Raw genomic sequence first — 57,671 nt, forward strand, 5'->3', positions numbered from 1 at the left:
TCAAAGGAGTAGGTTCTGGAGCAGTAGAAACTATTGTAGAAAATAGAAAAGACGGAAGATATAAATCGATTTTTGATTTGGCGAAGCGAATTGATTTGCGCGCAGCGAATAAAAAAGCGATTGAAAATTTAGCACTTGCCGGAGGATTCGATTCTTTTGAAGGAACGACCAGAGCGCAGTACTTTCATGACGATGGTGACGGAATTACGTTCTATGAAAAAGCCATGCGTTATGGGTCGAAGTTTCAGGAAAATGAAAACTCTTCTCAGGTAAGTTTGTTTGGAGAAACCAGCGAAGTCCAGATTGCCGAACCAGTTGTGCCTCCATGTGAAGACTGGAGCACGATGGAAAAGCTGGCAAAAGAAAAAGAAGTGGTCGGGATTTACATTTCCGGACATCCGCTGGATGATTTTAGATTTGAAATGAAATACTTCTGCAACGCCCGATTAGAAGCGTTGAAAAGTATGAATGAATATGTGGGTAAAAATTTAAACTTTGCAGGAATCATTAATAACGTGCAGCATCGTGTAGCGAAAAACGGAAAAGGATGGGCAGTCTTTAATTTAGAAGGATATGACGAAAGTTATGAGTTTAAGATTTTTGGGGAAGAATATTTAAAATTCCGCCATTTCCTGATTCAGAATAATTTTGCTTTCCTGAAAATTTTAATAAAAGATGGCTGGGTCAATCACGATACAGGAAAAAAATCCGATCCGAGAATGCAGTTTGTCGAGATTCGACAGCTTCAGGATATTTTGGAAGCATTTGCCAAAAAGTTAATTGTTTTATTGAATATTAAAGATCTTCAGGCTGAATTTATTCATAAATTAAGTCATTTGTTTAACGAAAATAAAGGGGATAATACCGTGACTTTTGAAATCATGGAATTAGAAAAAATAAAGCGTTTGGTTGAGGTAGAAACACCAACCGATTTTGAAGCTGATGACGCTGTTTTTGAAGATGAAAGCGACAATGAAGACGAGGGAGTTGAGAACACAAAAATTCAGGAAGTAAATGAGGTTGAAGAGATAAAGGTTGTAACCAAACTGACTATGCCAAGCCGTCGTTTAAAAATTAAGATTTCAGCTGAATTGCTGCAGGAATTAGAAAAAATGCAAATTAACTTTAAATTGAACTAAAAAATTAACAGTTAAAATTTAAACAGATCTTGGATTTTTTAGTTAAAAATATGCATGCATAATAGTTTTTTAGTAATATTGCGCGAAATTATAACGATTTCGTGACACGTCTAACCATGCGGACTAGAACGATGTAGTTAAATGTTCTAAGTTTGTATAAATTAATTAAAACAGAATTATGAAAAAGAACCTATTTTTATTAGGATTATTAGTTTGCTCTATGGCCACAATGGCGCAAACAACAGACAAACCAGAAAGCTGGTATTTTAAATTAGGTGGGTCTTATTTCCTTCAGACTGCAGCTACCGAATTTCCAATTGTAAATGGTCAATTACCTAATACGGATGTTTACGGATCTAATGGTACTACTTTAATTTCGAGAAAAACAAATCATGGTTCTTTTGGAGAAGGTTTCCGTTCTGGATTAACTGTTGGTTACCGTTTTTCTACACGTTTAGGAGTTGAGATGGGGGTTAACTACTATTCTAGTGCAGATAAATTGATGGTTGAAACTCAAAATCGTCTAGTTGCTACTTCTCCAACAAATATTTTTGTAACTGGAGATGCTGTAGGAAAAATTAGAGCTTGGGATTTATCACCTTCATTAGTATTGTTCTTGGGAGAAGCTAAAGGTTTTGAACCATATACAAAAGTAGGGGTTATTGTTCCTATACATGGTGATTTAACAATTGAAACAAATCGCGAATATTCTACAGCAGCAGGAGTAATGGCAAAAACATACTCTGAAGACGTTGTAAAACCTAATCCAACAATTGGTTTTATGGCAGCAATTGGAAGTTCTTATAAATTAGGTAAACATATTGCTCTATTTGCTGAAGTTGAATATAGAAACTTTACAGTACATGGAAAAACTAAAGAAACTACCGTGTTTACTGAAAATGGAGTAGATAAATTACACACACCATCTACTTTTAGACAAGATGCTTCTTATTCTGCAATTCATACGAATTATGTAAGCCAATTAACTACTGGTTCAAACAGTAAAGTAACTAATGCAGCAGGTTTTGATGATACTAAAGCTACTGATGATATCAGTTCTTTTGTTGGTATTTCTGGTATTGGTTTAACTATTGGTTTAAAATACAGCCTATAATTTTATAGAAGTTTTTAGTTTTAAAAAAAAGAGGATATTCGTTAAGAATATCCTCTTTTTTTACGATGAATTGCCTCCTGCTTTAGCTGGAGGTTAAAAATGAATCAGAATAAAAGGCTTTAGCCAAACCTAAATTTCGCTAAAGCCCTATCAATTAATGAATTTATAAACCTCCAGCTAAAGCAGGAGGCAATTCAATTCTAAATAATATTATTTAGAAGAATTCCTAAACTCTTTCAAAACTTCATCAATTACCCAAGTTGTTCTTGCTCCAGAAATTCCTTTTGACGGCGAAGCACCTTCTTGTCCTAAAAGCTCAGCCATAACTGTTTCAATAAAAGGCTGCTGAATATGAAGTGGATTTTCTATTGTAATGCTCTCTTTTTCTCCGTCTGCATATTGAATATGTAAAGGATCGTTCCCAAAAGTAGAGAATGAAATTTTGCCTTTATCACCTACAATTTCAGTATTATCATAACGTTCAAAACTAGCAAAATTCCATATTCCAGAACCGTGAATTCCATTTTCAAATAAAAATGACATCGAAACACTATCTTCGGCTGGATAAGCCAATAATTGCGAAGTCGCGTGCCCTTTAACAGACTTTATCGGACCTAAAACAAAATCCAGGAAATCGAGCGTGTGACAAGCTAAATCGACAAAAATGCCGCCTCCAGAAATATGCGGTAAAACCGTCCACGGAAGATTGATTTCGTCGTCATAACGTTCCTCAAACGGATGATATAAAACACAGTTTACGTGTCTGATATTCCCCAGTTTTCCTTGGTCGATTATTTCTTTTATTTTTAAAAAACGGGGTAAAGCTCTTCTGTAATAGGCAACAAACAAAGGAACATTATTTTCTTTGCAAACGCTGATCATTTCATTGCATTCTTCAAAAGTCAGAGCCATTGGTTTTTCAACATAGACTGGTTTTCCGGCTTTGGCACATAAAATAGTATATTCTTTATGAGAGGATGGAGGAGTAGCAATATAAACCGCATCAACATCTGGATCATTTATTAAGTCGGCTGCATTTGAGTACCATTTTGGAACATTATGGCGTTTGGCATAGTCTTCAGCAAGCGCGGCATCTCTTCGCATCACAGCAACCAAAGCGGAGTTTGGGGCTTTCTGAAAAGCTGGTCCGCTTTTAACTTCGGTTACGTTTCCACAGCCAATTATTCCCCATTTTATAATTTTCATTTTTATGGTTTTTTAGTTTCTCAAATTTAAAAAAGGTTTGCAACCAATTGCATTAATTTTTACGAATAATTTTTTCACGCAGATTGAAATAGATTTAAGCAGAAGTATACAGATTTTATTTTACCGCAAAGCACGTAAAGTTTTTGTATCAGTCTGGTTTGTAAAAAAAACAAAGTTCGCAAAGCTGGTTCAATACAAAGCTTTGCGAAGTTTGCATCTTCTAAAGATACTTTTGTATAAAAAACTTTGCGTGCTTTGCGGTAAAATCAATTAGTCCTTGTCGAAAAAATGTGGCAAAAAATTAGCCGCGAACTCACAAAATAATTCGTGAATTCGTGGCTGAAAAAATTTAAGTTTTAAAGTCTTACTTTGAAGGCAAAGTTTTAAAGCCCATATTGTAAAGCGTAAATGCCTGAATGTCTACATTCTCTTGTATAGAAGCTGCAACAGATTTTCCTGCACCGTGACCTGCTTTAACATCAATTCGGATTAAAACTGGATTTTCTCCTGCTTGTTTTTCCTGTAATTCAGAAGCAAATTTAAAACTGTGTGCTGGAACTACACGATCATCGTGATCTCCTGTAGTCACCATTGTTGCAGGATAATTGGTTCCTTTTTTTACATTATGAACTGGAGAATAACCTTTTAAATATTCAAACATTTCTTTGTTGTCTTGCGCTGTTCCGTAATCAAAAGCCCATCCTGCACCTGCTGTAAAAGCGTTGTAGCGAAGCATATCCATAACACCAACCGCTGGTAAAGCAACTTTCATTAAATCAGGACGTTGCGTCATTGTTGCACCTACTAATAAACCTCCGTTAGATCCTCCGCGAATAGCCAGATAATCAGATGAGGTATATTTTTGCGCAATTAAATATTCTGCAGCAGCGATAAAATCGTCAAATACATTTTGTTTGTTAAGTTTTGTTCCTGCATTATGCCATTTTTTTCCGTATTCGCCGCCGCCTCTTAAGTTGGCAACTGCATATACGCCTCCATTTTCCATCCAAACGGCATTTGCAATACTAAAACTTGGAGTTAAACTAATATTGAAACCACCGTATCCATAAAGAATAGTTGGATTTTTACCGTCAAGTTTAGTTCCCTTTTTATAAGTAATAATCATCGGAACTTTTGTACCGTCTTTTGAAGTGTAAAAAACTTGTTTAGATTCGTAATCTTCACTCTTAAAATCAACTTTTGGTTTTTGATACACTTCAGATTTTCCAGATTTCGGATCAAAAGAGAAAATACTTCCTGGTGTGGTATAATTGGTAAAACTGTAATAAAGTGTTTTTTCTTCTTTTTTACCACCAAATCCAGAAGCTGTTCCAACCGCAGGAAGTTTGATTTCGCGAACTAATTTTCCGCTGTAATCGTATTGTAAGACTAACGAAACAGCATCTTTTGTGTAGTTAGCAAAGAAATAACCCCCGCCGGTAGATGGATTCAAGACATTCTCTGTTTCCTTAATAAAATCCTTCCAGTTTTCTGGTTTTGGATTATTAGCATCAACAGTTACAACACGTTTGTTGGGTGCGTTCAAATCGGTTTCAATAAACAATTTACTTCCTTCATTTTCGATAATAACACTGTCGCTGTTAAAGTTGTCAACAATAGTTACAATCGGACTGTTTGGTTTAGTTAAATCTTTAATATACAATTCGTTTCCATAAGTTGAATTAGCGGCTGTAATAATCAAATATTTGTCGTCTTCAGTAAGATAACCGCCGACATATCTTCTTTTTTGGTCTGCTCCAAAAATGACTTTATCCTCTTTTTGAGAAGTTCCTAATTTGTGAAAATACAATTTATGCTGATCTGTTTTGGCAGACAATTCACTTCCTTTAGGTTTATCATAACTTGAGTAGTAGAAACCTTCGTTTCCGCGCCATGAAACACCACTGAATTTTACATCGACCAAAGTATCTTCTAAAACTTTCTTAGAGACGGCATCAATAATGATAACTTTTCTCCAGTCGCTTCCTCCCTCAGAAATTGAATAAGCTGCTTTGCTCCCATCTTTAGAAAAATTTAATCCTCCAAGCGATGTAGTTCCGTCTTTAGAGAAAGTATTAGGATCTAAGAAAACTTCATCTTTTCCGTCTTTGCCTTTTCTGTATATAACAGATTGATTTTGCAAACCATTATTTTTAGAATAATACGTAAATTTTCCTTCAGTAAAAGGAGCTCCTATTTTTTCGAAGTTCCACAATTTTTCCATTCGTTTTTTAAGTTCCTCACGAAACGGAATCTGGTCTAAATAAGCATAGGTAACTTTGTTTTCGGCTTTTACCCAAGCTTCGGTTTCGGTAGATTTATCATCTTCTAACCAACGATAAGGATCGCTTACTTTACTGTCAAAATAAACATCAACAGTTTCTCCTTTTTTAGTTTGGGGATATTGAATTTTATGCTGTCCAAACGACGTGCCCGCGGTCATGATTGCCATTATAAAAATTGATTTTTTCATTAGTATAGTTTATATCGGTTTTAACAAAAATAGCACTTTTTGTGAGACTGGTAATGTTTAACCGTAAAGTACGCAAGGAAAAAAGCGCAAAGGACGCAAAGTTATTTGCTTTTGCGAACTTTGCGCTCATGTTAGCGTCTTAGCGGTTAAATAAAATCTTATAAGTTGAAATTAACTCCCAGAACGATATTTCTTCCAATGTTCGGAATTCCGTCTGTTTTTAATCGCGAAAGATGTGCAATATATTTTTTATCGAATAAATTGTTTCCGTTTAAGTTAATGTCAAAAGCCGTTTTTCCAAGTTTCACAGTACCTCCAAAACCTAAATTTACTAAAGTATAGCCTTTAGAAGCCGTTTCAAAGCCGCTAACATTATCTTGGTTAAAAGTCGAAGAAACATTCAAAGAAGCAAAACCTTCGCTCAACCAGTTTTTGATGTTAAACTCTGTTCTAAGTGTATTGTTCCAATTGTTTGCAGGAATCAGAGGCAGGTAATCATTGTTGTCTTTTTTGCCCGTTACGGTTTCAAAACTCGTTTCAAAGTGTAACCAATCTAATGGATGCGGGTGAAAGTGAAGCCCAACTTCACCGCCGTATAATTTTGCATTATCCTGAACATAAGCAAAAACATCATTATCTTCTAGAACGTCTCCGGTTGGCGAAGTGTAGATGTAGTTGTTTACATGATTGTAGAATCCGTTAACAAAGAATTCGAAATGTGAATTTTTATATTCTAAGTTAATATCAGTCTGAACGTTTTGTTCTGTTTTCAAATTTGCATTCCCAATTTCGTAGCGGTTTGTACCTTCGTGAACACCGTTTGAAGTTAATTCTGCTAAATTTGGCGCTCTAAATCCTGTTGCAACATTCGCACGAAGTGTAAGCGATGCTGCTAAATTTGTTTTGTATCCCAATGAAGCATTAAAACTGTCAAAAGATTTGTCTAAAGCCTGAAAATAACCCTCTTCACCTTCAGTCCCATGAGCAATTGAAGTAACATTTCGGTTGTCAAAACGAAGTCCTGCCTGAATTACGTTGGAATTCCATTCGTAATTAGCCGTTCCAAAAACACCAAAATCATTTGTTGTTGCGTCTGGAATTAAATATTCTTCACCAGAATTTTTATTGGTCTGATGCATTCCTTGAACACCAAAAATCGTTTCAAAATTCCCTAATTTAGGTAAATGGTATTTTGCATTATAATTAAAAGTATTCAATTTCATGTGCAGTGAAGCTTCATTGCTGTCTTCAAACTCACTTCGGTCATTAGAAATATAGCCTAAATCAACATCCAGTTTAGAATTTTCAAAGAAAATAACATTGTTTAAACTCAACAAATGATTGAAAATCCCTTGTCTCGGAAACTGCGTGTCTTTGCTCGAAGATTGTTCTGCGATTCCATCTTCTGGAATTCCGATATCCAATTTATTGTAATTGTAACGAAGAACGCTTGAAAAGCTGGAGTTGCTGTAACCAATCCCGGTTTTAAAATCGGTTTCGTTATAGCGGGAATTTGTTACACGGTCACCGTCTGAAATTTTGTAATCAGAATGTGTGTTATAGCTTCCGCGAGCCAGAAATTTCCAATTGTCTGTAGATGTTTTCAGTCCGATTGAAGAATTACTTCCCTGCGTATTCGTAAAATATTTTTGACTGAAGTTGGCTTTAAAATCACCAGCATCAGCAAATTTCTCAGGATTAAAATACAAAACACCTCCCAGAGCATCAGAGCCATATAATAAAGAAGCCGGGCCTTTTATCACTTCAACACTTTCGATTCCGGCATCGTTTAAGCCTAAGCCATGCTCGTCGCCAAACTGCTGATTTTCGATACGAACGCCTTGAGAATAAACCAAAACACGATTGCCGCTAAGACCTCGAATTACAGGTTTTCCGATTGAAGTTCCTGTCGAAATTTGAGAAACTCCTGGAATTGTTGCCAAACCTTCAATCAATGTCGAAGTCCCTTTTTGTTGTAATGTTTTGATGCTTTCATGTTCTACCTTCATTACGTTCTGCGATTGCAGCTTGTTAAAAGGAGTTGAGACAATTACTTCATCCATTTCTAGAATAGATTCTTCTAAGGTAATGTCTAAAACGTTTTGCTTTAATAATTTGGCAATAGTTTTATTTTGAGTGCTGTAGCCGACAAAGGCAAAAGAAAGACGCAGAGCTCCATTAGGAAGATTGTTAAATTCATATTTTCCATTAGCGTCTGTTGTGGTTCCTTTGTGAAGTTCTGGCGCATAAACAGAAACGCCTGGCATGGGCTGGTTTTGAGAATCGGTTACGGTTCCAGAAACAGAATTTTGAGCAGAAAGTATGCTCGAAAACCCTAAAATAAGGGCTATGATAAGTTTTTTCATTTGAAAATGATGCTATAGTTTTAATGATTGATTTTTTAAACTAAAAGCCAGACAAGCACACAATTTTGAATTATGCAAAATTGAAGCAAACGTAAGTTTAGAATAAAAAAAGATTGTTCGAATACATCGAAAATTTAAGAAACTACAGTGCTCGGAGGACCGCGTAAAAAGTAATAATCTCCAGAAAACGAAAGTATTTTTTCTGTGAAAGTAAAAAAATAGGGAGTTTCTTTTTGAAAAGAAAGAACCTGAAACGAAAAACTATCGGGAAGAATATAACTGCCAAAAGCAAAATTACAGACAAAACACAAGTCGTAATCATGGTGCTGATGCGTTATTTCGCCATTAGGATCATTATAGTCATGATGGCATTGTTTCTCTGAAAGCTGTTTTACAATATGCTCATAACTGTGTATCGACTGAAACAATATTGAAAACAATATCATTACAGCAGATGAGAAACTTATTATGAGCTGCTTTCTTTTCATGCCTTGCAAAGGTATAAAAGATAAAAATAAAAACGAATCAATTTTTTATTACGAAAACTGTATTTGTTGAAAAAAGTACAATAAAATGGTTTTATTCTTTATTAAAAAAGAATAATCAGCTCAGAATCGAATCCAAAGGCATCATTATATTATATTTGTATATGAAATAAATTGGGTTTGAAAACCGTTTGTTTTGAAAACCTCTAAAAATAAATCTTCAATATGCGAATTATATACAGCTGTTTCATTTTACTTTCTAGTTTTTACTCTCTTGCACAAGAAGTTAAACCCGAAGTAAAACCGTTGGTCAAAATTGACTCGCTGTATCGAGAAGATCAGTTTTATTTTTCGATTACCTATAATATGTTTACCGACATTCCGCAGCAGTTTAAGCAAAATAAATTTTCTCTCGGACTTTCGGGCGGTTTTCTTCGCGACATGCCTCTTAACAAAAACAGGAACATAGCTATTGCGACAGGTTTAGGATTAAGTTATCAAAACTATTTTCAAAATCTGACTATTTCTAAAGATGCTTCTGGAACAATTGCTTATGGCGTAAGCGACTACGGACAATTTGTGTCTAACCGCTACAGACAGTATACTGTAGAACTTCCGATAGAATTTAGATGGCGCAACTCTACTTTTGAGAGTTATAAATTCTGGCGTATTTATGGGGGGATGAAATTGAGTTATATTTTTTCTAATACTTCCATTTTAGATGACGGCATACAGACTTTCAGAATCAATAATAATAAAGACATCAATAAATTTCAGTACGGACCTTATATTTCTGCGGGTTATAATACTTGGAATCTTTATATTTATTATGGTTTAAGTCCGTTGTTTAAATCGGCTGCGACTGTAAACGGCGATAAGCTTAGTTTGAAAACCCTAAATGCAGGTTTGATTTTTTATATCCTATAACCACAAGTATAAAAAAAGCAGCTGCGGCATAATCCCGACAAACAATCCGATTAATATTTCTCTAGAAGTATGTGCGTTCATTTCTAAGCGTGACGAAGCCACAATTCCAGAAAGCAAAATAAGTAATGCAGTCCAATACGGATTGTGCATTTGAAGGTGAATATTGAGCCCGATAACAAAAATTGTAAAACCTCCTATCGCGGTCATGTGCAAACTTGCTTTTATTTTGAAAAGCGCACAAATCAAAGCCGTAATTGTACTGAATAAAGCGCCAAGAAAAAAGAAATGAAGCTCTGGATAACGAATAATTACAATACTTCTCTTAACCAATAAAATATACAAAAAACATTGTAAAACCAGCGGAATTGTACGTTCTGAGGTCTGGCTCAGCATAATAGATTTTACATGCCCGGTTGATTTTAGCAATAAATAAAACAAAACAGGAACAATTACATTGATCACCAATATTTGAAATAAAACAAAATATTTTTCCTGAGTACTAAACAGATCTCCTTTGTAAAACAAATAGAATAAAGTGGCGTAAAGCGATATAAAAATCGGATGCAGTATATAAGAGAAGATTGGGAGAAACTTTTTCAAAATACAAAAATTAGTGGTGTAAAAACAAATATACTTTTTTGCGAGATATTAGAGAATTATAAAAGATTGTTTTTTTTATTTTTTTACCGCGAATTCACAAATTTTAAAGCTATTCAAAAAGACAAAATCTGCGAAAATCATTTTAATCTGCCACAAAAAAAGCTGCGCAGCAAAAAAGAAAATTTAGTGCTAATTCGTGAATTCGTGGCAAATTAATTCTGAATACCGTAATTTTGAATAAAAGAAATTTCTAAATGAGCCTAAACTTAAAAAGCCTGATTTCAGTTCTTAATGCTGATTGGGCCGGTACCGATAAAGATGTTTTTATTGATCATATTTCAATTGACAGCCGTTCACTTCAAAACGGATCTCAAACTTTGTTTTTTGCTTTGGCAGGCGTTAATAACGATGCTCATTCATTTATTCCGGATCTGATAAAAAACGGAGTCCAGAATTTTGTTGTGCAGTATATTCCTGAAAATTATGCTGATAAAGCCAATTTTTTGGTGGTAGAAAATACATTACAGGCACTGCAGGAATTTGCGGCATATTATAGAAATCTTTTTCATTTTCCTATTATCGGATTAACGGGAAGCAACGGAAAAACCATTGTAAAAGAATGGCTTAATTTTTTACTGAGCCCAGATTTTAATATTATCAGAAGTCCTAAAAGCTATAATTCTCAAGTTGGAGTACCGCTTTCGGTAATTGCCATAAATGAAAAACATAATTTAGGAATTTTTGAAGCTGGAATTTCCACTGTAAACGAAATGGGTAAGCTTGAGAAAATCATCAGACCTACAATTGGTGTTCTTACCAATATTGGTTCTGCACATGATGAGGGTTTTAAAAATTTGGTGCAGAAGATTGATGAGAAATTACTTTTGTTTAAAGAATGTCCGGTAATTATTTATCAAAAAAACGAAATCGTTGATTCTTGTTTATCGCAGTTTGCTGCCGAATATATGATGCATCCTCGAAAACTTTTTTCATGGAGTTTTACAGATCAGAGTGCAGCAGTTTTTATTTCGAAAAAAGAAACCAAAAATGAAGACACAGTAATTCAATATCGCTATAAAAACGAAAATTTTACTTTAGAAATTCCGTTTAGTGATTCGGCTTCAGTAGAAAACGCCATTTCATGTCTTTTGGTTCTGCTTTATTTTAATTATGACCAGAACGCCATTCAAAGTCGAATTAAAATGCTTTATCCGGTGCGCATGCGTTTGGAAGTAAAAAACGGAATTAATAATTGCAGTATCATTGATGATAGTTATAGTTCTGATTTTCAGTCGCTGAAAATTGCGTTGGATTTTCTGGAAAGCCAGAAGAAAAAAGGCGCTTCTAAAACCGTTATTCTGTCGGATATTTTTCAAAGCGGTTTCACAAATGAAGAATTGTATTCTAAAGTTGCCCAGCTTATTTCAGACAATAAAATAAACCGTGTAATTGGTATCGGGCCAACAATTTCGTCTTTTAAAAATCAGTTTGAAAACAGTACCATGTTTCCAAACACAGCTGATTTTATAGCAGCAATTGAGCATCTAAATTTCAATAACGAAACCATTTTAGTTAAAGGAGCAAGATCATTTCAGTTTGAAGAAATTGTATCACTTCTCGAAGAAAAGACTCATGAAACAGTTCTGGAGATTAATCTCGACGCTATCAGCCAAAATTATAATTATTTTAAAGCTAAACTCGCTACTAATGTCAAAATGATGGCAATGGTAAAAGCATTTGGTTACGGGAACGGAGGTTTGGAAATTGCAAAATTATTAGAGCATCATAAAGTAGATTATTTGGGAGTGGCTTTTGCCGATGAAGGAATTTTGCTGAAAAACGGCGGCATAAAATTACCGATTATGGTTTTAAATCCAGAATCAACTAGTTTTCCTTCCATTATTCAATATCAATTAGAACCAGAAATTTACAGTATAAAAGGATTAAATGCGTTCTTGAAAATAGCGCGCGAAAAGAATTTAAAAGATTTTCCGATTCATATAAAAATCGATACCGGAATGCATCGTTTAGGATTTGAAGAGAATACGCTGGAAGACCTGATTCAAACCTTAAAAGGGAATTCGACGGTTCGTGTTCAAAGTGTGTTATCGCATTTGGCAACAAGTGACGATCCTAAACATTATGATTTTGTGAATAAACAAATTGCGTTGTTCGAGAAACTGTCTTCACGATTAATCAGCGAATTAAATATTAATCCGATTCGTCATATTTTAAATACCTCTGGAATCAGTAATTTTCCTAATGCACAGTACAATATGGTGCGTTTAGGAATTGGCTTATACGGAGTTTCAAACGATCCGGCTGAACAAAAGTATCTGGAAAATGTTGGAACCTTAAAATCCATTATTTCGCAGGTTCGTACCATTCCCGCAGGCGACAGCGTAGGTTACGGAAGAAGATTTATGGCCGAAAAAGAAACCAAAATTGCTACAATACCGATTGGTTACGCTGACGGAATTGCAAGATTGTGGGGTAACGAAGTTGGTTTTGTGGTCATAAAAAATCAAAAAGCCAAGATAGTCGGCAGTGTTTGTATGGATATGTTAATGGTAAACGTAACCGAAATTGACTGCAAAGAAGGCGATTCTGTAGTGATTTTCGGCGAAAGCCCAACTGTTATAGAAATGGCTGAGGCGCTAAAAACGATTCCGTACGAAATTATGACGAGTATTTCGCAGCGAGTAAAAAGGGTATTTTTCAGATAATTTTTAGAACTATCCAGAAAAATTGCGTATTTTCGATATTCATTATATTTAAAAACTAAACAAATCAGATATGGGATTTTTTTCTGAATTTAAGGCATTTGCAATGAAAGGCAATGTAGTTGACCTTGCTGTTGCAGTAATTATTGGAGCTGCTTTTGGTAAAATTGTAAGTTCATTTATTGAAGACGTAATTACACCATTAGTATTAAAACCGGCTCTGGATGCGGCTAATTTGTCTAAAATAGAGGATTTGGTAGCTTTTGGCGGGGTTAAGTACGGTATGTTTCTTTCGGCTGTAATTAACTTTATTATTGTGGCATTTGTTTTATTCCTGATTATTAAAGCAATAAACAGCCTTAAAAAGAAAGAAGAACCAGCACCAAATCAACCTGCAGCACCAACTCAGGAAGAATTGCTTACACAGATTAGAGATTTATTAAAAAATAAACAATAAGATATAATACCGCTACACTAAGTCTAACTTAACCGCTTCTTGATTGGAGCGGTTTTTTTTATATTTTGTTTGAATTATAACATTTTGTTATTTTTTGTGAAGCACATTGTTTTGTTTTTTATTATAGCTACTTTTGTAACTCAAATTAGATTAATTGATATTATAAAAATATAAAAATGAGAATAGCGGTTGTAGGCGCTACCGGAATGGTGGGCGAAGTAATGCTTAAAGTTTTAGCGGAAAGAAATTTTCCTGTTACAGAATTAATTCCTGTTGCATCTGAAAGATCAGTTGGAAAAGAAATCGAATATAAAGGTACAAAATATAAAGTGGTAGGTTTACAAACAGCAGTTGACATGAAAGCAGATATCGCTGTTTTCTCTGCTGGAGGAGATACATCTTTAGAATGGGCGCCAAAATTTGCTGCTGCAGGAACAACCGTTATCGATAACTCATCTGCTTGGAGAATGGATCCTACTAAAAAATTGGTAGTTCCAGAAATCAATGCTTCTGTTTTGACTAAAGAAGATAAAATCATTGCAAACCCAAACTGTTCTACAATTCAGATGGTTTTGGCTTTGGCTCCATTGCATCAAAAATACAACATCAGAAGAATCATTGTTTCTACTTACCAATCGATCACTGGAACGGGTGTAAAAGCGGTAAAACAATTAGAAAATGAGTATGCTGGAGTGCAGGGAGATATGGCATACAAATATCCAATTCACAGAAATGCGATTCCACACTGCGATAGTTTTGAAGAAAACGGATACACTAAAGAAGAAATGAAATTGGTTCGTGAGACTCAAAAAATCCTTGGTGACAATACTATCAGAGTTACGGCTACTGCAGTTCGTGTTCCGGTTGTAGGCGGACACAGTGAGGCGGTAAATGTGGAGTTTACTAATGATTTTGATGTAAATGAAGTTCGCGAAATCCTGCACCATACAGATGGGGTAACAGTTCAGGATAATTTAGATACCTTTACTTATCCGATGCCATTGTATGCAGAAGGTAAAAATGATGTTTTTGTTGGAAGAATCCGTCGTGACGAAAGCCAGGAAAATACTTTAAACATGTGGATTGTAGCTGATAATCTAAGAAAAGGCGCGGCGACAAACACGATTCAAATCGCTGAATATTTAATTCAAGCTGGTTTGGTATAAGCTGAGAGATTAAAGAAAATTGTTATATATTTGAGAAAACCGTGATTGCATTTGTGATTACGGTTTTTTTTTTGATTTAAAGAGATGATAACTTGTTTTGTCGGAATTACGGCTAAAGAATGGAGAGACAACAATATTGCTAAAAAAAATAAACTATGGCAACAGAAAGCAGTCATTTTTGGCTTGGGACTTTTAAAACTGAAAAAGAGTTTTTTGATTTTTTTGGAGAAGATCAAAATTATTATTCTGATAAAGAAGACGATAATGATGAAAAATACATTTCCGAATTTGCTAAATCTCAAGGAGAATACTCAGTCGATCATGACTTTATGGAATGCGGATTTGAAAATGACCAGATTTCTTTTGAAGAAAAATTTAGTAAATATTCTTATTCTAGTCAGTGGCTGGCAGAAGCTCAAAAAAGACTGCAGAATTTAGGCCTAAATCTGGAAGATATTAATGCGGCAGCCTTTATTACAAGCAATGAGATTAAGAAGCCGATATCAATAAAAAACACTAATTTCAACATAATCTATATTGGCGAAATTGAATATGAGATATAAGCCTGTCAGGTTTTAAAATGGATCAGAATATTTTTAAGAGCTAAGAAATTAAATGAATAATTAAAAACTAAATATGCCATTTCCAATTGATGAAAAATATATAATCGAGTCTGAGGAAGAATTAGGGCTTGAATTTCCGCTTTTATTTAAAGAAAAAATGATAGTAGAAAATGGAGGTGAAGTTGTAACAGAAGATGACAATTGGAATCTTTATCCATTTTTTGATAAAAGCGATCAAAAGAGGATAAGCCGAACTTGTAATCACCTTATTTTAGAAACCAAACAAGCAAAAGAATGGTCAAATTTTCCTCCTCATGCGGTGGCTGTTGCAGGAAATGGCTGTGGAGATTACTTATTGCTTCTTGCTGTAGAAAATACCAAGCAACTAGGTGAAAAAATTTATCTGTGGAGACATGAAACCGGCGATTTTGAACTAGTGGCCGAAAATCTAAAAGAGTTGACAGCAAGCTAACAAAAAAGCGAGAATTATAATTCTCGCTTTTTTTATATTTTAGTATTCAGGAGCCAATTCTAACTCTAAACCCTCTAATTCTGTAGTAATTGGAATCTGACAACCTAAACGGCTGTTAGATTTAACGTAAAAAGCTTCAGAAAGCATTGCTTCTTCTTCGTCTCCCATTTCTGGTAATGCAACATCGTTAAGAACATAGCATTGGCATGAGGCACACATGGCCATTCCGCCGCAAGTTCCTTCAACAGGAAGTTCGTACGCTTTGCATAACTCCATAATATTCATTGCCATATCAGTAGGAGCCTGTAATTCGTGAATAACTCCTTCTCGATCTTTAATCTTTATTAATACATCCATTTTAACTATTGGAATTTTATTGTAGGATTTGAAAACGTGTACAAATCCGTATAATTAATTTTAGCGTTTCGATTTCTGTTTTTGGCTTATTCTAATGCAATATCAAAGAAAAAATAGGATGCATTACTTTTTAGACACCTTAAATTATGTAAAAACATAAAGTCGAAAACAATCAAACTTGCTACATAATATTTACCACTGTTTCAATTTGTGGAGCATATTTTTTTATTGTTGTTTCAACACCCGCTTTTAGCGTCATTTGATTTACGCTACAGCTAATACAAGCTCCTTCCAAACGAACTTTTACATGTTTGTCGTCTTCGATAGAAATTAATGAAATATCTCCACCATCAGATTTTAAAAATGGTCTTATCTCGTCAAGAGCTAGTAATACATTGTTTGTTAATTCTTCTGTTGTCATACTTTTTTTTAATTAGAAAATTTGTCAATTAGATAATTAGATAATATCATTCATTGTCTAATAATCTCCTTTTCTTATTATTTTATTTTGGTTAGAAAATTTGTCAATTAAATAATTATCTGATTATCTAATTGTCACATTATCTCAATTAATTCTTTTTCACAGCAGAGCATCCCGCCATTGTTGTAATCTTGATAGCTTCAGTTGCTGGTAAGCTTTCGTTTCTGTTTACTGTTTCCTGTACAACATTTCTAGTAATTTCTTCGAATACTTTCTCAATTGGAGAACCTGTCTGCAATGCAGCCGGACGACCGTAATCTCCTGCTTCACGAATAGATTGTACAATTGGAACTTCTCCTAAAAATGGAACTTCTAAATCGGCAGCCAGGTTTTTTGCTCCTTCTTGTCCGAAAATATAATATTTGTTTTCAGGTAATTCTTGCGGCGTAAAATAAGCCATATTTTCAATAATTCCTAAAACAGGAACATTGATATTATCCTGCATAAACATTGCTACTCCTTTTTTAGCATCAGCAAGTGCTACAGCTTGCGGTGTACTTACCACAACAGCTCCAGTAATAGGAAGCGATTGCATGATAGATAAGTGAATATCTCCAGTTCCAGGAGGTAAATCAAGAAGCATAAAGTCTAATTCTCCCCAATCTGCATCAAAAATCATTTGGTTTAATGCTTTTGCAGCCATTGGGCCTCTCCAGATTACAGCTTGACTTGGAGCAGTAAAAAATCCGATAGAAAGCATTTTGATTTCGTAGCTTTCAATTGGTTTCATTTTAGATTTTCCATCAACAGTGATCGAAACCGGTTTTTCGTTTTCAACGTCAAACATAATCGGCATCGAAGGTCCGTAAATATCCGCATCCAAAACACCAACTTTAAAGCCCATTTTTGCAAGCGTTACCGCTAAATTTGCTGTTACAGTAGATTTTCCTACTCCTCCTTTTCCAGAAGCAACGGCAATTATATTTTTTATTCCAGGAATTGCACGGCCTTTAATTTCAGGTTTTTCCGGCGATTCTACTTTAATATTTACTTTAACTTTTGCATCAGGCGATATTAAGTCGTGTATTGTTTTTTTAATATCATCTTCGGCTCTTTTTTTAATATGCATTGCAGGTGTGTGCAATACTAAATCTACAACAGCTTCGTCTCCAAAAGTAATAACATTGGTTACAGCACCGCTTTCAACCATATTTTTTCCCTCTCCAGCTATAGTAATTGTTTCTAAGGCTTTAAGAATTTCTTTTCTATCTAATTTCATTGTAATGGGCTATTTGTATTGTACAAAATCAGAATATAAGATTATCTTTATTTAAACTGATTTCAGGGTGCAAAGATAACAGATTAAGTTCGGAATTAAACGTTTTTTGAATTGTAATTATTGATATTGAGATTATTCAAAATTATTCTTATTTAAGAGGCAGCATGCGAATGATTAAAAACAAAAGTTTCACCCTTCCTGTTAAACTCTATTTATAAGTTGTAACAATTGTTGTTTTTGTCTAAATTTTCTTCTTTTTTTAAATGGCGTTCTCGTAAAACTTCTTTATATTTGAGTACCCTAAATCGCTGATTCTAAAACAAAAAAAGTAGACAAAAACTTAATTTTATAAATCTTCTATTGAGTTTTAGATATTTTTTTAAAAGTTATAATTTCAACTTAAACTTTAAAAATATGCGAAATTTTATTTTTTCAGCGATGCTGATTACAATCAGCTTTTTTGCATTTTCATTCAAGTCGTTTCCAGATAAATTAGAAAATAGAACAAATGAGGTTCTATCAAGTTATGCTGTCATTACGATTGATGCCGCTTCTATGAATGCATTTTTTAAAAAATATCCAAAACTAAAAAAGTATCAGAAAGACGTTGAGGCTATTTATAAAGCCAAGCAATACCAATCCATTTGGTATGATGATAAAAACATTTCTGAATTTGGGGCATTATTATATCAGAAAGTAAATGTCCTTAAAGATCAAGGAATAAATAGTAAAATGCCCTATAAAGAAGTAATTGATCAAGCATTTAACGAAAGTGACAATATTGTGCCTCCGCAATTGGATACCGAATTACTGCTTACCAATATGTACGTTTTTTATGCCAGTAATGTGTATTCTGGTGTAGATCCGGCGACTTTAAAGAAAATTGGCTGGTATCTGCCTGCCAAAACCATTTCGTATGCCAAAATTTTAGATTCACTTATCGTAGATACCAATCGATTGAATGAAGATGATTATCTGCTGTTCAATCAATATTACAAACTTCAGGATGCTTTAAAGAAGTATCGAAAAATAGAAAAAGACAATCTTTGGCAGAAAATTACCATTGACAGCGCCAATTACAAAGATTTAAGACCCGATGATACTGCAATTGCAATCAAGCAGATTAGACAGCGCTTATTTGTAGTGGGAGATCTCAAGCAAGACAATAAAAGTGATGTTTATGATGAAGAATTAATGGCAGGCGTTTTAAATTATAAAAGAAGGTACAATCTAAAATTAAATTACGCGATAACGAGAGATCACATTACACAGCTGAACGAACCGATCAGCAAAAGAATCAAAACTATTATGCTGAATATGGAGCGCTGCCGCTGGATTCCGACCCAGTTAACAAGAGCAAATGAATATATTATGGTCAATATTCCGTCTTTTAGAATGTTTTATATCAAAGATGGAAAATATGCGCTGGTCTCTGATATTTTTGTTGGAAATCGCTTAAGCGAAACCGTGATCTTTAGCGGTACCATGGATCGCATTGTTTTTAGTCCCTATTGGTATGTTCCCAACAGCATTATCCAAAACGAATTAAAATTGCAGATAGCCCGAGATAAAAACTATCTGGCAGATCACGATATGGAGTGGAACGGAGGTAAAGTAAGACAGAAACCGGGGCCTAAAAATTCTCTTGGTCTGGTGAAATTTATGTTTCCAAATCCCAATGATATCTACATGCACGATACGCCGGCAAAAAGTTTGTTTGAATTTGAAAAACGAACTTTCAGTCATGGCTGTATTAATGTCAAAGAAGCAAAAGAACTGGCATTAACAATTTTAAAAGATGATCCCGACTGGCCCGCAGCTAAAATCGATAAGGCAATGAATGGGGAAAAAGAAACAACCTGCATGCTTAAAAATAAAATCCCTGTTTATATTGGTTATTTTACTGCTTGGGTGCAGGACAACGGCGAAATCAATTTTTTTCCAGATGTCTACGGAAGAGACGACAGCTTAGACAAACTGCTGTATTCTGATGATGTGACAATGAAGTAAAATAAAAGCCCTACGGATTTAACTGAAATCTGTCGGGCTTCTTAAAAAAATGGTCTACAAGTTTATTCGTATTTAAGATACTTCAATACATCTATTTTGGTTACCTGATACGCTTTTGTCAACACTATAAAAAGCGTTAGAAACACAAGAGAAATCAATGCAATACCAAAGGGAACGGGAGAAACTCCAATTCTGAAAGCGAAATCTTCGAGCCATTTTTGTAATAAAATATAAGCAGGAACAATTCCGATTCCAAATCCCATTAGACAGAAAAGAATATATTGTTTTGATAATTCTTTTAATAAAATATTGGTTTCTGCTCCCAACGTTTTTCTAATGGCGATTTCTTTCAGTCTTCTCTCCATCGAAAATGATGCCAAAGCGAACAATCCGAACACAGCAATTATAATAACAACCATATTTAAGATAAAAAACAGGTTTTTCTGCTTCACTTGTTCTTCATAAGTTTTGGCAAAACCTTTATTAACAAATTCATAATCAAAAGGATAGTCTGGGTTTACGTTTTTGTCCCAATATAATTTCAATTTTTCTAACGTTTCTGTTAAATTATTTGGAGAAACCTTTACAAACACATTATTAAAGTTATTCCATTTTAAAGTTTTAAGATTAATAAATACCATTGGCGGCACTTTGTTTTGCAGACCAGTAATGTTAAAATCTTTTACAACCCCAACGATTTTAAATTTCAAATTACCTTTTTCATCTCCCCATCCAGAGGTTACAACAGTATTGATTGGGTTTTTAAGGTTTAATGCTTTTACCAGCGTTTCATTCATCAGCATACTATTAATAGTGTCTGAGGCGAACTTTGGAGACAAATCACGTCCTTGAACAATTTTGATTTTCATCATATCCAGAAAACCAAAATCCATTTCGACATTTCTAGGCTGTACAAAAATACCATTGTGTTTAAAACCAGAACTAGAGTTGGTGCTTCCTCCAAAAGAACCCGCAAACGTAGAAACATCTACAACTCCAGGGATTTTTGCTATTTCTTGTTTGTCAACCAAATATTGTTCTGTTCTCTTTGATCGATCTGGTTTGTTGTACGGAATCGAAATTACTTGATCACCGCTGAAACCGAGATCTTTATTCATCATAAAATTTACCTGAGAATTGACAATCAAAGCGCCAATGATAAAAAACGCAGCGATCCCGAACTGAAAAATAAGCATCGAATTTCGAATCCAAATACCGCTTTTACTTCTCGAAAAATTACCTTTTAAGACTTTTAAAGTTTCAAAATTAGAGATGTACACAGCAGGAAATATACCGCCTAGAATAATAACTAATCCAAATATCACAATAAGCTGCAGGTAAAATTCGCTGCCGTTTATAGTCAGATTCTTTCCTAAAAAGTTGTTGTAAAAAGGTAATGAAAGCTCTACAATAGCAAGTGCAAAAACAATCGCAAGAAGCACCATTATAGCAGTTTCAAAAATAAACTGAGTAATAATCTGCTTTTTGGTTGCGCCTACAATTTTACGAACACCAACTTCTTTGGCACGTTTTATTGCCGATGCCGTTGCAAGATTAATATAGTTTACGAGTGATAAAACCAGAATTAAAAGAGATAACCCAGCCATGATGTAAAGCAGTTTTAAATTGCCGACACCTTCAGGAAAATTAGAGCCGGAAGCTTTGGTTCCATGCAGACGAGAAGTCTTTAACTGATCTAGAATAATTTTAATTTCGCCATTCTCTTTTACATATTGTTCTACCGTCTGGCCGCTTTCTTTGGCATCTTTTACAGTTCGGTTTACAAAGTTTACATTATGCATTTTCTTTAAAACCAAAGCAGGATCAATACCTTTTTTAATTTTAATCAAGAAACCGTAATTAAAATTCCCCCATCTATTTTCGTCTCCATCTCGTTTTACACCGCTAAAAACATAATTGGGCTCTATAGACGAAGGTCTGGTAATGCGATAAACCGATTTTACGGTATAATTTGAAGATCCGTAAAAAATAGACTTACCAATTGGATTCTCATCTTTAAAAAGTAATTTGGCTTGTTCCTCAGAAACGGCAACAGCGTTTTTTTCTTTAAGAATATTTGTTTTGGCTCCTTTTAAAATTTCGAAAGGGAAAAAATCAAAGAAATTATTATCACTGACCATTATTTTTTTAGTCAATAATTTTTGATCCCGATATTTGATGATATCCTGATCGTACCAAGTATTAAAAAAACAGATTCTTTCGATTTCAGGAATAGAAGCTTTGCAGGTTTCTCCAAACGGAATCGAGCTGGTAGCCCAAGTATCGCCCGTCGTTCCGATTTTGTTCAGTACCATGTACGTATCTTCTTTTCCGGGATTCCATTGATCGTACGAATGTTCATTATTCCAATACAAAATCGCGAAAATCACACCCGCAATCCCGATGCTTAATCCTAAAACATTTAAAAGCGAAAACAGTTTGCTTTGTTTTAAATGGTAGATAAATATTTTAAACCAGTTGAAAATCATTTTTCTTATAATTTTATAGTTGTTTTTGGCTGTTTTGTTCTAAATAAGAGTCAGTATTCTGCAGACAAATTCTATCAGAATCACGAATGCGGCAACAATAAATTTGATCATTTTTTAATTATTTAGCGTCCATAAAAACATCAACATTACGTTGATTTAATTTTTCAGAAAATATAACTCCGTCTTTCATATGAATGGTTCTTTGCGAAAAAGAAGCATCATAATCAGAGTGGGTAACCATCAGGATTGTAGCGCCTTTAGCGTGTAAATCGGTTAAAAGTTCCATTACTTCATTACCGTTTTTACTGTCTAAGTTTCCGGTAGGCTCATCGGCAAGGATAATTTTAGGGTCGTTTACCAAAGCTCTCGCTACCGCAACTCTTTGCTGTTGTCCTCCAGAAAGCTGCTGCGGAAAATGTTTTAATCGGTGCGAAATATTTAATTTTTCTGCAATGGCTTCAATTTTTTGTTTTCTTTCTGAAGCCTTTACATTGTTGTAAAGCAAAGGCAGTTCGATATTATCGTAAACAGAAAGCTCATCGATCAGGTTAAAGTTTTGGAAAATAAAACCAATGTTTTCTTTTCGCACTTTAGCTCGTCCTTTTTCTTTAAGACCAATCATTTCGTGGTCTAATAATTTGTAACTGCCGTCGTTTGCGCTGTCTAGAAGTCCGATAATATTTAGTAAAGTCGATTTACCGCATCCAGACGGTCCCATAATAGTTAAAAAATCCCCTTTTTTAATTTCTAAATTGATACCGCTCAAAGCAGCCGTTTCTATTTCTTCTGTTCTAAAAACTTTGGTTAAATTCTGAATCGTGATCATAATTTTTTAAGGTTTTGAAATGTTATTAAATACGTTTTTTGATTGATGATTGAAATGATTGTTTTTTTTGTTTTTTGTTGTTTCAAGTTTCATGTTTATGCGGCTCGTTACCTGAAACTTGAAACCTGAAACCTGAAACCTGAAACCTGAAACTTGAAACCTGAAACAAAAGAACCTATTCTAATGCGAGTTCTTCGATATCTTTATAATCTGAATAAGAAGACGTAATTACAGATTCTCCTTCTTTTACGCCTTCGAGAACTTCATAATACGACGGGTTTTCGCGTCCTAATTTGATGGTTCTTCTTTCGGCTTTGGTTCCTTTTACTACAAAAATCCATTTGCCGGCTGTTTCCTGATTAAAGCTTCCTTTCGGGATTACCAGAGTTTTATTTTTCTCCGATAAAATTAGTTTTACACCAAAACTAAGTCCGTCCTGCAAAGTGATGTTTTCTTTTGATGTGAAAGCCAATTCGACTGTAAAACGCCCGCCTTTAACTTCTGGAATTACTTTGGTTACCAAGACTTCCAGATTAGAACCTTTAAATTCTACTTGGCCCTTTAAACCTTCTCTGATTTTTTCCAGATAAAATTCATCTACTTCAGCCACAAGTTTATATCCTTTATTAGAATCAATTTTTCCGATGCTTGCGCCGGCTTGAAACGTCTTTCCTAAAACAGGTTCAAAAGAAGTTAATCTTCCTGTTTCGGGTGCTGTGATCAGGAAGTTTTTTTTGTTATTTCTAAGAATGTCCAAACTTTTTTCCATAGTCTGAATTGAACGATTGATCTGCGAAATCTGAACCTGATTGCTCTGTTTTTCTTTTTGAATGCTCTGCTGAATCGTTCTTTTGCGTTCTTCCTGAAAACGAAGACTTTCTTTAAAAGTATTCCAGTCATTTTTAGAAATTACATCCTTGTCATAAAGCTTAGAATTCATGTCGTACAATCTTTTCGCATCGTTATAATCATGTTCAATTAAAACAAAATCTTTAGTCAGGTTTAATTCTTGATTTCTAATATTTAATTTCCCTGTATTCAGATTGTTGATTTGCTCAATAATAGCCGTTTCCTGAGTCAGATAATTCAATTCTGTATTTGGATTGTACAAACGTGCCAGCGATTGTCCTTTGGTTACCATAGCTCCATTTTCTACAAAAATTTCTTTTACAGAACCGCCTTCGGTCACATTTACCAGCATTACATTCAAGGGTTCTACTTTTGCCTGAAAAACAACAAAATCTTCAAAAAATGCCATTTCTGCTTTTTGAATGGTCAATTCTTCGGTTTTTACATTTAAACTTCTTTTGGTATTAAACGAAAAAAACACGATGGCAGCCAAAGCGAAAAAAACAGCAATTGCTATTGTGACATATCTAAATTTTTTATTTTTACGAGGAATTATCTTGTCCATTTCTTTAATAATTTGCTGATAGTCAATAGGTAAATACTGTGCCATAAAAATTATTATTTGTAAAGCATTGATTTTAAAGAGCCTTTTAAAATGGATTGAAAAAAGCAGTGTTCGATAATGAACAGTTGACCGTTCGAAAGCGAACACAAAACAGAAATCATGCGAAAAAAACAGGCCCAAATATTAATCGTTGACGATCAGGAAGAAATTCTTTTTTCGGCAAAAATGATTCTTAAAAAACATTTTGAGACCATTTTTACAGCAAACAGCCCCAAAAAAATCATTTCCGTTTTAAATGAAAATGAAATAAATGTGGTTTTGCTGGATATGAATTACCGCATTGGTTTTGAAGACGGGCGCGAAGGAATTCATTGGCTCAAAGAAATTAAAACACTTTCTCCCAATACAATCGTAATCTTAATGACTGCCTTCGGTAAAATTGAAACTGCGGTTGAGGGCATTAAAATCGGCGCTTTTGATTATGTTTTAAAACCTTGGAACAACGAAAAACTGCTCGAAATAATTGATAAAGCAGTAACAGAAAGCAGAAAAAACAGTAAAAAAACGACCGCTGAAAAATCAGAACAGACCGAAAAAAGATATTTTGTCGGCAATTCTGCAAAAATAAAACAAGCCTATTCTATAGCAGAAAAAGTGGCCAGAACCGATGCTAACGTCCTTATTTTGGGTGAAAACGGAACTGGAAAATATGTTTTTGCTGCATTCATTCATCAAAATTCAGAAAGAAAAAACCAATCCTTTGTACATGTTGATTTGGGTTCTTTGAGTGATAATTTGTTTGAAAGTGAACTTTTTGGTTATGCCAAAGGTGCTTTTACAGATGCCAAAGCAGATACAGCAGGAAGATTTGAAACGGCTCAAAACGGAACTATATTTCTGGATGAAATCGGGAATATTCCGCTTCATCTTCAGGCTAAATTATTACACGTTCTGCAGACTAAAACCGTTACGCGTTTGGGCGAAAGCAAACCAAGACCGCTGAATGTTCGTGTCATTGCGGCAACCAACAGCGATATTAAAACCGACGTCAAGAATAAAACCTTCCGTGAAGATTTATTGTACAGAATCAATACGATGGAAATTAATCTGCCTGCTTTACGCGAAAGGAAAGAAGATATTGTACCAATGGCACATTTTATCTTAGATCAAATTGCCGAAAAATACAACCATGGTCCCGAAGTTTCGGGATGGCAGTTCGACGAAAATGCCGCGCCTTATCTCGAAAAATATCCGTGGAAAGGAAATGTCCGTGAAATGGAAAATAAGATAGAACGCGCTCTTATTTTGGCAGAAAACAATACCATTTCGGTTTTGGATTTGGATATTCTGGACTTTGAAGAAATTCAAGAAAACGATGAAAATCCGCTTTCTGAAATGGAAAAAGGGGCAATCGAAAAAGCTTTATTCAAACACAACGGAAACATTAGCAAAACCGCAGAAGAATTAGGTTTGTCACGCGCCGCTTTATACAGAAGAATCGAAAAATACGATTTGAAGAATTGAAGAAAATAAATAGCGTCCAGCTTTAGCTGGAAAAAATAAGTAAAGATTCGAGGCTTTAGCCAAATGAGTATGTTTGGCTAAAGCCCTGTTTCTGTAAATAATATTATACCTCCAGCTAAAGCTTGGAGGCAATTCAAACAAAAAAATGAAGAATTGGAAATTTTATAACGCTTTGTTTGTGAGAGTTTTGTTTTTAATGATACTCTTTCTCTGCAGCGCTTTTTTGTTTTACAAAGGATTCCGGTTCAATGCTATTTTAGTCGGGGTTTTTGGCGGGATATTTTTGTTTGAAATGTATTTCTTCATTAAAAATCAATCGCTGTTTTATGAGAAAACCATCAATTCTATTCTGCACAACGACTTTTCGACCAATTTTCCAGAGGAACATAAAAAGGCTAATTTTAATAGTCTGTATCAGTTGTACGATACTTTAAAAGTGCAAAAGCAAGAGCAAAGTTCAAAAGAGTTAATTTATCGTTCGATTTTAAACAGTATTGATACAGCAGCTTTAATCTTAGAAAAAGAAAACGACACCTGGTCTATTTTTATAATGAACGATTGTTTTTCCAGATTGTTCAAAGTGCCAAAAGTAAGTCATTGGAAATACCTTAAAAATTATCTTCCCGGACTGTGCAGTGAAATTGAAAATGTGGGTTTCAGCGAACTTAAAACGGCAATTTCTATTAAAATTGAAGATCAGGATCTGCAGACATTTATGCTTCAGACATCGCTTACACAGACCTACAACAAAGAATATTTTATTGTTTTATTGGATAGTATTCAACGTGTTATTGAGAAAAAAGAAAAAGAGGCTTGGATCAATTTGATGAAAATTATTTCACACGAATTAATGAATTCGCTGACGCCGATTCGAGCGCTTTCGCAAAACCTGCTTCATATTGTAGATCAGGAAGAATTGGAAGAAGATGATTTTGAAGACATTAAAAACAGTATTGCTACCATAATTAACAGAAGCGATCATTTGCAGGTTTTTGTCGAAAACTATAGAAAACTGGCGATGCTGCCAACGCCAAACAAACAAATGGTACAAATTAATGCTTTGTTTGGAGACTGCCTGCGAATTATGAATCCGATATTAAAAGCTGAGAATATCGAATTGATCAATGAAATCAATAGTTCGCGTTCTATCCTAATTGATAAAAACCAAATGGAACAGGTGCTTATTAATTTGATTACCAACAGCATTCACGCATTAAAAGAAAAGTCGGAAAAGAAATTAATTCTTTCCAGTTATACCGAAAACAACCGTTTTTTTATTGTCATTTCGGACAATGGGCGAGGAGTAGATCAAGAAATTCGGGACAAAGTTTTCCTGCCTTTTTTCACCACCAGAAAAGACGGCGCCGGAATCGGATTGACGCTTTCTAAAAATATTATAGAAGCACACGGCGGTTATTTAAGTTACCAAACCGATAAAGATAAAACCGACTTTGTGATTTGTTTGATTTAGTTTTTTTGTACCATAATTTTACCGCAAAGACGCAAAGTAATAAGCGCAAAGGTTCGCAAAGCTTGAATAAACTTTGCTAACCTTTGCGGTAAAATCTCGCTTATATTTCAATATCGGGTTTCCAAAAGTGTTTCTCAAAATCCACAATCTGATTATTGACTACTTTAATGCCTTCGTTTTCTAAAAGCTGCTGCATTAAATTAGTTCCGTCAAAGTGATGTTTTCCTGTCAAAAGTCCTTTTTGGTTTACAACCCGGTGTGCCGGAACATCGTCCATATTATGGCAGGCATTCATCGCCCAGCCCACCATTCTGGCAGAACGCGCGGTTCCTAAAGCTTTTGCAATGGCGCCATAAGAAGTTACTTTGCCAAACGGGATCTGTCGTGCAATTGCATATACTCTTTCAAAAAAGTTTTCCTCAGCCATAATTTATTTTACCACAGATTAAAAGATTATAGAGATTAAAAATAAAAAAAAACAATTAGCTAAATCTGCAGAATCTTCGAGAAAAATAAACCATCAGAAAAGAAGACTTTTTTAATCCTTTACTCTGGCGGCACAAAATATATTAACCGAAATAGTAATTCAGGATATTAAAAAGAGTAAGTAAAGCTACTAGTCCCGTAATGCTGCCAATTATCTTATTCATATTACGCATCAGATAATCGGTTTTCTTTTCGATTCTTCCAAAAAAAGCGATGTAACTGTAAAGTGCTGCAAAAGATCCTAAAACAGAACCAAAAACAAAAGTAAAGATCACATTGTTTTCAAAAGCAAAAAGGTGATACGAAGCCAAGGCAACGCTCACCACAACGTAATACGGAATTGGAAAAAAGTTTAATCCAGAAAGCAGCATTCCTAAAAAGAAACGACTTTTTTTACTGCTCTTCTTAATTTTAGATTTCTTCTTAGATTTTGGTTCTTTTGCTATAAAAAGAAAGTAAACTGTTAGAATTGAAAAAATCACAAATCCAACTTCGCGCAACAGGGTTACTACATCCGGTCGATTATCGATAACACGGGCAAATAAAACCGCGACCAAAACCTGAAAAAAGATAACCAAAACAGCGCCTATTGTAAACCATAAAGCATTCTTTTTCCCTTCTTTCAGGTTGATTTTTGCAGCTGTCATGTTGATTAAACCAGGAGGAATAATTCCGATGAAAGCGGCTATGAAACCTGAAAAAAGAGGAGTAAGTAATGCCATTCAAGTAAGGTAATAGGTTGTGATATTGTTTTGAAAATTAAGTTAGTCCTTAATTTTGAAACGAATATACGTAATTGCCTTGTTAATTTCTAAATATTGTTTTTCATAAAAAGTCTGAATCGCTGTAACCACTTCTGGACTTCCTTCGTTTTTGTACACATTATGGTTCGCGTACAAAACTTCGTGGCCTTCTCCATGTAATAATCCAAGCGTGTAGCCGTGCATAAATTCGCTGTCCGTTTTAAGGTTTACGACACCATCTTTTTTAAGGATTTTTTTGTACAATTTCAAGAACTCAGAATTGGTCATTCTGTGTTTGGTTCTTTTGTATTTGATCTGCGGATCTGGAAAAGTGATCCAGATTTCGTCTACTTCGCCTTCAGCAAAAATATGATTGATCAATTCGATCTGCGTGCGAACAAAAGCCACATTATGAAGTCCGTTTTCTACAGCGGTTTTGGCACCTCTCCAGAAACGAGCCCCTTTAATATCGATTCCGATAAAATTTTTGTCTGGGTATTTCTCTGCTAATCCAACAGAATATTCTCCTTTACCGCATCCTAATTCTAAAACTAATGGATTATCATTTTTAAAGAAATCAGAATTCCATTTTCCTTTTAAAGGCATTAAATCGCCTACAACTTCTTCACGCGTTGGCTGAAAAACGTTTTGAAATGTTTCGTTTTCTCTGAATCTTTTTAGTTTGTTTTTACTTCCCACTTTTACAAAAATTTTCGGCAAAATTAAGGAATATAAACGAATGAATGCTGTGTAATTGCGGTTTAAATTTTACAGCCACGAATTCACGAATTGTTTTTATTTGTTTTTGCCGCAGATTTTAGAGATTAAATGGATTTTCGAATCTGTGCGTTGAATTTTATAGCCACGAATTCACGAATTGTTTTTATTTTTTTGGGCGCAGATTTTAGAGATTAAAAGGATTTTCAAATCTGTGCGTTGAATTTTATAGGCACGAATTCACGAATTGTTTTTATTTGTTTTGTCGCAGATTTTAGGGATTAAATGGATTTTTGAATCTGTGCGTTGAATTTTACAGCCACGAATTCACGAATTGTTTTTATTTGTTTTGTCGCAGATTTTAGAGATTAAATGGATTTTCGAATCTGTGTGTTGAATTTTACAGCCACGAATTCACGAATTGTTTTTATTTTTTTTGCCGCAGATTTCACAGATTAAAAGGATTTTCGAATCTGTGCGTTGAGTTTTATAGCCACGAATTCACGAATTGTTTTTATTTTTTTTGCCGCAGATTTTAGAGATTAAATGGATTTTCGAATCTGTGTGTTGAATTTTATAGCCACGAATTCACGTATTTAAAGGAAAATAATTCGTGAATTCGTGGCTATCTTTTAAAGATAATTTTTAATGATATTCTGGTGTTTCAGGAACGGCTAACATTTTTGGATCAAGGGTTTCATCATGCTGCGATAAATCCAGTCCGATGTGTTCTGATTCTTCTGAAACTCTCAGCGGAATAATAAAGTTGGTTACTTTGAATAAGAAATAAGCTCCGAAGAACGTAAAAATAGAAACCAAAACAAGCGCCATCATATGGTGTCCGAAAACATTCCATCCGCCGTGAAGCAAGCTGGCATCTTCGCCATGAGCAAAAATTGCCGTAAGGATCATTCCCATAATACCGCCCACACCGTGACAGGCAAAAACATCAAGCGTATCATCAAAACGTTTAGAGAAACGGCAGTTTACAGCAGAGTTAGAAACCAAAGCCGTTACAAATCCGAAGAACATACTTTCTGGAACCGATACAAAACCCGCGGCAGGCGTAATCGCTACAAGTCCTACAACGGCACCAATACAAGCGCCAAGAGCAGAGACTTTTCTACCGTTCATTCGATCAAAGAAAATCCAGGTTAACATTGCTGCGGCCGATGAAGTTGTAGTCGTTGCAAAAGCCATAGCGGCCGTTCCGTTAGCGGCAAGCGCAGATCCGGCATTAAATCCGAACCAGCCAAACCAAAGCATTCCTGTTCCTAATAATACAAACGGAATATTGGTCGGAATATGCTGGCTGTTTTTTCTTTTTCCTAAAACAATAACTCCAGCCAAAGCTGCAAATCCAGAACTCATATGTACTACGGTTCCTCCTGCGAAATCTTTTACGCCAAAGTAACTTCCTAAAACTCCGGTTGGGTACCAAACGGCGTGACATAAAGGAGCATATATAAAAATGGTAAATAAGCTGATGAAAACTAAATAAGAGATAAATCGAACGCGTTCTGCAAACGAACCCGTGATAATTGCGGGACAGATAATGGCAAATTTCATCTGAAAAAGTGCAAAAAGCATAAACGGAATCGTATTTGCCAATTGTTTGTGAGGCAGAATACTCACGTAATCCATAAAAGCAAAAGTAAACGGATTTCCGAAGAAACTATAAAAATGATCTCCAGAACCAAAACCAATCGGTTCTCCAAAAGCTAAGCTGAAAGCCACCACAACCCATAAAAGCGTTACTACTCCCAAACAAATAAAACTTTGAAGCATGGTAGAAATAACATTCTTTTTACCTACCATTCCGCCATAAAAAAAAGACAATCCCGGAGTCATGATCAGAACCAGACAGCAAGAAGTAAGCATCCAGGCAACATCTGCGGTTACAATGTGATCGGTTGTTCCAAATTTTGATAGAACATAATTATTCTCTGTTACAGTTGGCCAAAATGCACCGATAATGCATACGACACTTATCATTATAAAGGAAATGATCCAGCGTTTTTCTATTTTCATTTTCAAATACTTTGTTTAACCCTATTTTTTTTGGGGTCAAAGTTAAAAAAAAATAAAGATTTAGATTTTAAGGGCTGTTAAATTAGAGGTGTTGGTTTTATTTTGGTTGATTTTGTAAAATTTAAGTGCTTTTTTTGAAACTATCTTATTTTGAACTTCAAAAAAAGCACTGTTTTTGCCGAATTTATTAAAATTAATTCGATAAACTATTTTATAAACTGCTATAAAAGTTATGTTTATAAAAACAATTAGTAAAAATGTTTATTTTTTTTGAAGCTTCGAAATTAAAACGTCTTCAACTGGCGATTTGATTTTGATTGCAGCGTTTACCTCATCATTCGGAATTGTCATTGACAACACATAATGTTGAATTTTCCATTCGTTACCCACTTTTACCAAAACCCCAGAACCGCGGCAGATTTTCATTTGAGTATCTAGTAATTCGTCAAACCAAGCAATTTTTCCCGATTTGTCAAAAAAGATATGACGCTCCAGAGCGGTAAAATTCCACGTGGTTCCTTTGTCAAAATAAGGCTTTGCCCAAGCTTTAAAAGCAGGTTTTGTCCAGTTTTCAGTAGCATCCGTTCCGATATAGACGGCATCGTCACTTAAAGCGCTGAAATAGGCTTCAAATTTTACGTCGGCAGCAGCTTCGTGCCAAGCGTCTAATGTTTTGTTGATTTTGTCTTTGTCGGTTTGCGCATTCGCGAAAGCAGCAATAAATAATAGGAGTAAAGTGATTTTTTTCATGAGAGATAAATTAAAAGTTTAAAGTTAAGAATGATTTTGAATGAAGAGAAGGGTTTCACGCAGATTTTACAGATTCAGGCAGATTTTAAATTAATCAATCTGCGTCGATCAGCTTAAATCTGCTCCATCTGCGTGAAACAAAAAAACAGTTTTCACAATATTTAAAATTCATTAACAAATGAACTTATATCACTTATGGTTTAAATTCAAAAAACAAGTATATTTGAGAGCTTTAAAAATACCCAGATCATGAATACAAAAATCTACATAAGTTCCGTTATAATTTCTTCGCTGCTTTTAGTTTCCTGCAAAAAAGAATTAGAACCGCAAGAAACTACCGCTACTTCTGAATTAATCAGACTTGGACTTGCAAAAGATACTACCACAGCGCCAGCAGCTGCAGGAACTGTACAAACCCAAATGGCAAATCCAAATACGGTTTTGAATGATACTAAAGGAATAAATCCTGCACACGGACAGCCAGGACATCGTTGTGATATTGCGGTTGGCGCGCCTTTAAATTCGGCTCCGTCACCACAAGGACAAGTTACGGCAGCACCGGCAGGGCAGACAATTCAGGTAAATCCGAACCAGACGCAGGTGGTAACAACCACTGCGGCACCAGTAAAAACAGCAAAAGGAATGAATCCGCCGCACGGACAGCCGGGGCACAGATGTGATATTCCGGTTGGAGCACCTTTAAATTCGCCTGCACCAAAAACTACTGCTGCGACCACAAATACAGCTCAAAGTGGTTCTGTTTCTCAAAATTTTACAGTTACGCCACAAGCAAATCCAGTTCCGGCATTGTTAAGTACAGAAGGAGAAACAAAAGTTGCCGACGGAATGAATCCCGCACACGGACAACCAGGACACCGTTGCGATGTCGCAGTTGGAGCGCCTCTTCCAAAATCTTAAGGAGGTAACAAAGGTTCAAAGTTACAAAGGTTCACAGTGACAAAGTTTCAGAGCGACAAAGTTACAAAGTTACAAAGGTTCACATTGACAAAAGTTCAAAGTAACAAATTTTCAAAGTAACAAATTTTCAAAGTAATAAAATAAAAAAGTGACAAAGGCTATAAGTTTTCTCTAAGCCTTTGTCACTTTGTTGCTTTGTCACTTTGCATCTATAATTAATTAATGTGCTTTTATTTTTTCGAAAGTTGTAGTCAACGATTTTTTAGCTTTTGCCAAAGCGCCGCTAAAAGCTTTTTCTAACGTATCTGCATGGTCGGTAACCGTGATTGGCTGTAATTTTACAGGACGAACTTCGATTACACATTTTTTGTCATGCAGACTGAATTTTTCGCCATTCTCATCTCCAAAGTGAATTTCGACACGAGTAATTTTATCTTGAAAACGATCTAAGCTTTTTTCTACTTCCGCAGCAAAATAAGATTCTAATCTAGCGCTTCCTTCAATGTTTTTGTCGGTGTTGATTTGTACTTTCATAATGGGTTATATTTAATGATTGTTTCTCAAACTTATTTATTTAAAAAGAAAAAGACAAGCGAGTTAAGGAAAGATTATGAAAATTTTAATTATTTATTTTTTCAATTTTGTAATTTCGACCTGAAAGAAATTCTGCTATTATAATTTTAGTTAAATAAAAGAAAAAACTTACAAAATAATTTTGTTTTTCATATGTTTGCAGTCCTAAAACTTCAAATAATGAACACAAACAAAAATCTTGCCCGTACGGCATGCTGGTGGTATTGGAAACAACCGCAACGCGTATTTGAAGGCGTAGGACAGCTAACCCGTATGGGTTTTTTATTCCTAAACTTCAAATTATGAGTACAAAAAACCTTTCACAAGAAACTCAATTAAGGTTGACTGAATTTTTCAACAATTCTATTGATTCTAAAAGTATGGCGAAAAGCATTCGACAAGTAAATTATGTTCTTGCGCTAAATGTAATGCACGAAAAAGAATTCCTGCAGCAAGAAAACATAAGCTTGGATGAAAACTTTTACTGGCTGAATAAACTAGCCGAAATTCTGGATCCTTATTTGGAGGTTGAATAGGATTTTTTATTAGAAATGAGAAAAGCCACTTGAAGGAGTGGCTTTTTTGTTCTTATAATATATGTTTATTGAAAATGGTATCTAAATGATATTCTAAAAAATCTTTTCTTGGTAAATATTTTTGAGCTTTAATTATTTCTTGATTCTCAATTGGAGCAAAATATTTTTGAAAATAGTCGCTATCTTTTTTCTTTTTTAATGTTTCGGAAAATATAATTTTATGATCGGTATTGATTCCAATTAATCCTTTGTCAAAAGCTTTATCATAAAGTGCAGAAAAACAAATTCCATTTTCAGGAGTTAAACGATGTTCTTCATTTATTGACCATGGAATTATATGACTGGCAAATAACAATTCTGGAATATCAATCCCAGTAATGGCACATTTGTAGGCATAATTTGTTAAAACTATTTTTCTGAAAACACATTGATTTACTCTTGTTTTTACTTCGCGAATTACAGTTTCTCCTTTTATGTCTTTTAAGTCGAGAAAAATATCTTTATATTTAGTTTCAATAGAAATATTTTCTTTCTCGGCTAATATCTTTTCACTTAGATATAATAATTCTTCTTTATTATTAAAAAAATCATTCCATATAGGTTCGACCTGTCTTTTTGCATTTCCTAAGCCTTTTACACCTCTTTGCTGATGATAAGGATCTACACTTGCAAAATTTCCTAATCTCATTGCGATTGAACTTGGAGTTCTATTAATAAGTTTACCTAATTTAATTACATCTGAATTTTGTTTGTGCATTTTTCCAAACTCAATTGTAAGATACAAGTTAAAAGCAACGATTAATTCTTCACGAGTCCAAAGTCTGTGATTTGGTTGAGGTTGTGGCATTGTCGGATAAATTTGTCTCCGATAAATATAAACAAAATATTTAAGTCTGATTTCTCGTTCCTGTAAATGACAAAAATGGGAAGTAATATCATTCCTTATCCCTCTTCCCCCACTTAATTTTCATTTTTCCCTCATTATCATAAGCAATCAAATGCAAGACAATGCCGCGTTCGCGAACGGCTTTGCGTTCTTCTTTTGTAGAAAGCTGGGCGTCGTTTTTAGAATTTCGGAGCGGGACGGTCAGGGCTAGATTGGTGCCGCGGCCGAAAGAGTAGATTCCGTCGATATCGAAGTTTAAGACGCTGGAACTGATGGTTAATTTATGAATGTCGATTTGTTCGCCGCGGAGCGTGAGATCGCCCGACAAATCGCTGAACGTGATATTCTCTACATCACGAAAGGGAAAAGCAAATTTGCCGACTTTCATAATCGGTTCAAAATTAAGAAGCGCGCCTTGGTTGACGTTAAAGTTCAATTTACCGCGCATCGAGTTTACGATGAGGTCGCCTTTACTGTTCATAAATCCGGTTACGTTGGCGTTGCTGCTGAGACGGCCGCGAATGTTTTTTGGACTGAAAGATTGGATTCCGAAATTGTTGAAAGATTTTAAAAAGCTCGCAATATCCACTCGATTTACCTGTGCTGTTGAGCTAAAAATATAATAATTTCCTTTGGGTTCAACAGCACCGTTAAAGGCAATTGTACCGCCAGAAGTTTGTACGTTTCCGTTTTTGAGCAGAATTTTAGAATCCAGCATTTGAAGCGTTGCTGTGGTATTTGTCGCGGTTAATGATCCGTAAGTGATCTTGTCGGCTTTGAGATTAATTACAGCCGTACATTTTTCAATTACAGATTTTAACTGATTGGTAAAATTCACGTTTCCTTTAGCGGTTCTTTTCTGTGCCATTCGTTTTTCGGCGGCACTTTTTTTGAGTACGCCCAGAAACTGTTTTACATCAATATTGGGGCAGTAAATATTCCAGTTTACCACCATTTTTTCGGGAGCGTCGTAATACAAGTTGAGGAAATTATCGATTCTTCCGTCAATGCGAATGATGTTCTTTTTGTGTTTGTAAGCAATTTTTTTAATGTAAAGCGCCTGTTCTGTAAACGAAAGTTTTACATCGGTTTTTTCGGCATGAATGTTTTTTGGAATATAATCAAAAGTCGTTTGGTCAATGTCTACATCGCCTGTAAAACGGGGTTTGTTGATGTATAAATCGACAATATCAAACTGAAATTTTAAATTGGCTTTGGCGTGGCCGCTTTCAAAATGAAGAATCTTTCCATTTGCCATTCCGTTAAGTTTTGAGACATCAAAATCAGAATTTACAAAACCGGTTGCAATGGGTTTTTCGAGATTGTTAATGACAGCCTGCGAAATCGTAAGCGGAATTTTCTCGTATTCGGCTTTAAAATGCGTGAGAACAATGGCCGAATTGGCATCGTTAAAACCGTTCTTTGGCTTAAAATTATTGGTAAAAATACCTTTAAAACTGCAATTGGTAAACAATCCGTCGGGAATGGTCAATTCATTATTTTTAATAATCGCCTGAACTACAATTTTGGGGTCGCCTTCTGCATTCAAATCGCCTTTAATATCACAATTGACTTCGATTGGTTTTTTCAAATCAAACTGATTGAGTTTTTTGCTGATATTTCCAGACAATAAATTAGATGCGCTTCGCCATAAAATATTGGTTTCGATGTTGATTCCAAAAAGCGAATTTCCCTTTCCGACATTAAAAAAAGCTACTATATCAAAAGCGTCGTCACCAATTTTCAGATTTTTGGTTCTAATGTCAATTTTCTCTTTGAGGTCATTATACGAAATATCAAAATGCCCTTCGAGTTCTTTTTCTTTGGCAAAACTTCCGTGAACGGTATTAAAAGCAAGACTGTTGATTTTGGTTTTCAAAAACAAATCGGTTGTCCAGTTATCATCGTCATAATTTACTTTTGATTTTAAACTCGTTACCGCAAAATCAAACAATTTATGCCCCAATTGATTATCAATAGAAACGTGAACATTGTCTAGAATTATTTCGTCTAAAGAGGTTTCTGGTTTTGCTGTGTTTGCTGTTTTTTTCTTTTTAGGTTTAAAGATATTGGTATTCGAATAGCCGTTTGGAGCTTTGTAAATATTTATTTGTGCATCATTAATCACAATTTTATGAATATTGATTTCCTTTTGTATCAAACTCCACATATTCAGCCGTGCCTCAATTTCTTTGGCTTTCAATAAAGTATGTTTGTGCGAATTCCATTGATTGTCTTTGAGTTCGACATCGTTTAAGGCTAAAGTAAAATTAGGGAAACCTGTTAGAAACTTATAATGAAAATCGGTTACATGGAATTTACCGTTAATATTTTCGTTGATTTTTTGATTGACTTTGGCAATAATTTCGGTTTTGTTCTGGTTGAAATAAATGGACAAAGCACCGCAGGCAAGAAGCAGTAAGACAAACAATCCTAAGACTAAAAATCCGAAACGTTTGGCGTATTTTTTAAAACGTTCGGATAGAAGAAACTCTTTAATTTGGCGTAAAGTTTTCTGCATTTGGATTTAATTTGTACCATTAAAGATACTATAAAAATTTAACTTTAATTTAATTTTTTGATATTCAAAATAGTACGAACTTTATAATTAGTACAAAATGTATGTTACAGTATATAATTAATGACAATACATTTATAATGAAAACTAATTTAGTAATGGTGTTTGATTTGTTTTAAATTTTTAAATTTGTACTGTAGTTTGAAAGTTTATAATTCAGACATAATTTAATCTTAATATATTATGGCATTAGCAATAACAGATGCTACTTTTGATGAAGTAGTTTTAAAATCAGATAAACCAGTAATGGTAGATTTTTGGGCAGCATGGTGTGGTCCTTGTAGAATGGTTGGTCCGATTATTGACCAATTAAGCGAGGAATACGCTGGTAAAGTAGTTGTTGGTAAAGTAGATGTAGACGCTAACCAAGAATTTGCTGCAAAATATGGTGTGCGTAACATACCAACGGTTTTGGTTTTTCAAAACGGTGAAGTAGTAGGAAAACAAGTAGGAGTAGCTCCTAAACAAGCCTACGCAGACAGCTTAGACGCTTTGTTGTAATCAACAGATTGCAATTTTATATAAAAGAGGTTTGACGAAAGTCAAGCCTTTTTTATTGGTGTTTTTTTGCTGCGAATTAGAAAGTTTTTTCGCCACGAATTTCACGAGGTGGCACAAATTTTATTTTGCTTTAATTTGAATTTCTCGAATTTTTACAAATGAATGTTGTAATTATTTTTCGCCACGACCCGAGCGATAGCGAATAGGCGAAGCAATTCACGAATTTTTTTATTTTGAACTAGAGTTTTCTTTTCGCCACGAATTACACGAATTGGCACTAATTTTATTTTGCTTTAATTTGAATTTCTCGAATTTTTACAAATGAATGTTGTAATTATTTTTCGCCATGACCCGAGCGATAGCGAATAGGCGAAGCAATTCACGAATTTTTTTATTTTGAACTCGAGTTTTTCTTTCCACGAATTACACGAATTGGCACTAATTTTTTTACTACAATTTGAATTTCTCGAATTTTTACAAATGAATGCTGTAATTATTTTTCGCCACGATCCGAGCGATAGCGGATAGGCGAAGCAATTCACGAATTATTTATTCTTATGTGTTTTATAAAAGTTTGCTACTTAAAATGATTTTCACCGATTATTTAAATTTTACTAATTAGCGCATCAGTAAAAAACGTGACTTTTATTTGAAAAAATTCGAGAAATTCAAATTACAGTAAAAAAATACTAATAATTCGTGAATTGCTTCGCCTATTCGCTATCGCTCGGGTCGTGGCGAAAAAAAAAATTAAAATATCAGGGTAAATGTAGCGCCTGCATTGGGTTTGGAGCAGACTTTAATTTTGCAGTTTATGGCGTTTGCCAAATCGCGAATTAAGTGTAAGCCCAAACCTGATTTGATTCCGATTACTTCAGATTCGTCGTATAAAGCTTTGAATTTTTCATGAGTGCCGCCTGGACCGTTATCAGTTATCGAAAGGAAATTTTGGCTGTTTTCCTGCCATGCCTTCCAGATAATTTGTGCATTTGGCGTTTTGTCCAAAGCTTTTATCGCGTTTCCGGTTAGGTTTCGGATAATGGTTTTGAGATAATTTTCATCGGTTTCTAAGATGATGTTTTCGGGATCTTCAAACAAAATTTGGATATTTTCTGAACTTGAAAAATGTTTTTGGGTTTCGTTGAAAACATCAGAAACAGCAATTTCTCTAAACTGCGGTTTAAAATTTTCCATCTGGCCTTTGCTCCAAAGCAGCATATCTTCCATAGAATCCAATAAATTTTCGGCGCCGGTTGTAATTTTGGTCTGCATTCTTAGAGCCGTTTCTTCATCCAGCAATTCTGGATTTTCTTTTTGAAGATGCAGGAAGTGAATTAAATTCGAAATCGGACTTCTTAAATCATGGTTTAAAATACTGAAAAAACGTGCTTTTATTTTATTGGCTTCATCCAGTTCCTGATTTAAAAGCTGTAATTTCTGATTGGTTTTCTTTCGGTTTCTGTTTTGATTGAACAACAATAATCCGATAATTCCAACCAATACCAATCCCGAAATTAAATAAATACGCTGTTTGTCGGCTTCTTTAATCTGAATGTTTTTAAGGGTGTTTTCGGTAGAAAGGTTTTTGATTTTTTGCTGTTTGGTTTTGTTTTGATAATGTGCTTCGGCATTCGCAATACTTTGTTTTGCTGATTCCTGCATCATTTCGTCATTGTACTTATTGTAAATTTCGTTATAATGATAGGCTTCCTTCCAAAGCTTGAGAGCAGCGTAACTTTGGGAGAGTTTTTTATTGATTTTTACAAACGACTCTTTATCAAAAGCTAAGGCGTTTTTTGAGGCTGTTTTTAAGATTTCAATAGCTTTTTTGTAATCTTTTTTTTCATACAAAACCCTTCCCATTACTGCATTGGCTTCCATTATCATGTCTTCATCATTCGATTTATCAGCTAGTCTAACGGCTTTTTTTGCATAATAAAAAGCGGTATTTATCTTTCCTTCATTGGCATAATATTCGGAAACACTTCGATTGGCGAAACTCAGATTTAGGAACAAAGAATCTTTTTTGGTTGGATAGCTATAAATGAGCTTATAATATTTTTGAATGCTGTCTATATTTTTCAACGGGACAAAACACTGCAAATAATAATTGCACGAAAAAGCACTGACATAATTAGATGTTTTTATATAAGGCTGTGCGTAATTTAAATATTCTATGGCTTTGTGATAGAGTTTCATTTTGGTATATGCCGCCGCAATTTGACTGTATGAAACCCCGATAACTTCATCATTCGGAATACTTTTATCAAGCTGTTTTTTATAATTAATTGCTTTTAGCTGATAGCTGATAAAAGTTTCGTAAGCCGCATTATCAAGGTAATATTCTCCAAGACTTCCGTATAATACTGATTTTGTATAAGTACTTTTTGTGGTGTCCAGAACCTGCTTAATGTATTTGATTAAATTTTTTCTTTTAGAAGTTTCGTTTAATGCATAATAGGCATAATTGAGGCGCATTAAAGCAGAAGTTTCATTTTTGAGATGTTTTGCTCTCTGCGCATACTGTAAGGCGAGTTCGTAATTAGCAGCAGCTTCCTTATTTTGATTATTATTGAACTCGTAGCCTTTTCCTTTTAAAAAATAAAACTTAGAAGTGTAAGCATTGTGGTTTCGGGAAAGTTCAATTCCTTTTTGCGCAACGATTACGAGTTTGGGATAATTTTCGGCATCAGAAACTTCGTTAGCATATTTAAGCCAGACTTTTAGTTTTTCGTTAGTAGATCTGAATTTTGCCAAATTTGGTTCTTGCTGCGAAAAAGCAGCCATCGAGAAAAGCAGCAAAAACAAAAAACCGGCTTTCTTCATCTAAATCAGGTTTAAGTTTTCTTTATAACTTCTCCCAACCGGAATTGTGACATTGTTATTTAAAAGGATTTCGGTTGAGTTCATCTTCTGGATAAACTGTTTCTGAACGGCATAACTTCTATGAATCCTGATAAAAGATTGAAAATGATCTTCTTTCAAAAGATTTCCAATACTCGATAAAACGCAGTGCCTTTTTTTATCCGTAATCACCAAAGTATAATCTTTCAAGGCTTCGAGATAAAGAATTTCGTGAAGTTTCACTTTCGTCTGTTCGTGGCCTTCCTTTATATAAATAGTGTCACCGCCAATACTGGCTTCAAAAAGAGAAGCTTTCAGTTTTATTTCCATAAACTCTTCAATACGGTTTATGGTTTGGGTAAAGCGTTCTAGTTTTAAGGGTTTTACAATAAAATCCAACGTTTCGATTTGGAAACTTTCTACTGCATGTTCAGGATGTGCAGTTATAAAAATGCATACAGGAATATCTAATGTCTGTTTTCTAAGTTCGATTCCGTTTAAGCCCGGCATATCGATATCTAGAAATAAGATATCAACTTTTTGTTTTTCTAAAAAAGGAACGGCTTCTTCTGCCGATTCAAAAACACCTAAAATATCCAAAACAGGAAACTTCTTGGCATAAGAAACTGCCGTAAGTCGGTCTATTTCGTCATCATCAACAATAATACAAGAGTATTTTTTCATCATCAAATTGGCTTTTATAACAAAAAATAAGTCGTCTGTCTATTTAAAATGTTGTTTGTCTATTAGTGGTTTTTTGACAGCATTTAATCCAGCAACTTTGTCCTGTAAATCAATCACAAGGAATAAAAAAGCCTTAATAGATTGTTACAAAAATAAAGCTATTGAATTAAAAAAGAACCATTTGACCATTTTTTTACAACTAAAATTATTATGAAAAATTTCAAAACCATTTTTACCATTTTATTACCAGCAATTACTGCAGTTTCATACAGCAGCAATCTTAAAAAACAACAACCAATTCAATTTAATAATAACTAATTAAAATTAAATATCATGAGAGCTTTTAAATCAATTATCGCACTTTTAATTGTTACACTTGCCGCTGCCTGCAGCAGTGATGACGACAAAGACAATACGCCAAAATTTAATACAGAAAACCCGTTGGCAGCTTACTACACCGCTACAGGTTTTACTACAGTATCCAATTTTATTAACTCAGGAGATTATGAGTTTGGACTCGTATTTACACCAACTGTAAAAGGAAAAATAAAGGCCATTACCTTAAAACTGCCCGCGGCAAACCCGGCGATTCGTGTCACGATCTGGGACTTTGCTACAAAAACGGTTTTGCGTTCTGAAACTGTAAACGCAGCTACTGCAGACGTACAGGTTTCAAAAGAAATCAGCGAATTGGCTTTGGACAAAGACAAAAAATACATGATTACCATGAATTCTAATGATTGGTATAAAAAGAACAAAGCAGACAACAGCAATGTTACTTATCCAATTGCGGCTGGCAATATTACAATTAATGAGTACAGATGGCTTTCTGGAACCGCACAGACTTTTCCGACAATGGTTTCCTCAAATTACAACGCAGGAGATTTGAGTTTTGATTTTCAACAAACAGAATAATTTTTTTTTAAATAGCTTTGAATTAGTAAAGAAAAAGGTTTGACAAACGTCAGGCCTTTTTTGTTTTGCAGTGTAATTGGATTATTTTTTAGATATTATAAATAAAAAGTTCGCAAAGCTTTTTTTATTAAAGCTTTGCGAACTTGTATTTAGCAATGTGTGATAAAACTAAATAAGGTTACTTAATTATCTAAATTAGTGGCTGTGGCTTTCGCTGTTTTCATATCCAATAATAGTAATCATATATGGCGTGCTTGAAACCTTTGTTTTTTTGATTGCTGACGAAGAAAGGTTTACCTGTAGTAATTCGCCTGTAGTTGGCGAAGTGATGTAAGCAAATCTATCTGTAACTGCCAGCTGCGGTTTTACTGTTGCATCTGTTGCTGTTGCAGCAGTTGCTTTTATCTCTTTTTCGACCTGCAGACTGTTTAGATCATACAATTTTAAATCTCCCGAATGCAATAAAACAGCTAGTTTTTTATGATCGTAACTCACTTTACATTGCATAATGGTTGTGTTTTGAATAATTGGTTTTACAGTATTCGCGGTAACATCAATTAAATAAGCGCCTTTTGCAGCCGTGTAACCAATAAATTTTCCAGCAGCAGCTGTTTCTAAAATACTCCCAAACCAAGCGGTTCCAAAATCTTCTGGATGATTGATTAGTTTTTGGTTTCCATTACTTTCTACCACTAAAATACCGCTTGCAGAACCAAAAACGGCGTAAACTCCGTCTGAGGCATTTCCGTGAATTCCTTTTGTTGCAATTTTAGCATCAAAAAGCGTTTTTCCAGTGTTGTCAATAATTTTTACTTTTTCAGGAAGCGTTCCTGTAACCGAATTGTCTTTTTCGGTAATCGCATAAGTTCCGTTTGTAAAAGCTGCCATGGCACCGTGATGCGCCAATAAACCTGCATTAATGTTTTTGAATACTGCACCAGCTTTATTTACATCAGCTTCTTTACCAACAGAAAGCGTTCCGTCTCCGTCGTTAAACGTCAGGATTTCTCCAATTTTACTTTTAAAATGAGTTGGTTTTTGAGAACTTCCAGCTAAAATGCCAAATTTAGGAACATCATCCACATCAATATGATCGCCGTGTAATTCTAAACCGCTGTCAAAAGTTTCTGTAAAATTGTTATCTCTGTGAATGATTCCGGCAAAACGTCCAGATTCTGTTGTGTATAAAGACGATTTAGGAAATTTTGCCGTAAAAGAACTCGTTTTGTCTTCATGCGGATCAAAAAGGGTTAACTCTGTTGTTTTTTCGTCAGAAAGTAAAATTCTAACATAAGTGTGTTCTTCTGAAGTTTCGTCATGATCGTGATCGTCGTGATTATCGTCGTCGTTGCTGCAAGAAACCGCAAAAAGCGACAAAGTGAATAAAAAAAGCAGTTTGTAAAAATTGTTTTTCATTGTAATAAAGGATTTAAAATTTGTAAATAGTTGAGTTTTGAATGGGCTTATCGCGAAAACGAAAACGGAATTTTCATAGAAACAATAATGTTTCTTCCCGCTTCTGGAAGTTCGATAAGCCGATAAAAGCTTGTATGGTTTAAATATTTTGTATTGAATAAATTTTGGATTTGAAAGCTGAAGCTGATGTCCTGTTTTCCCGATTTTATTTTTGTTCCAAATGCCAGATTAAAAACATGGCTCTCGGCTGTTTTTTTCTCAGGCGGCACAATCTGGTTTTGTGGTGCCGTAATACGATAGTCAACAGCGAAATATGATTCTTTTAAAAAGCGGATTTGCGGTTCATAATTAAGTCCGAACAAAACAGACGGTGGCGGCGAAAACGGAAGCGTATAGCCTTTCTTGCTTCCCGACTTTTGTTCAGAATACAAATATTCGGCTGCAATTGTTGCGCTTAGAGATTTCAGGAAATAATAACTGGTCTGTAATTCTGCTCCGTAACGAAAGACTTTACTCTGCTCGTATTCAAAAACCTGATTTCCTGCTCCGTAATAAATATCATGAGCAGCAGTAGGATTCAGATAAATAAAATTTGGAAAATAATTAAGAAACGGAGTCAATTGAAAAGACCAGTTTTGCTGCTGCCATTCCATTCCTAAATCCAATTGATACGAACGTTCGGCATCGAGATTCGGATTTCCTTTTTCGAATCTGAAATAATGATAGTTAACGCCGTTTGACGCCAGCTCTTTTGCAATTGGCATTCTAAAACTTGATCCTAAATTCGCTTTAAGCGAAAGATTTCCAGGATTATAATTCACCCCTGCCGACCATGTAAAACTTTTAAAAGTTTTAGTCAGATCCTGAGAGCGCTGCAAATATTCCAACTGCGTCTGATTGTTTTCAGAAACGGGACTTTCAAACCAATCGTAATACGATTTCATTTTGATTTTGCCATAATCATAACGTACAGCGCCATGCACAAACCATTTCTCGTTCAATTCTATTTTATCATAGACAAACAAACCAGCATTGATTTGTGTAAAAGCCGGAATCAAAAAACTCCATCCGCTGATTGCATTTTGTTGCGAAACAACATTGGTTCCAACAGTAATTTGATGACGTTTTACAGCAAATTCATCTTTAGCAGAAAACGACCAAACGTCTTTATCATATTGACGTTCTAGATCTTGTGGAGCATACATATCTTCAGGATAAATCGGAGGCATATAACCGTGATTCACATAATGACTCCATTCTCTTCTAAAGTTCTTTTGAAAACCAATCTGCGTTTCAAAAGCATGATTTTTTACTTGGAAAGAAGTCGTATTACTCACCTTTAAATGATTGACCTGCTGATACGGCATCAAAATATCACGGCTCGATTTATCGTGTAATTCGGCATCTACATTTCGAGGTTCGAGTCCGTGCGCATTTGCGAAAAACCCACTTTTGGTGTAAACATTGCTGAAATAAAAAACAGACTTCAGGTTTTCTCCAGAATATCCTGTACTCAAATGAAAATCGAGTTCACGCCCTGCTGTATTTCGCAAATGATTTTTGTACAACGGAACTGCATAACTGTAAACATGAACGGTATCTGTCGGGACGCGATAATCGCCGTAATCCATTGTTGTGACACGCGTGTCGAAAGACCAGTTTTCATTTCTTCCAAATAAATTGAAGGAACTCCCAAATTGTGCGTTATTACTTTTTCCGGTAAGATCAACATTGCCGCCAAAAGTGTTTTTGAACGGAAGTGGAAGCGGTTTAATATTTACCGCACCGCCAACAGCATCAGATCCGTAAATAAAAGACGACGGCCCTTTTATAATTTCTACACGGTTTACAGCATACTGATCGATTTCCAGACCGTGATCGGCTCCCCATTGCTGGCCTTCGTGTTTTAAGCCGTTCTCTACCACAATCACCTGATTAAAACTCAAACCACGAATAAGCGGTTTTGAACCTCCAGAACCAATTGATATTGTTTTAACGCCGGGTAATTTCTGCAAAGACTGCATCAAACTCCCGCCAAGATTGCGCTGAATAAAACTATTGTTGACTGTTTCTACATTCAGCGATTCTTCTTTTTTGCGTTTTTCAATAGAATTTCCGTTGATCAAAACTTCTTTAAGTTCTTTGATTTCAGGTTTTTTTTCTGAAGGCTGATTCTGAGAAATAACTTCGATAGAAAACACTAAACTGAAAAGTAAAAAGCAATATTTCCAAAAAAGGAATTGGGCATTCTTCATTAAATCCGATTTATAAAATTTTAATACTTAAACCTTTAAGCGTCTGCCAGCCTTCTTTATCCGTAAGTCTGATCATAAAGTGATAATCTCCTGGATCTACATCGGCAGGAATACTAATTTGTGCTGTTGCTTCGTAATTTTTTACACCATCTGGAATAGTATAATTGTTAATGAAAAGCATTGGTTTTACAGGTTTTTTTACAGCTTCCATTTCACAGCTCACAACTTCTGTGCTGTGTGTATGATGATCAAAATTGTGGTGAATATCCAGACTGTACGAACCCAGCGCGGCATTATCACTAAAAACGGCTTTAAAAGTGATCGTCTGTCCGCGCTCGATTGTACTGCACTGGATCGGAAAAGCATTGGAACCCGTTATATCAATTACAGGATATTCGGTATCAATTGCAGCATCATCGCTTGAGCATGATGAAATAAAAACAAGAGCAAAAAGCCCTAATAGAAACTTTATTTTATTCATTTTTTCTGATTTTAATTAAAGTGCAAATGGAAGCTCAAGTGATTGAGAAAAATTGATATTGTACGTTGTGTTTTTATACAAGACCAAGAAAGTATAACTGCCAGACGTCCAAGATTTATTGGCCGTTAAATCTTGCGGAACGGGAACATTATTGTCTTTTGCAGCACCAATGGTAAGTTTTGGAGTTTCTCTGGTAAAATTTGTACCGTCCCATGGAACATTTGAAAACTGACCTGCATCTGCCACATTTTTATGCTCAAAAACATCGTAAACAATTACTTTACTAAAATCAATCTGATCCACACTTTCAGGATTGTGTTTGTTGTTTTTATTAATCAAAAGCAAGTACATAATGCCATCGCCTTTTACGCCTTCGAGCGTTACCTGAGAACTGAAAATATCATTGTTTTTAAACTTTGCATCGGCATTAGAAAACTTGCCTTTTCGGTACAGAAAAGCGTCATTTATGAAAACCGTAAATACTGATGCGACAGGATTTACGGGAATGTTTTCTAGTTTGTAAATCGTTAGGTTTTTCTTTACCTCTAGTTTGCTTCCGTTTTTATCATTTACAATAATGATGAAGTCGTATTTACCTTCTGCAGCATCTTCTGGAATATCAAAATGTTTGTGTACCGTTGCGTTTTTTGCATCGGCATATTGTGTCCAAGTAATTTCATGAGACCAGACTTTTGAATACGTTTCAGTGCTTCTCTGAATAATTTTTACCTGTACATTTTCGATTTTGTCTGCTGCAGTCACTTCAGCATTAAAATGGAAATCCTGGCCAATCGTAGCCGCTTCGTTGTTGCCAAGTCCAAGTTCGATTTTGTCAATCGTAGGAACGGCAGCTTCTTGGTCTTGCTCTGAATCGTCATTACTGCAGCTTGTAAAAGCAATTGCAGCAAAAAGAGAAGCTAGAATGAGTTTTGTTGTTTTCATTTTTTCTGATTTGATTTTAATCATTTTATAAAGAGTATTTGGGTTACAAAGAGGTATTGTCTTTGCTTCTGGTTAATACCAGAAGGGCGACAGGATTGTAGAAATCGATAAAAAAGGGATAGGATTTTTGTACAGAAAAAGCAGATTCTCAACACCAAAAAAAGATTTTTGATGCAAAAATGTATTGTTGCTGCAAAGTAGAAACTGCTAAAAAGAATGAGAGATTGCGCTTCTCTTTTTTAAGATTTTAAATCATAAAAAGAGCCAAACAGTCAAATAACCAATAAATTGGGAGTACAAAAAATTAAAGTGTAAAAACGGGCGGGGCTCGGAGTGAGAATAATGACCCCTTAAAAAATGCTAAATGTTGCTGGTTGTAAAAACTAAGATGTTTTACAATAGAGACATTTTTGTAAAATTGAAAAACAGCAAATTCAAAAGTGCCGACAGCGCTGAATTTAAAATCGCAGATCGAACATTTATGAAACGAATGCAGTTTGGCTTTGAACTGTGGTTTCTCTGAAACAGAAAATTCTATTTTTTCTTTGGAACATTGGGTATCCAGAATATGTTCGTACGAATGCACAGCCGGAAATAGTATTGCGAACAATACAATTAAAGGCATTAGAAGATTTATAAATTTAAATTTCTTTTTCATTCGTGAAGAGTAACTTCTGGATGAGATATTTTTTTTGCGAATTAATGCAATGATGTTGCAAATATAGAAATCTTATTTTCAAATGCAATACTGTTGCAGTAATTGTTTGCGAAAAAGCAGTGTATTTGTTATTTTAGCAAATCTTATATTCCTAAAAATGAAAATTATTTACAGCTTTCTTTGTTTTTTGATGCTGCCGACAATTGGTTTTTCGCAAGTAAAGCCAGAAGAAAAATTTTTGGTAGAAAATGGTGTTTCGCAGCAATTGGCTAATTTTAGAAAGTATCAAATTTCTGAAGTATCGTATGAACTTTTGTTTGAAATTCCGAAGCAGAAAAATGAAAATATCAATGCCCAATTAAATTTAAATCTTACTATTAGTGATTTGCATTCAGGCTTAGTTTTAGATTTTAAAGAAAAATCAGAAAATGTAAAATCCATTCAAGTTAATGGCAAAAACGTCAAAATAAATCATGAATACGGCCATATTTTTATAGCAGGAGGAGACTTAAAGCAGGGTAAAAATGCAGTTTCAATTTCTTTTATCGCAGGCAATTTGTCTTTAAACAGAAACGACGATTTTCTATATACCTTATTAGTTCCAGACCGTGCCAGCACACTGTTTCCATGTTTTGACCAGCCGGATATCAAAGCGACTTATAAACTCAGTTTGACTGTCCCTAAAGATTGGCAGGTTTTGGCTGGAGCCGAAGTAAAAAACAAAATCGAAAAAGGAGATTTTACTGCTTATACTTTTGGCGAATCAGACAAAATGAGTACTTATTTGTTTTCTTTCGTAGCGGGAAAATTTAAAGAAACGGTTCAGAAACCTGGAAAATTCGAAATGAAAATGCTGTATCGCGAAAACAATCCGAAAAAGATTGAAATGAGCACCGATACCATTTTTGGACTTCACCAGCAGTCTTTGGATTTTCTGGAAAAATATACCAATTATGCGTTTCCGTTTCAAAAATTAGATTTTGCTGCGATTCCCGTTTTTCAATACGGCGGAATGGAACACGTTGGAGCTATTCAGTATCGAGAATCTACATTATTTTTGGACAACAGTTCGACTGATAACGAAAAATTAAACCGTGCCAAACTCATCGCACACGAAACGTCGCATATGTGGTTCGGCGATTTGGTTACCATGAAATGGTTTGACGATGTTTGGATGAAAGAAGTTTTTGCAAACTTTATGGCAGACAAAATCATGAACCCGATTTTTCCGAAAATCAATCACAATCTACAGTTTTTAAATACCCATTATCCAGGCGCTTATGGCGAAGATCGTTCGTTGGGGACACATCCAATCAAACAAAAACTGGCTAATTTAAAAGATGCGGGATCGCTTTACGGTGCTATTATTTATAACAAAGCGCCCATTATGATGCGCCAGCTTGAAGCCACAATGGGAAAAGAAGCTTTCCAGAAAGGAATTCAGAAATACATTAAAACCTACGCCAACGATAATGCCGACTGGAATAATCTGGTTACGATTTTGGATGCCGAAACTCCAATAGATTTGCAAAAATGGAGCGAAGTCTGGGTGAATAAATCGGGAAGAGCAATTTTTTCGGATCAAATAGAATTGGACAAGAAAAACAAAATTACAAAGTTCGAAATCAGCCAAAAAGCAGCAGACGGTTCCGACAACATCTGGCCTCAGACGTTTCAAATTGGTTTGGTTTATAAAGAGGACGTAAAGGTTTTGAATGTTCAGATTAAGGAACAAAAACTAGATTTAAAGGAAGCAGTCGGGCTTAAAAAACCGCTGGCGATTATTTATAATTATAATGGTTTTGGATACGGGGTTTTTCCGCTTGACGGGAATAACTTAAAAACAATTCCAACTTTAAAAGATGCCACGGCAAGAGCATCGGCTTATATTAATGTTTATGAAAATGCACTGAACGGAAATGCTGCGATAAATGACGCTTTTGATTGTTTTTTAAATGGAATTCAAACGGAAGAAAATGAATTGGTTTTAGGCATTTTAACCAATCAGACGAATGCTGTTTTCTGGAAGTTTCTAACCGAAAAACAACAGCAGAAAAGACAAGTTGAACTTGAGGAAATACTGTATGAGCGTTTAGAAAAAAAGCTGTCGAGTAATGTAAAAAAGACTTTGTTTAACTTGTTCAGCTCGATTGCGTATTCTGAATCTGGAAAAGAAAAATTGTATCAGATTTGGAGTAAAGAAATTTCGATTTTGGGTTTAAAGTTAAACGAAGACGATTACACCAATCTGGCGATGAATCTGGCGATTTACAAACATAAAAATGCCAATCAGATTTTAGCGAAAGCGAAAAATTCTTTAACGAATCCAGATAAAATTAAACGATTTGAATTCTTGCTTCCGTCTCTTTCTCAAGACGAAAAAGTTAGAAATGCCTTTGTAGAATCTTTAAAATCTGACGAAAACAGAGAAAAAGAATCTTGGGTTTCAGTTGGTTTGGCCAATTTTCATCATCCGTTACGACAAGAAAGCGCTCAAAAATACATTCGTTTTTCTTTAGATTTAATAGAAGAAATTCAGCAGACCGGCGATATTTTCTTTCCAAAAGACTGGCTGAATAACACAATCGGGAAATATTCTTCTAAATTTGCCTTTGATGAAGTACAGCGATTCTTGAAAGAAAATCCTAACTTTAGTCCGATTCTAAAACGAAAGTTACTGCAATCGACAGACGCTTTGTACCGCGCACAAAATATTAAAAAAGAAACCGAATGAAAATTGAATCAGAAATAGAAAAAGTTTCCAGTTTTCAGCATCTCGAAATGCTGGCAAACCAAGTAGTCGAAGGTTTTATTTCGGGAATGCACAAAAGTCCTTTTCATGGATTCTCTGCCGAATTTTCTGAACATAAAGTGTATAATGCCGGCGAGAGCACTAAACATATCGATTGGAAATTGTTTGCCAAAACAGATCGCTTGTACACCAAACGTTTTGAAGAAGAAACCAATATGCGCTGTCATATTATTGTAGACAATTCGTCTTCTATGCATTACCCTGAACTGAAATCGAGTCAGCCTTTTTACGAAAAGAAGATTGGTTTTGCGGTTTTGGCTTCGGCAGTTTTAATGAATATTTTAAAGAAACAGCGCGATGCCGTTGGTTTAAGCGTTTTCTCTGACAGCTACGAATATTACGCCCCCGAAAAAGGAAGCGATCGTCATCATAGAATGTTGTTGAATAAATTGGAACAATTATTAGAACAGCCAAAAGTCAAAAAATCAACAGACACCATTACGTATCTGCATCAGATTGCAGAAAAAATGCACCGTCGTTCGATGATTATTTTGTTTACGGATATGTTTCAGTCGGCAGACGATGAGAAGTTGTTTAATGCGTTGCAGCATTTAAAACATAACAAGCACAAAGTGGTTTTGTTTCATGTTGTAGACAGTAAAACAGAACTGCAATTTGATTTTGACAATACCCCTCGAAAGTTTATTGATTTAGAATCCGGGGATGAGGTTTCTATTTTTGCAGATAATGTAAAAGCGGAATACGAAAAAAGGGCAGAAGCCTACTTTAAAGAGCTGGCTTTAACCTGTGCTAAGAACCAGATTAAGTACGTATCGGTGAATGTTGGAGATAATTTTGAAAAAATATTGACGACTTATTTGGTTGAAAAACAAAACTTTGGATAATATTTTAAATAAAAATTAAATATTTTTTATAAAAATACTTGCAGAAACGAAATTCTGTTATATCTTTGCAACCGCAATAACGCAGAGGTTTGGTAGTTCAGTTGGTTAGAATACATGCCTGTCACGCATGGGGTCGCGGGTTCGAGTCCCGTCCAGACCGCAATATTGGGAAAAGCCTTTCTGTATAGAAAGGCTTTTTTGCCCAAAAACGGTATCTAAAATTAGTTGTGTTGTTTTGCTGAGAATTTGTAACTCTCAGCTCGGTTTAGTAGTTAGACCAATGAAAAGCTTTCCACTTTGTGGATGGCTTTTTTGATTTAAGACACTTTTGATTTTTTTAACCGATACGCAAAATCCGCAAAGTTTTTTAAGCTTTGCGGATTTTGTGTTTTTACTTGTGTGGTTTAATCGCAGAGATTTAAGAAAGGTTACGCAAAGTTTCAATCTAACACATGGTTTCAACCAAGGGTTTTGCTAAGGAGATTAAATATTCTGTACAAAAAATCTTGGTCGGATTTCTGTACTAAATGAGGCAGTGTTTTTAAGTTGGTCGTTCCTTTTTTGTTAAAAAGAAAGAAACTTCTTCTTTTTTGATAAAAAGCGCGAATTTTAAAATATTGGAATTTAACAGATTAAAAATTTATTGATTTTTATTCGCAAAAATGCTTGCAGAATCCAGTTTCTGTTGTATTTTTGCACTCACAATACAAGCAGGGTTTGGTAGTTCAGTTGGTTAGAATACATGCCTGTCACGCATGGGGTCGCGGGTTCGAGTCCCGTCCAGACCGCTTAGTTTTTTTAAAATGCCTTTCTTAACGGAAAGGCATTTTTTTTTGTTTGTAGCTAATCTAATTTTATGTTTTACGTTTATATAATTTATTCTAAAACTTTTGATGTCTATTATAAAGGCTTTAGTGAGAATGTGGATCAAAGATTAATATATCATAATGAGAATAGAAGTAGATATACAGCAAATAAAGGTCCTTGGGAATTGGTTTATTTGAAAGGTTTTGAAACTAAAAAGGAAGCTTTAGTTGAAGAATTGAGACTGAAAAAGTTAAACCGTGCATCGATTGAAGCTTTAATTCAAAATCATAAATAGAAAAGATAAAGCTGCTTAGAATACATGCTTGTCATCTCGTCTAGGGACGAGACGGGTTCGAGTCCTCTCGTTTAAGAACGAGACAAGTTTTTTAAAATGCCTTTCTTAACGGAAAGGCATTTTTTTGTTTGTAGACATTTGAGATTTAACCGCAAAGTTCGCAATCCCGAAGCCTCGGGATACGCAGGGTTCGCAAAGTTTTTTTGATTTGTACCAATTTGAGGTTTAACCGCAAAGTTCTCTGAGATTTACGCAGGGTTCGCAAAGTTTTTTTTGATTTATACCAATTTGAGGTTTAACCGCAAAGTTCGCAATCCCGAAGCCTCGGGATACGCAGGGTTCGCAAAGTTTTTTTGATTTGTACCAATTTGAGATTTAACCGCAAAGTTCGCAATCCCGAAGCTTCGGGATACGCAAAGTTCGCAAAGTTTTTTTACTCTCGCAGATTTGGCAGATCATGCAGATTATCTATTTAAAAATATCTGCTCAATCTGCCAAATCTGCGGGAGAAACATAAATTTATTTAATCCATATAATCTGTGGCCCAAAAAAAAGCTCTACGACTTCGCGACTTTGCGAGCATATTTAAACGGCTAATAAAGAATTTTAGCGAACTTTGCGTATCCCGAAGCTTCGGGATTGCGAACTTTGCGGTTAGAAAAAATGGAACATTCCGGTCAGAAACTAGATAAGTATTACATCAAAAAAGTAGATGCTGATAAAAAAAGCATTTACTGCCACCACGATTTGATGGGAGAATTGTTTGTGCCTCCGCATAGGCACCATAAAGCCCAAATGCTCTATGCCGAAGGCGATGTGGTTTTTGTAACGACCGAAACCAAAACCTATTTTTTGCCGGCAAGACATTTTATTTGGATTCCGAGTGGGGTTGAGCATAGCATTGAACCAAAATCTGAAAGTGTGACGATGCGGAATCTGTATTTTCCGGTTGAAAAAAATGAAGATGAATTTTATCAGGTTGAAGGTATTTATCCTGTCAATAATTTATTACTGCAAATGATGCTTTTTACCAATCGATGGAATGGCGATCTTAAAAAAGGAACGCCAAACTTTGCCATTGCCAAAGCGATAAAAGCGATTCTGCCGCAGATCTGCACTAACAATCTGCCGTTAGAATTACCGCAGCCAAAAGACAAACGGCTTAGTAAAATCCTTCGTTATATTGAAAATAATCTCGGAGAAACGATTCTGTTTGCTGATGTTGCCCATGAATTTGGTTACAGCGAACGCTCTTTATACCGCTTGTTTCAAAAAGATCTTAAAATGTCTTTTATTCAATATTATACCATTCGCAGAATCTTAAAAGCGATTGAACTTTTGTTAGAAAGAAAACTTTCTGTAAAAGAGGTGGCGCTAGAGGTGGGTTATAGCAGTGTCCCGACTTTCAGTAACACGTTTTTCAAGATTTTAGGACAAAGACCTTCGGACTACTTAAATGGGGAGGATATTCTGTAATTTTTTGTTTCACGCAGATTCAAAAAGATTTAAGCAGATTTTGCAGATTTTTTTCAATTTAAATTTTAAAAATGTTTCTCTCGAAGATCTGGCAGATTTTGCAGATTTTTTTAATTATCTTATTAATCTGCTCAATCTGCCAGATCTGCGAGAGGTTTTCAAAAAAAAATAAAAATCTGCTACATCTGTCAAAATCTTTTCAAATCTGCGTGAAATGCCATAAACCAAATTAATTTTGTAATAAATTGTTTTTCAATGTTTTAATATAACGTTTTCGAAAAACAAGATTTTAACGTTTGTCCGAAATGAATATGTTATTGACTTTTTAGAATTATCAGTCATCGTAAAAATGAAAGAACTTTGCAGCATAAAATATTTATGTATTCATGTTCCTTAAAACAACAAATTCTAAAGAAGATTGTTTTCTCAAAAAACTTGTGCTATTTCTAATTTTATTAGCATTCACTAGTTTGCAAGCTCAAGAAGTTCATTCGGTTTCGTTACAAGAAGCGTTGAAACTGGCGAAAGAAAACAACAAAAAAGTCCTCCAATCTCAACTAGAGATTACGCTCGCCGAGCAAAACATCAAAGAAAGAAAAGAACTCCGACTTCCGGATGTCGAATTAAACGGAATGTATTCCAGAATTACCAATATTACCGAATTTAAAGGGAATGGTTTTCTTAATGGTAAAGAAGTTACTAAAGCAATTCCGGAAATCTACGAGGTCAATTCGACTTTTAAAATGCCTATTTACGTAGGTAATAAGATCAATAATGCGATTAAAATTGCCAATCAGGAAAACGAAATTGCTAAAATAAAATCGGAAAAAACAGAAAATGACATCGAACTTGAAGTCGTTGCTAATTATCTGGCGATTTATAAAATGATGGAACTTCAAAAGATCTTTGAAGAAAACATTAAAGAAGAAAAAAGCCGATTAAAAGAAGTACAATCACTCCAAAAACATGGAACGGTGACTAAAAATGAAGTCATTCGTGCCGAATTACAACTCTCAGATCGCGAATTGAATGCGCTTACAAACTCCAAAAACATTAAAATCGCACTTCACGATCTGAAGACGTTGATTCAAATTCCGGAAAACGAAGAAATTGCAATCGACACAACGGCTAATCTTGATAAATTGAATGGTTTAGATCCGTATGATTTTTATATGGATAAAGCTTTGCAAAACGAAGAAATGCGTATTGCGAGCCAGGAATTAAACATCAAAAAAACAGAACTGCAATTGGTGAAAGGAAATTATCTGCCAACGGTAAACTTCTTCGGTAATTATGGTTTTTATTATCCTAACTACAAATTTTTTCCGCCAAATCCGTATTTGTACACTTTAGGACAAGTGGGCATTGAAGCGCGTTTTGATATTTCGGCTTTGTATAAAAACAAAACCAAAATAGAGCAGGCGAATAAAAAAATCGAATGGCAGCAAATGCAGTCTGAAATCATTAAAGATGAAATTCAGGACAAACTCTATAAAGAACATACGCAATATCAGGAAATCCTTGAAAAATTTGTGGTGGTCGACAAAGCCTTGGATTTAGCCAATGAAAACTACCGAATTGTAAAGCTGAAATACTTAAACCAATTGGTCTTAATAACCGAAATGGTTGATGCCGATAATGCTTTGCTTCAGGCAAAATACAATAAAATTTCAACTCATCTGGATGCTGTTTTAAAACATTACGAATTGCTGCATACGGCGGGAATTCTTACGCAGAGTTAGTGTTAGAAGTTAAATGTTAGAGGTTGAGAGTTAGAAAATAGAGAATAGAACATAGAGAATAGAAAAGAGATATGGTTAAGATTAAGAATGAAACTAGAAGAAACAGAACGTTTCATATACTAATAACAATTATTGCGAGTGCGCTTGTGGTAAGCGGGGTTATTTTGGGGATTTGGTTTTATGTATTTAACAGAAATCACGAAGAAACCAACGATGCTCAGGTGGAGCAATATGTAACGCCAATTATGTCCAGAATTACAGGTTATGTGCAGGAAGTTCGTTTTAACGAAAATCAGTTTGTGCATAAAGGCGATACTTTGGTGGTGATTGACAACAGAGAATACCAATCAAAATTGAATGTGGCTTTGGCCGATGTTCAAAATGCAAAACAAAACAGCGTTGTTGCAGAGAAAAATGCGATAAACACAGCCAGCGCGACAGCAATTAACGAATCGCAGTTAGACGCTGCCAAATCGAATCTTTGGAAAACAAAATTAGAATATGAGAGATATCAGGCTTTGGTAAAAGATGAAGCAGCAACGTCGCAGCAATTAGAAAAAGTTAGGGCTGATTATGAATCGGCGCAGGCTCATTTTCAGGAAATGAAAAACAGAATTCATTCGGCTGCTTTAAGTACTTCTGTTGCGGAAGCCAATGTTCCGACAACGCAGACCAATATTGCATCCAAACAAGCCGTTGCGGATAATGCGGCATTATTTCTTTCGTACACGATTATTACAGCGCCTTACGACGGCTGGGTTGGAAAAAGAACTTTACAGCCGGGACAGTTGGTAAAAGAAGGGCAGTCACTGCTTTCAATCGTAAGTAAAGAAAAATGGATTACCGCCAATTTTAAAGAAACGCAATTGCAATATTTAACCGTTGGACAGGAAGTTGAAATAAAAGCCGATGCTTTGAGCGATAAAACTTTCGTTGGTACAATTGCTTCTTTATCGCCTGCGAGCGGGGCAAGATTTTCGTTGCTTCCTCCCGATAATGCAACAGGAAACTTCGTTAAAATCGAACAAAGAATTCCAGTGCGAATTCAGTTAAAAGACACCGACAAACTAACCGATTTTTTAAGAGCGGGAATGAATATCACCGTGATCGCGGCACACTAAAATGGAAGATAAAAGTATTTTTAAATCCTGGGTTCCAAAATGGGCAATCATTATTATTTTGTTTGTCTGTCTTTTGCATTCCATGATTTTACTGGGAGTTTATACCTCAAACGTAACCTACGCAGCAAGTTTTCTGGATATCGAGCCAGAAGATCTGCAGTTTGCGATGTGCGTTAC

Annotated in this window: 48 protein-coding genes and 2 tRNA genes (2 of these 50 cut by a window edge); 24 read left to right on the forward strand and 26 right to left on the reverse strand. The window is 35.0% G+C overall.

What is annotated here, in order from left to right:
- Both dnaE and C4F50_RS09280 read left to right on the forward strand, forming a co-directional pair.
- Positions 1–1,139, forward strand: partial view of a DNA polymerase III subunit alpha gene (gene dnaE, locus C4F50_RS09275; protein WP_193846206.1) — the final stretch only. 3,397 nt of this gene lie to the left of the window's left edge; only the last 1,139 of its 4,536 coding nucleotides appear in the window; its start codon lies beyond the left edge, outside the window; its stop codon occupies positions 1,137–1,139.
- 178 nt (positions 1,140–1,317) lie between these two features.
- The gene (locus tag C4F50_RS09280; protein WP_193846208.1) at positions 1,318–2,253 is read left to right on the forward strand and encodes an outer membrane beta-barrel protein; all 936 of its coding nucleotides are present in this window, start codon (positions 1,318–1,320) and stop codon (positions 2,251–2,253) included.
- Positions 2,254–2,463: 210 nt separating this feature from the next.
- On the opposite strand, the gene C4F50_RS09285 is transcribed toward C4F50_RS09280, so the two are convergent.
- The 4 genes from C4F50_RS09285 to C4F50_RS09300 all read right to left on the reverse strand — a co-directional run bounded on the left by C4F50_RS09285 (position 2,464) and on the right by C4F50_RS09300 (position 8,786).
- Positions 2,464–3,459, reverse strand: coding sequence for a Gfo/Idh/MocA family protein (locus C4F50_RS09285; protein ID WP_193846210.1), 996 nt, complete (start codon positions 3,457–3,459; stop codon positions 2,464–2,466).
- A gap of 364 nt (positions 3,460–3,823) precedes the next feature.
- Positions 3,824–5,911, reverse strand: coding sequence for a prolyl oligopeptidase family serine peptidase (locus C4F50_RS09290; RefSeq protein WP_431357476.1), 2,088 nt, complete (start codon positions 5,909–5,911; stop codon positions 3,824–3,826).
- A gap of 179 nt (positions 5,912–6,090) precedes the next feature.
- Positions 6,091–8,298 (reverse strand): TonB-dependent receptor, encoded by a 2,208-nt coding sequence (locus tag C4F50_RS09295; RefSeq protein WP_193846214.1) that lies wholly within the window; start codon positions 8,296–8,298, stop codon positions 6,091–6,093.
- A gap of 134 nt (positions 8,299–8,432) precedes the next feature.
- Positions 8,433–8,786, reverse strand: coding sequence for a hypothetical protein (locus C4F50_RS09300; RefSeq protein WP_193846216.1), 354 nt, complete (start codon positions 8,784–8,786; stop codon positions 8,433–8,435).
- Positions 8,787–9,008: 222 nt separating this feature from the next.
- Between C4F50_RS09300 and C4F50_RS09305 the strand changes: the two genes are divergently transcribed.
- A complete protein-coding gene (locus C4F50_RS09305) occupies positions 9,009–9,710 on the forward strand; it encodes a porin family protein (protein ID WP_193846218.1) in 702 nt (233 codons plus the stop codon).
- On the opposite strand, the gene C4F50_RS09310 is transcribed toward C4F50_RS09305, so the two are convergent.
- A complete protein-coding gene (locus C4F50_RS09310) occupies positions 9,705–10,310 on the reverse strand; it encodes a hypothetical protein (RefSeq protein WP_228011996.1) in 606 nt (201 codons plus the stop codon). The genes C4F50_RS09305 and C4F50_RS09310 overlap by 6 nt on opposite strands.
- Before the next feature lie 254 nt (positions 10,311–10,564).
- On the opposite strand from C4F50_RS09310, the gene C4F50_RS09315 reads away from it, so the two are divergent.
- The 5 genes from C4F50_RS09315 to C4F50_RS09335 all read left to right on the forward strand — a co-directional run bounded on the left by C4F50_RS09315 (position 10,565) and on the right by C4F50_RS09335 (position 15,691).
- On the forward strand, positions 10,565–13,036 hold the full coding sequence (locus C4F50_RS09315; protein WP_193846220.1) for a bifunctional UDP-N-acetylmuramoyl-tripeptide:D-alanyl-D-alanine ligase/alanine racemase: 2,472 nt from the start codon (positions 10,565–10,567) through the stop codon (positions 13,034–13,036).
- Between the two features lie 70 nt (positions 13,037–13,106).
- Positions 13,107–13,490 (forward strand): large conductance mechanosensitive channel protein MscL, encoded by a 384-nt coding sequence (gene mscL, locus C4F50_RS09320; RefSeq protein WP_193846221.1) that lies wholly within the window; start codon positions 13,107–13,109, stop codon positions 13,488–13,490.
- Positions 13,491–13,666: 176 nt separating this feature from the next.
- A complete protein-coding gene (locus C4F50_RS09325) occupies positions 13,667–14,656 on the forward strand; it encodes an aspartate-semialdehyde dehydrogenase (RefSeq protein ID WP_193846229.1) in 990 nt (329 codons plus the stop codon).
- Positions 14,657–14,811: 155 nt separating this feature from the next.
- A complete protein-coding gene (locus C4F50_RS09330) occupies positions 14,812–15,219 on the forward strand; it encodes an immunity 22 family protein (RefSeq protein ID WP_193846231.1) in 408 nt (135 codons plus the stop codon).
- 73 nt (positions 15,220–15,292) lie between these two features.
- Positions 15,293–15,691 carry an SMI1/KNR4 family protein gene (locus tag C4F50_RS09335; protein ID WP_193846233.1) on the forward strand — a complete coding sequence of 133 codons (399 nt, stop codon included), beginning with the start codon at positions 15,293–15,295 and terminating at the stop codon, positions 15,689–15,691.
- A 39-nt stretch (positions 15,692–15,730) separates the two neighbouring features.
- On the opposite strand, the gene C4F50_RS09340 is transcribed toward C4F50_RS09335, so the two are convergent.
- The 3 genes from C4F50_RS09340 to C4F50_RS09350 all read right to left on the reverse strand — a co-directional run bounded on the left by C4F50_RS09340 (position 15,731) and on the right by C4F50_RS09350 (position 17,748).
- The gene (locus C4F50_RS09340) at positions 15,731–16,048 is read right to left on the reverse strand and encodes a 2Fe-2S iron-sulfur cluster-binding family protein (protein ID WP_026982672.1); all 318 of its coding nucleotides are present in this window, start codon (positions 16,046–16,048) and stop codon (positions 15,731–15,733) included.
- Positions 16,049–16,229: 181 nt separating this feature from the next.
- Positions 16,230–16,469, reverse strand: a complete 240-nt coding sequence (locus C4F50_RS09345; RefSeq protein WP_057116000.1) for a NifU family protein — start codon at positions 16,467–16,469, stop codon at positions 16,230–16,232.
- A gap of 148 nt (positions 16,470–16,617) precedes the next feature.
- Positions 16,618–17,748: an Mrp/NBP35 family ATP-binding protein gene (locus C4F50_RS09350; RefSeq protein ID WP_193846235.1), complete on the reverse strand. Its 1,131-nt coding sequence runs from the start codon at positions 17,746–17,748 to the stop codon at positions 16,618–16,620.
- Positions 17,749–18,162: 414 nt separating this feature from the next.
- On the opposite strand from C4F50_RS09350, the gene C4F50_RS09355 reads away from it, so the two are divergent.
- Positions 18,163–19,758 carry a L,D-transpeptidase family protein gene (locus C4F50_RS09355; protein ID WP_193846237.1) on the forward strand — a complete coding sequence of 532 codons (1,596 nt, stop codon included), beginning with the start codon at positions 18,163–18,165 and terminating at the stop codon, positions 19,756–19,758.
- Between the two features lie 62 nt (positions 19,759–19,820).
- On the opposite strand, the gene C4F50_RS09360 is transcribed toward C4F50_RS09355, so the two are convergent.
- From C4F50_RS09360 to C4F50_RS09370, 3 genes are all read right to left on the reverse strand, one after another.
- Complete coding sequence (locus tag C4F50_RS09360; protein WP_193846239.1) at positions 19,821–22,247, reverse strand: ABC transporter permease; 2,427 nt, start codon at positions 22,245–22,247, stop codon at positions 19,821–19,823.
- A gap of 118 nt (positions 22,248–22,365) precedes the next feature.
- Positions 22,366–23,073, reverse strand: coding sequence for an ABC transporter ATP-binding protein (locus C4F50_RS09365; protein ID WP_193846241.1), 708 nt, complete (start codon positions 23,071–23,073; stop codon positions 22,366–22,368).
- Between the two features lie 175 nt (positions 23,074–23,248).
- Entirely contained in the window at positions 23,249–24,487 is a 1,239-nt protein-coding gene (locus C4F50_RS09370) for an efflux RND transporter periplasmic adaptor subunit (RefSeq protein WP_194139138.1), read from the reverse strand.
- A 159-nt stretch (positions 24,488–24,646) separates the two neighbouring features.
- Between C4F50_RS09370 and C4F50_RS09375 the strand changes: the two genes are divergently transcribed.
- Together C4F50_RS09375 and C4F50_RS09380 are read left to right on the forward strand one after the other, a co-directional pair.
- Positions 24,647–26,011, forward strand: a complete 1,365-nt coding sequence (locus C4F50_RS09375) for a sigma-54-dependent transcriptional regulator (RefSeq protein WP_193846243.1) — start codon at positions 24,647–24,649, stop codon at positions 26,009–26,011.
- Positions 26,012–26,156: 145 nt separating this feature from the next.
- A complete protein-coding gene (locus C4F50_RS09380; protein ID WP_193846245.1) occupies positions 26,157–27,482 on the forward strand; it encodes a sensor histidine kinase in 1,326 nt (441 codons plus the stop codon).
- A gap of 100 nt (positions 27,483–27,582) precedes the next feature.
- Here C4F50_RS09380 and C4F50_RS09385 read toward each other — a convergent pair whose 3' ends face one another.
- The 5 genes from C4F50_RS09385 to C4F50_RS09405 all read right to left on the reverse strand — a co-directional run bounded on the left by C4F50_RS09385 (position 27,583) and on the right by C4F50_RS09405 (position 32,209).
- Positions 27,583–27,909: an MGMT family protein gene (locus tag C4F50_RS09385; protein ID WP_193846247.1), complete on the reverse strand. Its 327-nt coding sequence runs from the start codon at positions 27,907–27,909 to the stop codon at positions 27,583–27,585.
- Between the two features lie 142 nt (positions 27,910–28,051).
- Positions 28,052–28,690: a LysE family transporter gene (locus C4F50_RS09390; protein WP_193846249.1), complete on the reverse strand. Its 639-nt coding sequence runs from the start codon at positions 28,688–28,690 to the stop codon at positions 28,052–28,054.
- 42 nt (positions 28,691–28,732) lie between these two features.
- The gene (gene trmB / locus C4F50_RS09395; RefSeq protein ID WP_194139139.1) at positions 28,733–29,410 is read right to left on the reverse strand and encodes a tRNA (guanosine(46)-N7)-methyltransferase TrmB; all 678 of its coding nucleotides are present in this window, start codon (positions 29,408–29,410) and stop codon (positions 28,733–28,735) included.
- 663 nt (positions 29,411–30,073) lie between these two features.
- On the reverse strand, positions 30,074–31,459 hold the full coding sequence (locus C4F50_RS09400) for an ammonium transporter (protein ID WP_193846251.1): 1,386 nt from the start codon (positions 31,457–31,459) through the stop codon (positions 30,074–30,076).
- 261 nt (positions 31,460–31,720) lie between these two features.
- Positions 31,721–32,209, reverse strand: coding sequence for a nuclear transport factor 2 family protein (locus tag C4F50_RS09405; protein ID WP_193846253.1), 489 nt, complete (start codon positions 32,207–32,209; stop codon positions 31,721–31,723).
- Positions 32,210–32,458: 249 nt separating this feature from the next.
- On the opposite strand from C4F50_RS09405, the gene C4F50_RS09410 reads away from it, so the two are divergent.
- Positions 32,459–33,127, forward strand: a complete 669-nt coding sequence (locus C4F50_RS09410; RefSeq protein WP_193846255.1) for a hypothetical protein — start codon at positions 32,459–32,461, stop codon at positions 33,125–33,127.
- Between the two features lie 219 nt (positions 33,128–33,346).
- Here C4F50_RS09410 and C4F50_RS09415 read toward each other — a convergent pair whose 3' ends face one another.
- Positions 33,347–33,661, reverse strand: a complete 315-nt coding sequence (locus C4F50_RS09415; RefSeq protein WP_193846257.1) for an HPF/RaiA family ribosome-associated protein — start codon at positions 33,659–33,661, stop codon at positions 33,347–33,349.
- A gap of 341 nt (positions 33,662–34,002) precedes the next feature.
- Here C4F50_RS09415 and C4F50_RS09420 point away from each other — a divergent pair, with 341 nt between their 5' ends.
- Complete coding sequence (locus C4F50_RS09420; protein ID WP_193846259.1) at positions 34,003–34,236, forward strand: hypothetical protein; 234 nt, start codon at positions 34,003–34,005, stop codon at positions 34,234–34,236.
- A gap of 52 nt (positions 34,237–34,288) precedes the next feature.
- Here the strand turns inward: C4F50_RS09420 and C4F50_RS09425 are convergent, their stop codons facing one another.
- Together C4F50_RS09425 and C4F50_RS09430 are read right to left on the reverse strand one after the other, a co-directional pair.
- Complete coding sequence (locus C4F50_RS09425) at positions 34,289–35,083, reverse strand: HNH endonuclease (protein WP_193846261.1); 795 nt, start codon at positions 35,081–35,083, stop codon at positions 34,289–34,291.
- Between the two features lie 88 nt (positions 35,084–35,171).
- Positions 35,172–37,643 (reverse strand): AsmA family protein, encoded by a 2,472-nt coding sequence (locus C4F50_RS09430; protein WP_193846262.1) that lies wholly within the window; start codon positions 37,641–37,643, stop codon positions 35,172–35,174.
- Between the two features lie 240 nt (positions 37,644–37,883).
- Here C4F50_RS09430 and trxA point away from each other — a divergent pair, with 240 nt between their 5' ends.
- The gene (gene trxA / locus C4F50_RS09435) at positions 37,884–38,201 is read left to right on the forward strand and encodes a thioredoxin (RefSeq protein ID WP_008466289.1); all 318 of its coding nucleotides are present in this window, start codon (positions 37,884–37,886) and stop codon (positions 38,199–38,201) included.
- Positions 38,202–38,951: 750 nt separating this feature from the next.
- On the opposite strand, the gene C4F50_RS09440 is transcribed toward trxA, so the two are convergent.
- Both C4F50_RS09440 and C4F50_RS09445 read right to left on the reverse strand, forming a co-directional pair.
- Positions 38,952–41,027 (reverse strand): ATP-binding protein, encoded by a 2,076-nt coding sequence (locus C4F50_RS09440; protein ID WP_193846264.1) that lies wholly within the window; start codon positions 41,025–41,027, stop codon positions 38,952–38,954.
- Positions 41,028–41,732, reverse strand: coding sequence for a LytR/AlgR family response regulator transcription factor (locus C4F50_RS09445; RefSeq protein WP_193846266.1), 705 nt, complete (start codon positions 41,730–41,732; stop codon positions 41,028–41,030).
- A 330-nt stretch (positions 41,733–42,062) separates the two neighbouring features.
- Between C4F50_RS09445 and C4F50_RS09450 the strand changes: the two genes are divergently transcribed.
- On the forward strand, positions 42,063–42,644 hold the full coding sequence (locus C4F50_RS09450; protein ID WP_193846268.1) for a DUF4082 domain-containing protein: 582 nt from the start codon (positions 42,063–42,065) through the stop codon (positions 42,642–42,644).
- 195 nt (positions 42,645–42,839) lie between these two features.
- On the opposite strand, the gene C4F50_RS09455 is transcribed toward C4F50_RS09450, so the two are convergent.
- The 5 genes from C4F50_RS09455 to C4F50_RS09475 form a co-directional block, all read right to left on the reverse strand.
- Positions 42,840–44,060: a hypothetical protein gene (locus C4F50_RS09455; RefSeq protein WP_193846270.1), complete on the reverse strand. Its 1,221-nt coding sequence runs from the start codon at positions 44,058–44,060 to the stop codon at positions 42,840–42,842.
- 47 nt (positions 44,061–44,107) lie between these two features.
- Entirely contained in the window at positions 44,108–46,315 is a 2,208-nt protein-coding gene (locus C4F50_RS09460; protein WP_193846272.1) for a TonB-dependent receptor, read from the reverse strand.
- A gap of 10 nt (positions 46,316–46,325) precedes the next feature.
- Positions 46,326–46,796: a DUF4625 domain-containing protein gene (locus C4F50_RS09465; RefSeq protein ID WP_193846274.1), complete on the reverse strand. Its 471-nt coding sequence runs from the start codon at positions 46,794–46,796 to the stop codon at positions 46,326–46,328.
- A 15-nt stretch (positions 46,797–46,811) separates the two neighbouring features.
- Positions 46,812–47,738, reverse strand: a complete 927-nt coding sequence (locus C4F50_RS09470; protein WP_193846276.1) for a DUF4625 domain-containing protein — start codon at positions 47,736–47,738, stop codon at positions 46,812–46,814.
- Positions 47,739–48,042: 304 nt separating this feature from the next.
- Positions 48,043–48,396, reverse strand: a complete 354-nt coding sequence (locus C4F50_RS09475) for a hypothetical protein (RefSeq protein ID WP_193846278.1) — start codon at positions 48,394–48,396, stop codon at positions 48,043–48,045.
- A gap of 157 nt (positions 48,397–48,553) precedes the next feature.
- On the opposite strand from C4F50_RS09475, the gene C4F50_RS09480 reads away from it, so the two are divergent.
- The 9 genes from C4F50_RS09480 to C4F50_RS09520 all read left to right on the forward strand — a co-directional run.
- On the forward strand, positions 48,554–51,130 hold the full coding sequence (locus tag C4F50_RS09480; RefSeq protein WP_193846279.1) for a M1 family aminopeptidase: 2,577 nt from the start codon (positions 48,554–48,556) through the stop codon (positions 51,128–51,130).
- Entirely contained in the window at positions 51,127–52,053 is a 927-nt protein-coding gene (locus C4F50_RS09485) for a DUF58 domain-containing protein (RefSeq protein WP_193846281.1), read from the forward strand. Before C4F50_RS09480 ends, C4F50_RS09485 begins: the two co-directional genes overlap by 4 nt.
- A gap of 86 nt (positions 52,054–52,139) precedes the next feature.
- Positions 52,140–52,213: transfer RNA gene (locus tag C4F50_RS09490), tRNA-Asp, on the forward strand.
- A gap of 554 nt (positions 52,214–52,767) precedes the next feature.
- Positions 52,768–52,841: transfer RNA gene (locus C4F50_RS09495), tRNA-Asp, on the forward strand.
- Between the two features lie 68 nt (positions 52,842–52,909).
- Complete coding sequence (locus C4F50_RS09500; protein WP_193846283.1) at positions 52,910–53,155, forward strand: GIY-YIG nuclease family protein; 246 nt, start codon at positions 52,910–52,912, stop codon at positions 53,153–53,155.
- Between the two features lie 663 nt (positions 53,156–53,818).
- Positions 53,819–54,631, forward strand: coding sequence for a helix-turn-helix transcriptional regulator (locus C4F50_RS09505; RefSeq protein ID WP_193846285.1), 813 nt, complete (start codon positions 53,819–53,821; stop codon positions 54,629–54,631).
- A gap of 437 nt (positions 54,632–55,068) precedes the next feature.
- Entirely contained in the window at positions 55,069–56,373 is a 1,305-nt protein-coding gene (locus tag C4F50_RS09510; RefSeq protein ID WP_348536993.1) for a TolC family protein, read from the forward strand.
- A 71-nt stretch (positions 56,374–56,444) separates the two neighbouring features.
- Positions 56,445–57,494 carry an HlyD family secretion protein gene (locus C4F50_RS09515; RefSeq protein ID WP_193846289.1) on the forward strand — a complete coding sequence of 350 codons (1,050 nt, stop codon included), beginning with the start codon at positions 56,445–56,447 and terminating at the stop codon, positions 57,492–57,494.
- A gap of 1 nt (position 57,495) precedes the next feature.
- A protein-coding gene (locus tag C4F50_RS09520; RefSeq protein WP_193846291.1) for an MFS transporter crosses the window boundary here: on the forward strand, positions 57,496–57,671 show its 5' end (the start). The gene runs 1,408 nt beyond the window's last position; the window shows 176 of its 1,584 coding nt (coding positions 1–176); the start codon lies at positions 57,496–57,498; its stop codon lies beyond the right edge, outside the window.

This window comes from Flavobacterium hungaricum (assembly GCF_015182285.1).
Lineage (GTDB): Bacteria > Bacteroidota > Bacteroidia > Flavobacteriales > Flavobacteriaceae > Flavobacterium > Flavobacterium hungaricum.

Excerpts from the sequence above, each read along its gene's own strand:
- C4F50_RS09280 (WP_193846208.1), top strand. The coding sequence starts at position 1,318 with ATGAAAAAGAACCTATTTTTATTAGGATTATTAGTTTGCTCTATGGCC.
- C4F50_RS09285 (WP_193846210.1), bottom strand. The coding sequence starts at position 3,459 with ATGAAAATTATAAAATGGGGAATAATTGGCTGTGGAAACGTAACCGAA.
- C4F50_RS09290 (WP_431357476.1), bottom strand. The coding sequence starts at position 5,911 with ATGGCAATCATGACCGCGGGCACGTCGTTTGGACAGCATAAAATTCAA.
- C4F50_RS09295 (WP_193846214.1), bottom strand. The coding sequence starts at position 8,298 with ATGAAAAAACTTATCATAGCCCTTATTTTAGGGTTTTCGAGCATACTT.
- C4F50_RS09300 (WP_193846216.1), bottom strand. The coding sequence starts at position 8,786 with ATGAAAAGAAAGCAGCTCATAATAAGTTTCTCATCTGCTGTAATGATA.
- C4F50_RS09305 (WP_193846218.1), top strand. The coding sequence starts at position 9,009 with ATGCGAATTATATACAGCTGTTTCATTTTACTTTCTAGTTTTTACTCT.
- C4F50_RS09315 (WP_193846220.1), top strand. The coding sequence starts at position 10,565 with ATGAGCCTAAACTTAAAAAGCCTGATTTCAGTTCTTAATGCTGATTGG.
- mscL (WP_193846221.1), top strand. The coding sequence starts at position 13,107 with ATGGGATTTTTTTCTGAATTTAAGGCATTTGCAATGAAAGGCAATGTA.
- C4F50_RS09325 (WP_193846229.1), top strand. The coding sequence starts at position 13,667 with ATGAGAATAGCGGTTGTAGGCGCTACCGGAATGGTGGGCGAAGTAATG.
- C4F50_RS09330 (WP_193846231.1), top strand. The coding sequence starts at position 14,812 with ATGGCAACAGAAAGCAGTCATTTTTGGCTTGGGACTTTTAAAACTGAA.
- C4F50_RS09335 (WP_193846233.1), top strand. The coding sequence starts at position 15,293 with ATGCCATTTCCAATTGATGAAAAATATATAATCGAGTCTGAGGAAGAA.
- C4F50_RS09340 (WP_026982672.1), bottom strand. The coding sequence starts at position 16,048 with ATGGATGTATTAATAAAGATTAAAGATCGAGAAGGAGTTATTCACGAA.
- C4F50_RS09345 (WP_057116000.1), bottom strand. The coding sequence starts at position 16,469 with ATGACAACAGAAGAATTAACAAACAATGTATTACTAGCTCTTGACGAG.
- C4F50_RS09350 (WP_193846235.1), bottom strand. The coding sequence starts at position 17,748 with ATGAAATTAGATAGAAAAGAAATTCTTAAAGCCTTAGAAACAATTACT.
- C4F50_RS09355 (WP_193846237.1), top strand. The coding sequence starts at position 18,163 with ATGCGAAATTTTATTTTTTCAGCGATGCTGATTACAATCAGCTTTTTT.
- C4F50_RS09360 (WP_193846239.1), bottom strand. The coding sequence starts at position 22,247 with ATGATTTTCAACTGGTTTAAAATATTTATCTACCATTTAAAACAAAGC.
- C4F50_RS09365 (WP_193846241.1), bottom strand. The coding sequence starts at position 23,073 with ATGATCACGATTCAGAATTTAACCAAAGTTTTTAGAACAGAAGAAATA.
- C4F50_RS09370 (WP_194139138.1), bottom strand. The coding sequence starts at position 24,487 with ATGGACAAGATAATTCCTCGTAAAAATAAAAAATTTAGATATGTCACA.
- C4F50_RS09375 (WP_193846243.1), top strand. The coding sequence starts at position 24,647 with ATGCGAAAAAAACAGGCCCAAATATTAATCGTTGACGATCAGGAAGAA.
- C4F50_RS09380 (WP_193846245.1), top strand. The coding sequence starts at position 26,157 with ATGAAGAATTGGAAATTTTATAACGCTTTGTTTGTGAGAGTTTTGTTT.
- C4F50_RS09385 (WP_193846247.1), bottom strand. The coding sequence starts at position 27,909 with ATGGCTGAGGAAAACTTTTTTGAAAGAGTATATGCAATTGCACGACAG.
- C4F50_RS09390 (WP_193846249.1), bottom strand. The coding sequence starts at position 28,690 with ATGGCATTACTTACTCCTCTTTTTTCAGGTTTCATAGCCGCTTTCATC.
- C4F50_RS09400 (WP_193846251.1), bottom strand. The coding sequence starts at position 31,459 with ATGAAAATAGAAAAACGCTGGATCATTTCCTTTATAATGATAAGTGTC.
- C4F50_RS09405 (WP_193846253.1), bottom strand. The coding sequence starts at position 32,209 with ATGAAAAAAATCACTTTACTCCTATTATTTATTGCTGCTTTCGCGAAT.
- C4F50_RS09410 (WP_193846255.1), top strand. The coding sequence starts at position 32,459 with ATGAATACAAAAATCTACATAAGTTCCGTTATAATTTCTTCGCTGCTT.
- C4F50_RS09415 (WP_193846257.1), bottom strand. The coding sequence starts at position 33,661 with ATGAAAGTACAAATCAACACCGACAAAAACATTGAAGGAAGCGCTAGA.
- C4F50_RS09420 (WP_193846259.1), top strand. The coding sequence starts at position 34,003 with ATGAGTACAAAAAACCTTTCACAAGAAACTCAATTAAGGTTGACTGAA.
- C4F50_RS09425 (WP_193846261.1), bottom strand. The coding sequence starts at position 35,083 with ATGCCACAACCTCAACCAAATCACAGACTTTGGACTCGTGAAGAATTA.
- C4F50_RS09430 (WP_193846262.1), bottom strand. The coding sequence starts at position 37,643 with ATGCAGAAAACTTTACGCCAAATTAAAGAGTTTCTTCTATCCGAACGT.
- trxA (WP_008466289.1), top strand. The coding sequence starts at position 37,884 with ATGGCATTAGCAATAACAGATGCTACTTTTGATGAAGTAGTTTTAAAA.
- C4F50_RS09440 (WP_193846264.1), bottom strand. The coding sequence starts at position 41,027 with ATGAAGAAAGCCGGTTTTTTGTTTTTGCTGCTTTTCTCGATGGCTGCT.
- C4F50_RS09445 (WP_193846266.1), bottom strand. The coding sequence starts at position 41,732 with ATGATGAAAAAATACTCTTGTATTATTGTTGATGATGACGAAATAGAC.
- C4F50_RS09450 (WP_193846268.1), top strand. The coding sequence starts at position 42,063 with ATGAGAGCTTTTAAATCAATTATCGCACTTTTAATTGTTACACTTGCC.
- C4F50_RS09455 (WP_193846270.1), bottom strand. The coding sequence starts at position 44,060 with ATGAAAAACAATTTTTACAAACTGCTTTTTTTATTCACTTTGTCGCTT.
- C4F50_RS09460 (WP_193846272.1), bottom strand. The coding sequence starts at position 46,315 with ATGAAGAATGCCCAATTCCTTTTTTGGAAATATTGCTTTTTACTTTTC.
- C4F50_RS09465 (WP_193846274.1), bottom strand. The coding sequence starts at position 46,796 with ATGAATAAAATAAAGTTTCTATTAGGGCTTTTTGCTCTTGTTTTTATT.
- C4F50_RS09470 (WP_193846276.1), bottom strand. The coding sequence starts at position 47,738 with ATGAAAACAACAAAACTCATTCTAGCTTCTCTTTTTGCTGCAATTGCT.
- C4F50_RS09475 (WP_193846278.1), bottom strand. The coding sequence starts at position 48,396 with ATGAAAAAGAAATTTAAATTTATAAATCTTCTAATGCCTTTAATTGTA.
- C4F50_RS09480 (WP_193846279.1), top strand. The coding sequence starts at position 48,554 with ATGAAAATTATTTACAGCTTTCTTTGTTTTTTGATGCTGCCGACAATT.
- C4F50_RS09485 (WP_193846281.1), top strand. The coding sequence starts at position 51,127 with ATGAAAATTGAATCAGAAATAGAAAAAGTTTCCAGTTTTCAGCATCTC.
- C4F50_RS09500 (WP_193846283.1), top strand. The coding sequence starts at position 52,910 with ATGTTTTACGTTTATATAATTTATTCTAAAACTTTTGATGTCTATTAT.
- C4F50_RS09505 (WP_193846285.1), top strand. The coding sequence starts at position 53,819 with ATGGAACATTCCGGTCAGAAACTAGATAAGTATTACATCAAAAAAGTA.
- C4F50_RS09515 (WP_193846289.1), top strand. The coding sequence starts at position 56,445 with ATGGTTAAGATTAAGAATGAAACTAGAAGAAACAGAACGTTTCATATA.